The sequence below is a fragment of the Nonlabens antarcticus genome (genome assembly GCF_015356755.1).
GTDB classification, from domain to species: domain Bacteria; phylum Bacteroidota; class Bacteroidia; order Flavobacteriales; family Flavobacteriaceae; genus Nonlabens; species Nonlabens antarcticus.
Window position 1 is genome coordinate 115,343 of record NZ_JADFCO010000063.1, and the last position, 57,671, is coordinate 173,013.

The window sequence follows — 57,671 nt, forward strand, 5'->3', positions numbered from 1 at the left end:
ATTGGAATTTATATGCGTTAGCACCACGTTAACTAAACTGATATATAATTAACAAAGATTTACTTCTATAAGGTTCATAATATTACGAACCGAACGTAACTTTGTAATTGTTAACCATGATGTTGTTTATTCTCACAAAAAGGAAAATTTCAAAACTAAAAATAAACAACTCAACTAAAAATCAAGATTTATGAAAAATTTAAATGAGATGAACTCAGCTAAGAATGAAAAAATAGCATCTAGTTCATCTAGATCACAAAAGAATACTGCCTTAAACCTAAATCGTAGTGTCTTACTTGCTATTTTCATGATAATAGGCGGTGTAGGTATATCAAACGCACAATTACAGGAAGGGACCTATATGTTAGGGACTGATTTAGGAAGTGGAATTACAAGTACCGCGAGTAATGGACTTTTCGGTTTTAATTTTGGACTTAACGATGGTGCAGGATACAATGTAGGTCTCGCACCTAAAGTAGGTTATTTCGTTGCTGATAATGTGATGCTAGGTGCTGTAGTAAATCTAGGTTTTACTAAATCTCCAGAGATTAATGGTGAGGCTGCCAAGGCCACTACTTATGGGATTCAAGCCTTATCTCGTTACTACCTTGCTCCTGGTGAAGCTGGAGTTGACAATTTATTAAATAAAGGCAGATTCTTTTTAGAAGCAAATGCTGGTATAGCTGGTGTCAACATCAAGGATGGTGAAACAACTAATGGTTTTGCCTTCGGATTTGGACCAGGTTACTCTTATTTTGTAACCGATAATGTTGCTTTGGAAACTTCTGTAAAGTATAACGGCTTGACAGGTTTTGGAAATGCTGGTTACCAGAATAGTCTAGGATTAAATTTAGGAATTCAAATATTCCTTCCTTCCTCTAAAGTTGACAGTACCTTTTAAAACAAAGATTTTTTTTATTGATTTGAAGGGAGGCTTTTTCGAAATCCTCCCTTTTTTTTATGCGCAATTGCCACTTTAATTTGAATTGCAATTGGAATAAAAATCCAATCATTCCTTTGCGTGAGACTTGTTACGGTAAGAAATACATTTAAGAGTAGTTGTTTATTGATGGTAGTCAAAATAAACAGCGTATTTGTTTAACACCTAGGGTGAAACGATTCCACTTTCGCGAAAGCGAACTTTATCTGACTTATAGGAATACAAAAGATTATAAAAAATCCAGTACCTCATCACTCATACCTCGGGAAATTTTGAACGCTTGATCTCTCAAATAAACATGTGTTTTATCAATGCGATCGATAGCCTTGCGTCGTACCGCAACGCTACGATTGATACGTATCATTTCATTTTCTGGGAAACTATCCATTAATCCTTGCAACGAGATGCGCAAAAGGTCTGAGCCTTTTTTATGAAACAGCTCTGTGTATACATGGTCTGCTTGGGCATACCATATATCTTCTAAAAAATATCGATGCAATCCAGAACCTATTTTTATTAATATTTCTGTGTCCTTATGGTTCTTTTTTAAATTTTCAAAAAGTATATCTACGTTAGTGGTTAGTGATGCAGATTGTATGGGCTTTGAAAGGTAACCTGCTGGTTTTGTGTCCTTGAGTCGTTCTATGGTTCTTTTATCTGTATTTGAAGTCAAATACATGAATGGAATCCGGTAGTCTTCATTGATCTTGTGCGCAATTTCTATTCCTCCCTTTTGACCTGATAAATTTACATCCAGCAATACTAAATCAAATTTTTCACGCTCCATAGCTCTTATCGCCTGGCCATAATCTATAGCGATGGCAGGAACGGAATAGCCGTGCTTTTCCAGCATACGCTCTAGACTTCCAGCAATCAGTAATTCATCTTCAACAATAAGAATTTTTTTCATGTATTTCTTTTTCTTTTCACCAGAATACTATAGTCAGAACCGTCTCGCTTTATGGTGCCCTGCAATTGTTTCACCATCGTTTTTACAATATAAAGCCCTAAGCTTTGATCGTCGTTTTTAATTATAAACGCTTCTCCATTATCCTTATAAGTTACATTAAGCCCATCTGAATTATCATGGATTTTTAAATCAATTGCTACTTGATGAGATTCTGGTCTAGCGTGCTTAAGGGAATTTGTTATTAATTCATTAATCATAATTCCTAAAGGGACAGCCGTTTCTAGGTTTACCTTGATATTCCCTATTTCTTGATGATAAGCCACATCATCACCATTCACTTGAATTAAAGCATCTGCAATTGCAGCGATATAAGACTTCACTGGAACTTCCTTATGTGCCATAGCATGATTTGACTCCACAAATTGATCGTGAACTGTGGCTATAGCCTGGATCCTATTATTTAAACTCTTTAGATTTTCCACAGTTTCAAGAGTCTCTGTCTCATCCATCTGGAAAGAAATGAGACTCTGGATGAATGCTAAGTTATTCTTTACACGATGATTGACCTCTTGTAGTAAAAATTCCTTTTCTTCTAAGGATTGCAAAAGTTGATAATTTGCAACTTTAATTTTTGAGTTTTGGTCGTTTATTTTACGGTTTCTAGCAGCTAGGGTTATAAAGAGAAAACCTAACGATAGTAAGAAAATTGTTGCTCCTATAAGTCCATAAATAAGAACGTTTTCTTTCCGATTTGCATCTTCCAGTTGGGTTTCTAGTTTTATGTTTTGAAGCACCGACTTTTCTTTATTAAACTCATATTCATACTCGCGTACTTTGAGATTGCGCGATTTGTTTAATGCAATGAGTTCTTCTTTGATGAATAATTTTTGATACAATAAAGCGGAGTCAATGCTCTTTTGACTCTCAAAAATGAGAGAGCGCTGTTTGTAAATATCGGGTCTATAAAAGTCTGATTTAGAATTATTTATAAGTTGTATGGCAGAATCATTATAGATTAACGCTTCATTAAATTCATTTTCATTCCAGTAGTTGTGGGCAAGCACATAATACATGTTTACCACGCCAGGTTGAATACCGTCTTGTTTCCAAATTTTCAAGCCCTTTTTAAAGTTTTCCCTTTTATCTTCAATCTCTTTATCGTCCGTATTTAATCCCAACAATAAATAACCAGAAGCCTCAACTTCTTTAAAGTTATTGGCAGCTCCATACGATCTAGACTTTTCTGCCCATACAATGGATTCTTCCTTTCTATCATTCATACGATACCAGGAAGACAGCCGGTATAAATACCTGCCATAATTCTGATCTTTTGGAATAAATGTTTCATCATAAATACGGGCAATTCTATTGAGATCTTTTTTGCTGATTACCATATCTCCCATCACCTCATGTAATAGTGCCCTTTCTAGTAATATTGCAATTTCCATTTGAGGTGGCAAATTTGAAGATAGCAACATTTCATTTGCCAGATTCAAAGCCTCATCGAGTAGATCTGTTTCTACAAGAGCTTTGAGCTTATAGGTGTTTAAAACATTTTTCTCTTGATCACTGAAGTCTGACAATAAAAATTCATTCAGAGATACTAATGATCGCGCTCTTTCAAAAGATCTAATTTTATTTTCAAATAGAGCTTGAATATTCTCGAAAGACTCATCTTGTATAGTGTCAATAGCGCGTTGCTGCGAAAACATCATTGTACTATAAACTAAAATAGCCAGCACCATGCAAGATTGAAACCAGCTACTGATTAACTCGTTTCCTTTATGGGATTTATAAATGATGCTTTGAAACCTCAATATTTTAAAATCTAAATAATTAATACAATACTATCTAATTAAAATGACAGTATTGAAATCCATCCCATGTCATTCAGAACAAATAAGCCTATGTTCAGAACATTCAAAATTGAAAAGTATCATTCTTAAGTATCTTCGTCAATGATACAAAGAGTAAAACAAGGTAAAGGTTATAATTTACTTTTAAAAATTAGGGTAGTAATTATACATAGGGACCTTTTTTAAGGGTATAATTGCGACAAGAACCCAGCCCAAAACAGGCTGGGTTTTTCTATGGAATCAACTGTAGTTCTATGGAGCTTATACGCAACCTTATCGCTCCAGTATTAATCAATCAGTTCAATTTTAACAACGCAAAAAACCTATCTCAAAAATTGAGATAGGTTTTAATTTTTTCGAAATATTTAAGTACTCGACTAATTCAAGTCTTCTAATTTCTTTACAGTTTCCAGAGTACTTTCGATATGTGATAACTGCCCTCTTACAGTTGGTCTGACTTCTGCAAGTAAGCTATCTTCCTTCAAAGCTTCTTTATATTCCTCTACACTAGCTTTCTCACCACGGATACACTCTTCTAGAATGCTCTCGTCGTTGTCACTAGTCCAGGCCGTTTTAATATCCATCCAGGTACGGTGAATGGTACCTGCGGTAGATCCTTTAGTTGTCGGTTCTTCATTTATTTTAGAAAGTTCGTTATGCAATTCAGTAGCAAAACGACTTCTTTCTAATGCACGCTCTTGAAAAAATGTTTTAAGTCTGGGGGACTCAATTTTATCAATGGCATTTTTATATCCTTTTTCAGCATCGTATGATTTCTCTAACAATTGATTCAATTGTTTTACGGTATTCTCATGTACTTTTTTTTGTCCGCCTTCTCTTGTTGTTTCCATTATGGTTGTTTTAATTGTTGCTTAAATTTAGTTTGAAAAACCTTTTAATCTGTACAAAATAAATCCAATTCACAATGCTTTAACTATAATGAAATATCGCACCCTCAAGGAACATTTCCAATATATCAATCATATTAGGAATTATTCCATGCTTACAGATTATCTTTGTGACATGAATCTAGAAAACCAAATCTATGCAATAGTAGATGTCGAAACCACTGGAAAAGGACTAGGCGGAAATCGAATCACTGAAATCTGTATCGTTAGAATTCAGAATGGTATCAAGCTGGATAAATTTGTGAGTCTTGTCAATCCTGAGCAGCCCATTCCTGGATTTATCACACAGCTGACGGGAATCGATGATTCTATGGTGGATGACGCACCCTTATTTTCAGAAATTGCTGATGACATTTTGGCGTTTTTTGAAAACTCTATTTTTATCGCACACAACGTTGGATTTGACTATAATGTAATCCGCAATGAATTTAAAAAATTGCAGATTGATTTTACATGCAAGCGGTTGTGCACTGTTAGGCTTTCGCGAAAGCTAATTCCCCACATGTCCTCCTACAGTTTAGGAAGATTGTGCTATTCTTTAAGTATACCGCTCGATAATCGTCACCGCGCAGAAGGAGATACGGATGCCACGGTTATTTTATTCCAACGCTTATTATCTCTGGATGACGATTATGAAGTGTTCAAGTCGTTTTTGAATGTAAAAAGCAAGGAAAGCACGCTACCGCCGCACGTTCCTAAAGACCAGTTTGAAAGCTTACCATCAACGCCTGGTGTTTATCTTTTTAAGGACCAATCCCACAAAGTGATTTATGTAGGCAAGGCAATCAACATCAAAAAGCGCGTCTTATCACATTTTTATACTAAGAAAAGCAAATCCTACCTCATGGGTCAGGAAATGTATCACATCGATTTTGAGGAAACAGGAAACGAAGCCGTCGCCCTCCTGCGAGAAGCCGACTTGATAAGACATTATTATCCCAAATTCAACAGTGCACAGAAGAAGCCTCGCAACACCTATCAAATAATTTCTTATAAAAATCAGCGTGGCGTGATCCAGCTTGCCGTGGCAGTTTCAAAGTCTTTCGATTACTCCGTCATTACGTTTTACAATCGTGCTCAAGCCATTGAGAAGCTGGAGTGGATGTGTGAAGAGTTTAATCTTTGTCCTCGCTATTGCGCACTGCAGTTAACGACTGGCCGGTGTACGCATTATAAGCTGCGCAATTGTGAGGGAATTTGCGATAATGAGGAAGAGGTAGAACATTATAACTTAAAGGTTATTGCAGCAGTTGGCGCGTTACAAAGCGACAAACCTACTTTTATCATTAAGGAATCTGGTCGACACAAAGAAGAGAACTGTGTGGTACTTATTAAGGATGGTCGTTATCAAGGTTATGGTTTTGTGGACCACGATATTCCGGTAACCACCATTGATCAGTGTGAAACTTATATCGAACGCAGAACGCCTAATTATCACACGTATCAAATCATCAATACCTATTTAAGAAAAAATGAAATGCGCAATGTTGTGATGCTAGATCAGTTGAGCGCTTAGAGGTTTAGCTGTGAGCTTTGAGCTTTGAGCTTTGAGCAAGATTACAAAAACGATGTTCAGTAATATAATATCAATCAAAAATTATCAAAAATTTTTGATTGAATGAGCTGTGAGTCTCTGAGGAAATTTATCACAGAAGGTGATTTTTAAAGTAGCAATCAAAAATCTTTCATCCTAGATTACTACTCCTTGATTCTATGAGCTGGGCCGCCATGTTTGAGTATAAAACATCAATTGATTATCAACTCAACCAAAAAACCATGAATCATCTAAATAAATATAAGTATTCAGAAGCTTATGTTTTCTGTTCCTTCTTTTTAGCCGCTGGAAACAAAACGTTATTTAAAATCAAACGGTATCCTGGCGAATTGGGATGCAGGCTTAATTCTGTGGGTGGATCTCCTACTCTATGTTGGTAATCCTCAGGATCGTGACCGCCATAAAATGTAAAAAATCCTTTCCCGCGTATGCCATGAATGTACCTAGCCTCTCTGTTTGATTTATTTTCTCCCAGTACCAGGACATTCTTTTTCACTTCATCGCGATCATAGCTTGTAGTTTGACCCATAAATCCTTTAACCAGACTCGTGTGGTTCTGATTAAGCATGGTGGGAATAGGATCCCATTTGGCACTAAAATCCATTAGCGAAAAATAATCGCGTTCTTTCTCAATCCTCCGCTTTGAGGTCATGTCAATCGAGCTGAATTCATACACCATAGGTGATCGCTCCAACTTGAAATCAGTAAAGGCAAATGTTTTTGTGAAGTCAATTTTATTCTGATAATCGGCATCTGATGGATCGCCATCAAACATGGTTTCTGCGATATCAATACCTTCTGCGGCTAGTGCAATGTCAAAACTATCTGTGGCGCTACACATCGCAAACATAAAACCGCCACCCACGACGTAATCCCTAATTTTCAATGCCACTGCTCTTTTCTCCTCACTTACTTTTGCAAAACCTAGTTCTGTAGCAAGTGCTTCAGCATTTTGTTTTTCTTCAATATACCATGGGGATGTGCGGTAGCTGCGGTAAAACTTTCCATACTGACCCGTGAAATCCTCATGATGTAAGTGAAGCCAGTCGTATAAAATCAACTCATCGGCCAGTACTTCTGTATCATAAATCTTCTCATAGGGAATTTCTGCATAGGTCAAAACCATTGTAACAGCATCATCCCACGGCGCCTTTCCTGTAGGTGTGTAAACTGCTATCTTAGGTGCTTTCTCTAGTAAGACTTCCTGCATATTCTGGGAAGGGCTGGCGATAAATTCTAGAATAGAAGTAACCTCACCTTCCGACAATGGTTCAAATGAAACACCACGCACCACTAATTCTTTTTTAAATTCGTCTGTTTCAGGAATTAGGAAGGACCCACCGCGGTAGTTGAGCAACCACTTGACTTTAGTCCCTTTTGCGAGCAGCCAATAGGAAATCCCATAAGCCTTTAAATGATCCGTTTGCGTTTCCGCATCCATCGGGATTAATAAATATTGGCCTATGGAAACATTAGATACCATCAAAAATGCGACGATCATCAATAAATAGGAGAATTTCGATTTAAAAAATAATATCATTGTTAGAAATTCTAATTTTAGGTGATCCTGTAATTTAATGTAGTGAAGCTTTCGCGAAAGCGAACTTAATAATCCTACAAAGCATACTACTTGCTCAAGATAACAACTAAGACCTTATCCCTATTTTTAAAATGCAATCCCGTCATCGTCCGCACTTTGTGGACCATCAAAAACATCATTAGGATTGCCAAAACGTGGTACGTCTGGCTTAAGGGTATCATCATTTGCAGCATTCATCTTAGAGCCAAATTCTTGCGGAGTTGACATGAACGTATCTAAGTTATCAAACTTACCAAATTGTCCTAAGAATTTCAATCGAATGGAGTCTGTCGCACCATTACGGTGTTTTGCAACAATAAATTCTGCTTGATCCTTAGTGGGTGTGCGATCATCGTCGTCCCATTCTTCCAGATTGTAATATTCTGGACGATAGATAAAGGATACAATATCTGCATCCTGCTCAATCGCTCCAGATTCCCTAAGGTCAGAAAGTAATGGCCGCTTACTTCCACCACGAGTTTCTACCGCACGGGATAATTGTGATAGTGCAATCACGGGAACCGCCAGTTCTTTAGCAAGAGCTTTAAGATTACGGGAAATCGTAGAAATTTCTTGTTCTCGGTTTCCTCCTTTAGCGTTTGTTTGAGCCGTCATTAATTGCAAATAATCAATCATAATCAATTTGATCCCATGTTGCGAGGCTAACCTTCTACATTTTGCCCGCAGGTCAAAAATAGAAAGTGACGGTGTGTCATCAATGAATATAGGAGCGCGTTCCAGATCCTTTACTTTTACATTAAGCTGTTCCCATTCGTGAGGTTCCAGCTTGCCTGTACGCAGCTTTTCTGAAGGCAATCCAGTTTCTGATGATATCAAACGAGTTATCAATTGTACACTACTCATCTCCAGAGAGAAAAATGCTACAGGAATTCCACTCCCTACGGCAATATTACGAGCCATAGATAAAGTGAAAGCCGTTTTTCCCATACCTGGACGCGCAGCAACGATAATTAAATCACTGGGTTGCCATCCACTGGTCAAACGGTCAAGATCTGTAAAACCGGTAGGAATTCCACTAAGTCCATCGCGGTTTGCGATTTCTTCTATGCGCTGCTTTGCCTGGCGTACCAGGTCCATTGCAGTTTCTGTAGTCTTTCTTATGTTCCCTTGAGCAACCTCATATAACTTTGATTCTGCCTTATCAAGTAAGTCAAAAACATCTGTAGACTCCTCGTAAGAATCGTTGATGATTTCTGTAGAAATTTTAATCAGACTGCGCTGGATAAATTTCTGTAAAATGATGCGCGCATGAAATTCTATGTGAGCGGTTGAACTCACCATTTGGGACAATTGAACCAAATAATGATCTCCTCCCACGGACTCCAACTTCTCATCCTTACGCAGTTGTGCGGAAACGGTTAATAAATCCACTGGACTACCGGCCTTGAACAACTTATCGATGGAATCAAAAATCAATTGATGTGCTTTATGATAGAAAGCATCAGGTGTCAGTAAGTCAATAACCTCATCAACCCCTTTCCCATCAATCATCAACGCACCTAACACAACTTTCTCAAGATCAACTGCTTGAGGCGGTATCTTACCTTTCTCCAACGAGATGACCGGGCTGTTGCCAGAGACTAATGAGGTGCGTTCTTGTACTTTTTCCATAGAGATCAAAAGTAGTGGTTTGATACTGATTATTATGATTTCCTTGTCTTATGGTAATCAACAATCGAACCTTAATTTTAGTTGATAACATGTTGAGAACCCCAAAATTTAATACCGCCTAGCCTAAAACTATTTGATAGCCCTTGTAGGAAAAAACTTTATATTTTGAAACTCAGGTTATGGGCTGACAATAACTTTGCAAAACCAGTTCAAACAAAAAATACCAGCCTATCGGCTGGTATTTTTTAAACATCGGCAAGCCGCTGTTTTATCCTTTGTAAACTCCCATGTTAGCATATTTATCCATACGCTGTTTTACTAATTCCTTAGCAGATAAATCTTTCAATTCATCATAATTGCGATCAATACATTTAGCAACCGATACAAAGATTTCTTCTCGATCCCTGTGCGCGCCGCCATCAGGTTCGTCAAGGATTTCATCAACTAGCTTTAATTTCTTCATGTCCTTACTGGTTAATTTCAAAGCTTCCGCAGCTTCTTCTTTATGTTCCCAGCTTCTCCATAATATAGAAGAACAAGATTCTGGCGAGATCACGCTGTACCAGGTGTTCTCAAGCATGACCACACGATCACCCACACCTATTCCTAATGCTCCACCACTAGCTCCTTCACCTATAATAACAACAATAATAGGTACTTTTAAGCGGGTCATTTCTAGAATATTACGCGCAATTGCTTCTCCTTGACCACGCTCTTCTGCCTCTAGTCCAGGGAAAGCCCCAGGAGTATCAATTAATGACACCACGGGAATACCAAATTTCTCTGCACTCTTCATTAAGCGCAATGCCTTGCGATACCCTTCAGGATTTGACATCCCAAAATTTCGATATTGGCGAGTTTTAGTATTGTAGCCCTTTTGCTGACCTATGAACATATAGGTTTGATTTCCTATTTTTCCTAGACCACCTACCATTGCTTTGTCATCTTTGACATTGCGATCTCCATGCATTTCCAGCCAGGAATCACCACACATACTCTTGATATAATCAAGCGTGTATGGACGATCAGGGTGGCGGGACATCTGCACCCTTTGCCAGGGCGTCAAATTACTGTAAATCTCCTTGCGGGTTATTTTTATCTTTTTCTCTAATTGAGAAATTGTTTTGCTGACATCGACTTGATTATCAGCGCCTAATTCCAGTGTTTGCCGGTATTTTTCTTCCAGCTCCTTAATAGGCAATTCAAATTCTAGATATTCCATAGTTGGGTTTTCCAGTTGGGGTGAACAAATATAAGGAAAGATCGCAGTGTGTAATAGCGATATTCCTATCTAATCTCGCAGTTTAATCGCGTTAGAATAATGGCTTTTTGAAGCACGCTTCCGCGAAAGCGTAATTTTTAAAGTCTAAGCTGCACTCCATGAGCTTACAAAAAACGACTGCATCACAGTTTAGAATTATCAAGGATGCTTCTTTAACGCCAGTCTCTCTCGTTTTGCCATTCTGTTTTTAATAATCCCATTCGTAATGATAACTGCCAGAATCACGACAGCGCCCAGGTAGAATTCTGGAGTCATTTGCTCCACATCACCTAAAATAAAAAACGCTAATAAAATTCCATAAACCGGTTCGAGATTGATGGTCAACATGATGGTATAAGCACTTAAAAATTTCATCACCTTAACGCTGGCAATAAATGCATAAGCGGTACAAAAACTTGCCAAAATCCCGATCCACAACCAGTCCATATCCGTTAAGGCAGATGGCGGTACAAAATCGGAAGGAACAAATAAAAAGTAAATAGTTATCAAACCTACCCCACTCAATAATTCATAAAAACTAATGATGGATGGCGGGTGATCCTTGGCCCATTTTACGTTAATAATGGAAAAAGTGGCGCTTAATAAAGCACTGATCAATCCCAGCACCATTCCCAATACGTATTCCGTTTCTACATTAAATATATAATACAGCGCACCGATGATAATCGCACCGAATATCAATTCATAACCTACAAACTTTTTAGATGTAAATATGGGTTCCAGAATAGCAGTAAAAAAAGCTCCCGTGCTCACCATCGCCAGTGTAACTGATACATTGCTTTCTTTAATCGCTCCAAAAAAGGTGACCCAATGCAGTGCAATAACGCAACCTGCACCCATAAAACCTATGATGCGCTTGCGAGGCAATGCATCAGGACCCGTGAGCCTAAACGGAATGCGCATGATTTTCATATAAATGAAGATCAGGACAACGGCAATTCCCATGCGCCACCATACGAGAGGAATGCTTTCAATACTGATCAACGCTCCCAATACTGCGGTAAATCCCCAGATGAAAACTATAAAATGTAAATGGAGGTAATTGAGTACTCTATCGTCTTGCATTTCTTAGTAAGAATAAAGCCACTATGGCAAAGAAAATATTAGGCGTCCAGACGGCAATCCAGGGAGAGAATGTGCTCTTCTCTGCTATCGTTCCAAATACCTTGTCTAAAAACATATAGCTCATAGCTATAACGATACCTATGGCAAGATTTACTCCCATTCCACCACGTTTTTTAATAGAAGAAACCGCTACCGCAATGATGGTAAAAATGAAAGCGCTTACAGGTATAGACGTGCGTTTATATTTTTCAACTAGGTAAATATTCATGTTTGCATTTCCACGCTTTTCTTCTGTTTTGATATATTCATTGAGCTTTGAATAAGAAAGCGTTTCTGCAATATAAGTAGTGGGCGTTAGCTCGTCGATGTCAAAATCGAACACGGTATCCAGTTTGCTTTGTTGGACTATTATCTCGCTGTTTTCCAGAATTGTGCGTTTTTTATACTGGCTCAAAGTGTAAACGCTGTCTTTGAAACTAATTCGGTTTGCATAGATTTTATATTTTAAAACATTACCCTCAAAGTGTTCTAAAGTAAAATCATAACCCGTCTGATTGGTTTTTTGGTAGTTGCTGACAAACACATAATCATTGTCATTGATCTGCCTAAAAACATTGGTGGTTTCCATATCACCACCCCTTTTAAAATACTTGTACTGGAACTCATTGAACCCAGCTGCTGCATTAGGAACAAAAATGGCATTGAAAACTAAGGCGCCTCCACATATCAAGCTTGCTCCTATGATATAGGGACGTAAAAATCTATTGAAAGAGACACCCGAGCTTAAAAATGCGATGACCTCCGTATTGTTAGCCAACTTAGATGTAAAAAACATCGTAGAAATAAACAGAAAGATTGGAAATAAGAAGTTCGTGAATACCTGTGTGAAATCTCCCAAGTAAATGATCGTTTCCCAGAATGGCACTTCTTCAGCTATGATTTTCCCTATTTTTTCTGCAATATGAACCGTTACCATAATTGGTAAAAACAACATTAGCAGCAAAAAGAAGCTCCCTAAATAACTTTTTAATATGTATCTATCGAGTATACTAAACACTTACAGTCGATTGTCCATTTGCTTCACCATTTTATCTTTCCAAGTTCTGAAATCTCCAGCAATAATATGCTTTCTAGCCTCCCGCATCAACCACAAGTAAAAAGCCAGATTGTGAATGGTACAAATCTGTCTTCCTAGCATTTCATTTACCGTAAATAAATGTCTTACATAAGCTTTAGAGTATTCTGTATCTACCCAGGCATAATTTGCATCGTCCAGTGGGCTGAAATCCATCTCCCACTTTTTATTCTTCATATTAATAGTACCGTGCGCCGTAAAAATCATGCCGTTTCTACCGTTTCTAGTAGGCATCACGCAGTCAAACATATCGATTCCCAGTGCAACATTCTCAAGGAGGTTAATAGGTGTTCCAACACCCATCAAATATCGAGGTTTGTCTTTGGGAAGTATTGCAGTAACAACATCAGTCATCGCATACATTTCCTCTGCAGGTTCCCCAACAGACAATCCGCCTATCGCATTTCCATCCAATTCACAACTCGCGATGAATTCTGCGCTTTGTTTTCTTAGATCAGTATAAGTACTCCCCTGAATTATGGGGAATAATGTTTGAGTGAATCCGTATTTATCTGGTGTGTTATCAAAACGTTCTATACATCTTTTTAACCAGCGGTGCGTCATGTGCATACTGCGACGCGCATAATTGAACTCGCAGGGATACGGAGTACACTCATCAAATGCCATAATAATATCAGCACCTATCGTGCGCTGGATGTCCATCGCACGTTCTGGAGTAAAAGTGTGGTAGGATCCATCAATATGGGATTTGAACTTTACGCCTTCCTCCTTAATTTTTCTATTAGCACTAAGGGAATACACCTGAAATCCACCAGAATCTGTCAATATAGGCCGGTCCCAATTCATAAACTGATGCAAACCACCTGCTTTTTCCAAAACTTCAGTTCCTGGTCGCAAATACAAATGATAGGTATTTGCTAGGATTATATCTGGATTTACATCTTCCTTAAGTTCACGCTGGTGAACACCTTTTACCGTGGCAACGGTGCCTACCGGCATAAATATAGGTGTCTCAATAGCACCATGATCTGTATGCACAACACCAGCTCGAGCCTGACTGTTTGCATCTGTTTGTAGAAGGTCAAATTTCATTTTCATGCGTGGCAAAGATAAGGAGAGTTGGGAGTTTACGCTTTGAAGTTTTGACGAATGACTGGCTGGATTGTCGCTACGCTTCAACCTTGCTGACATAATCTGTATGGCCAAAGCTCCGATATCCTGAGGATATTTCTCCTTTAAAAAAACAAAAATAAAATCAAAAACAAAAACAAAATAAAGGTGGAAACAAGAACACCTCAACGCCAAACTGTATTCTGGAGGCGACAAAAACCGCCATTAAAAATAAAATCAAAACGAAAATCAAAATGAAGCGAGACATTACAAGGCTCTACGTACAAATTGATATTTTGGAAGCGAAAAACGTTAGCTGAGGGTTCAGCAGGAGTTTCCACTTCAATTATACCGTAATAAAGTCATACGTCAACTGTCACAAGAGTTCTCGCAGGGAACATGAGCATTATTCGTCAACCGTCACAAGAATTCCCGCAGGGAACACGAGTCATCCTATGTCTTATGTCATTTTAATCTAGGTTCAGATTCAAAATTAGATTTTGATTTTTTAAAGTTTGTTCACAAAACCACCCAAATCGTTGATAAGTCAAATTTTCTCCAAAAGTCTTTACCATAGGATCTTCCTACCTTTACAGCTACTAACTAATTTTCACAAAATGGCTGATATACAGCACTTAAAAGATGTAGTCTCGCAGGTACGTCGCGACATCGTTCGTCAGGTTCATGCGGTCAACAGTGGACATCCTGGTGGATCACTAGGATGTACAGAATTCATTGTAGCGCTCTACAATGAAATCATGGAACACGACCCTTCCTTTACTATGGATGGTAAAAATGAGGATCTTTTCTTCTTATCTAATGGTCACATTTCGCCCGTATTCTACAGCGTTCTTGCCCATGCCGGTTATTTTCCTAAGGAGGAATTATCCACATTCCGCAAGCTTAATTCTAGATTACAAGGCCACCCGACAACTCACGAGGGACTTCCCGGAGTGCGTATTGCCAGTGGATCTTTAGGTCAGGGAATGAGTGTGGGAATAGGCGCTGCGTTGACTAAAAAGCTAAACGGTGATGACAAAACAGTTTTCACGCTTCATGGTGATGGTGAATTGCAGGAAGGTCAGAATTGGGAAGCCATTATGTATGCGAGTGCAAATAACGTTGACAATTTGATTTCTACCATTGATGTTAACGGTCAACAAATTGACGGTAGTACAGACAGCGTGCTCGCTTTAGGTGATTTGCGCAATAAGTTTGAGTCTTTTGGTTGGGAAGTAGTAACTGTTGATAAAGGAAACGACATTGAATCTGTTATTGCTGGAGTCCAGGAAGCGATCTCGCTTTCGCGAAAGCGTAAACCCGTCTGCATCCTTCTTCATACAGAAATGGGAAATGGCGTGGACTTTATGATGGGATCACATGAGTGGCATGGCGTTGCTCCAAATGATAAGCAACTGGCAGATGCACTGCAGCAAAACCCAGAAACATTAGGCGACTATTAATCAAAAAACGACCGCAAATCGCGGGACGCATTTATGAAAACATATACAAATACAGGGAATAAGGATACCAGATCAGGATTTGGAGCTGGACTTTCAGAGTTGGGAAAAAGTAACGATAATGTAGTTGCACTCTGTGCAGATCTTACAGGTTCACTTAAAATGAATGCCTTTGCCGATGCACATCCAGAGCGGTTTTTCCAGGTAGGAATTGCAGAAGCTAACATGATGTGTATCGCTGCCGGAATGACCATAGGCGGAAAAATACCATTTACTGGAACTTTTGCTAATTTTTCAACAGGTCGCGTTTATGACCAGATCAGACAGAGTATTGCTTATTCTGACAAAAACGTAAAAATTTGTGCTTCACACTCAGGAGTTACTTTGGGTGAAGATGGTGCAACGCATCAGATTTTAGAGGATATAGGATTGATGAAAATGTTGCCTGGAATGACCGTAATCAATACTTGTGATTACAATCAAACTAAAGCAGCTACTCTTGCGATTGCAGAGCATCATGGGCCAGTATATTTAAGATTCGGTCGTCCTAAAGTTGCCAATTTCACTCCGGAGAACGGCGAATTCAAAATCGGCAAAGCAGTGCTTTTGAGCGAAGGGACTGATGTTACTATAGTTGCTACTGGACACTTGGTTTGGGAAGCGCTAGAAGCAGCTAAAGCCTTGAATGAAAAAGGAATTAGCGCAGAAGTCATCAACATCCACACCATCAAACCATTGGATGAGGAAGCCATCATCAAATCTGTAAAGAAAACAGGTTGCATAGTTACTGCAGAGGAGCATAATTATATGGGCGGTCTAGGAGAAAGTGTTGCAAGAACATTATCACTAAGCGTTCCTACTCCACAGGAATTTGTAGCGACACAAGACACATTTGGTGAAAGTGGAACCCCAGAGGAACTTCTTGAAAAATACGGACTGAATGCAGCAAGTATTGTTGAGAAAGCAATGGCAGTGATCAAACGTAAAAAGTAAGAATTGACTCTTCTCAATCTGAGGAGCAATATTTTAACAAGTTCAAAAGCCCTGACAGCAATTCTGTCAGGGCTTTTTTGTGATTGTGTTGACCATGCTTTTGGCTAGTATTATTCTTTCATTAGAATCAATAAAATGATGACACACGCAGTATCATCATAAGAGAATCGAGCCATTATATATTAGGAAGCATGAAACTCTATGCCTAATTATTCCGGAACTCGCATATAATTTTGAACGAAAAAATCCGTGGATGATACATCCACGGATTTTTCTATTTCAATTTATTTGAGATCCAGATTTTAAAATTCGGACCAATAACTTCCAATAGCTTTTACTTGTAGAAGTTATACTCAAAAATTATAGCTCATAGCACATAGCTAAAATTGGTTACTTGGCTATATTCACAGCCCTAGTTTCCCTAATCACGGTAACTTTAACCTGACCTGGATAAGTCATATCAGTCTGAATTTTTTGCGAAATTTCAAAGGATAATTGGCCAGCGCGCTCGTCAGAGATCTTTTCGCTTTCTACCATCACTCTCAATTCTCTACCTGCCTGGATTGCATATGCTTTCTCTACCCCACCAAAACCGAATGCAATATCCTCAAGATCCTTCAAACGCTTGATGTAAGAATCCAGCACCTGTCTTCTAGCTCCAGGGCGCGCGCCGCTTATGGCATCACATACTTGAACAATAGGAGATAGTAAAGAGGTCATTTCTATCTCATCGTGGTGAGCTCCTATCGCGTTACAAACTTCTGGCTTTTCACCATGCTTTTCAGCTAGCTTCATCCCTAGGATTGCGTGAGGAGTCTCATCATCATCTTCAGGAACCTTTCCTATGTCGTGAAGTAAACCGGCACGTTTAGCAAGTTTTGCATTCAAACCAAGTTCTGCTGCCATGGTTCCACACAATTTTGCTACTTCCCTACTGTGTTGTAATAGGTTTTGTCCATAAGAAGATCTGTACTTCATTCTTCCTACCATTTTGATCAGTTCTGGATGTAATCCATGAATTCCTAGATCGATAACGGTTCTTTTCCCAACCTCCGCAATTTCCTGATCAATTTGCTTTCTTGTTTTTGCAACTACTTCTTCAATACGAGCTGGGTGAATCCTACCGTCGGTAACCAGTTTGTGCAGTGACAAACGAGCTACTTCACGTCTAACCGAATCAAAACAACTTAAGATAATCGCATCTGGCGTGTCATCTACAATAATTTCAACACCAGTAGCTGCCTCGATGGCGCGTATGTTGCGACCCTCACGACCGATGATTCTACCTTTGACATCATCACTTTCCAGATTAAAAACAGATACGCAGTTTTCTACGGCTTCCTCAGTTCCTATACGTTGGATCGTATTGATAATTACCTTACGGGCTTCTTGTTGGGCCGTAAGTTTTGCCTCTTCAATGGTGTCTTGTATGATCGACATCGCTTCCGTTCGAGCTGTGTCTTTCAAGGATTCTACTAATTGTTTTTTAGCATCTTCTCCAGACATACCACTGATGACTTCCAACTGCTTGATTTGTTGAGAATGCGTTTTTTCAATTTCCTCCTGCTTCTTAGAAAAAGCTTCTCGTTTATCATCAAGATCCTTGACTTTGCTGTCTAGGCTCTGGGTCAGTCTTTTATTTTGAGCCAGTTCATTTGATACTTTAGACTCTTTATCTTTCACTCTTTTTTCTGCATCCTCCATTTTCTTCTCTCGCTGCATGATATCCTTTTCATGTGCAGACTTGAGTTCAATGAACTTCTCTTTAGCTCTGTAGGTTTTTTCAGATTTTATTTTTTCACCTTTTACTTGAGCGTCTTTAACTAGTGATTCCGCTTCTTTTCTAGCATCTGCGATGAGTTGGGAAGGTTTACCTTTTTCAACTATTGATTTTGCAATGAAAAAGCCTATTGCTAGGCCTATAATTAGTGCGACGATCGCACTAATGATTACTATTATATTGGTCTCCATGATTGTTATAAATAAAAAAACCTGCACAAGTTCGGTTTTGTATGAACTCCCTAAATAAAGTTTAAGGCTAACTGGCTGATCAAGGATCCGGCTCTAGGCACGGCTTGCTTTTACAACCACGACTCACCCTTTTTAAAGAATTAATTGTTGAGTTCACCAAAAAATGAAACAAGTGCAGGTAGTAACTGTTTGTGTTTAAAGAACGTCTATGACAAATGTTGATTCAATAAGTCATCTAGAATCTGCAGCCGATCCTGAACTTCCTCATGGTCATCACTCTTGTCAATAATATGTTGCTCAGATCTTGCAGCAAACTGCAATGCGCACATAGCAAGTACGTCCTGTTTATCGCGTACGGCATAACTTTGTTCCAGTTGCTTCATCATATCCTGGATACTTTTTGCCGCCTTGCGCAGTCCTTCTTCCCGTGAGGGATCAATAGTTAGCGGATAAACCCTATCTGCAATCGAAATTTTGATTTTGAGTTTATTTTCCACACTATGCTAATTGTGCAATACACTGATCGATTTCTCTTACAAGTGCATTGATCTTGAGTTTTGTTTTTGTTTTGTAATCGTCACTACCTAACATCGCATTTGCTGTTTTAAGCGCTATAGTGTTCTCAGCACTATTACAAATCTCTTCCTGTGCCTCCTTTAATTCCTTTTCTAGGCCATCGATTCTTTCCAGATTATCGACAGCTTCTCCTTGAAGTCGCAGGTTTTCGTCTATCAAAGTCTTGATCTTTAGCTCAATCTGATCTATTTGTTTCAAGGCCTTTGACATACAAGCAAAATTAATGCAGTTCCTACAAAATTAGGATTCCCCTGAGACAATCCAAATATTTATGGAACAAAGTTTGAAATCCTTTTGAGGAGCGCTCCTACCACCATATATTTAGATCATGCATAGAAAATATTTTATTTTATTGTTACTGGGATTGTTTTTAGTTCGCTTTGGCGAAAGCCAAACACCACAAAATCTTCCACAAGACTATTTTCAAAATCCACTGGATATTGAGCTTAAATTGAGTGGCTCTTTTGGTGAATTGAGATCTAACCATTTTCACAGCGGTATGGATATCAAAACTAACCAGCGCACCGGTGCCAAGGTCTATGCGGCAGCTTCTGGATATGTAAGCCGTATTAAAATTGAAACCTATGGATATGGAAAAGCACTTTACATAACCCATCCCAATGGTTATACCACGGTTTATGCACACCTGGAAAAGTTTGCGCCACGGATCGAGGAATATGTAAAAGCAAAACAATACGCAAATGAAGATTATGAAATACAGTTGTATCCTGATGATCTAGAATTGCGTGTAGATCCAGGTGAATGGGTTGCCTACAGCGGTAATACCGGTGGCAGTGGAGGTCCACATTTACATTTTGAAATACGCAACAGCGCAGAGCGTCCTACAAACCCTATGCTATTTGGTATTGAAATTCCGGATTCACGGGAACCTTTAGTAAAACAAGTGAAGGCTTATCCGCTGAACGCAGAATCTACTATAAATGGTAAAAACCAATCCCAAATGTTGCGATTGATCCCATTAAAAGGAAACAAGTTCAAAACCGAAACATTTTCTGCCTACGGAGAAATAGGAATAGGTGTGAATACAAATGATCAAATGGACGGCTCTAATAATCAAAATGGAGTTTACGACATTAAAACCTACTTTAACGGAAAGCCTAGTTTTGAAATGATTTTTGACCAGTTCGGTTTTGATGAAACGCGATATATAAACCAGATGATTGATTATGAGCATTTCAAAAACTCCAAGAGTAGAATCTCTAAATTATATGTTCCTGACGGCAGTCCTTTAAGTATGTATAGAGAATCTGTTGACAACGGTAAGCTAAAACTTTATAATCCCGGAACCCAGCACAATTATAAAATTTCAATAACCGACTTTAAAGGCAACGAAAGTGAAATCAATGTGGACATTGATAATGAACAAAAGGTTGAAGATCTTATTCCAGTAGATACAAAAAATGCCATTCTCGTTGCTCACAATGAAAGCTTTACAACAACTCAAGGTTCCTACACCCTTACCATACTTAAAGGCACTTTATATGAAGACACATTTCTAGACATCAATGAAAATGCAGATGTCTTGAAAGTTCATGAAGATGTCATCCCACTGCATAAAAGTATGGTCATCAATTACGATATGAAAAGCAAGACAGGTGATGATATGAGCAAATATTATCTAGCGAGAATTACATCATGGGGAGCAGCTTATCACACTCCTTCCAGATTGAGCGGCAATACTTTAACGGCTTTCACAAAAACATTAGGGACTTATGCGATACGTAAGGATACTAAACCACCATCTATAGTTCCCGTTAATTTTAAAGACGGACAATGGATCAGTAAAAACAGAAACTTAAAATTAAAAATAAGCGACAGGGAAACGGGTATTAAGGCCTATCGCGCTACAATTAACGGTAAGTTTATACTCATGGAATATGATTATAAAACAAACTTGATCACTTATGATTTTGATGATGCTGTAATTACCGATCCTGATAATGAACTTATTGTTATCGTGACGGACGACGTAGGAAATAGCAGTAAATTTGAAGCCAACTTCAAACGTAAGGAATAACCAGCCGCATTGAAATACTATCTATTTAGCTTATTATTTGTCGTAACTACCCTCAGTTTTGCGCAGGAATCTATCGTTCAAGGTGTGATTTTAAATGAGCAGCAACAGCCGGTTAACAATGCAAATGTTTCCATTATAGGAACCACATTAGGCAGCAGCAGTAATTCTAATGGTTATTATCAAATCAAGGTTCCGTCAAATACACTTATAGAACTTCAGTTTTCCAGTATTTCTTACAAATCTATCCTGTTTAAAAACCTAATTCTCAAAACAAATGAGATTCTAGAAATAAACCCTGTTTTTAAAGTCAATGTGGAACAGATTGCGCCCGTTACCATAAGTTCGACTTCTACCCGTGAATTTACTGGTGTAACTACTATTGATCCTCAATTGATACGTCGGATTCCTGGCGCACAGCCCGGTGTTGAGAATATTTTAATGTCGCTACCGGGTGTGAATAACAATAATGAACTGAGCACTCAATATGCGGTGCGTGGTGGAAATTATGATGAAAACCTTGTCTATATTAACGAGATTGAGGTTTACAGACCGTTCTTAATCCGCAATGGACAGCAGGAAGGTTTGAGTGTTGTCAATACAGACCTGGTGCGCAGCGTGGACTTTTCGGCAGGAGGTTTTCAGGCAAAATATGGTGATAAATTGAGTTCTGTTCTTGACATTGAATACCGCCGCCCAACGGATTTGAGCGCTGGTGTTGATGCGAGTTTGTTGGGCGTTAATGCATTTGTTGAGGGAACCGCTTTCGCGAAAGCGTTGACTGCCACAGCTGGATTGCGCTACAGAGACAATAGTTTATTCATCAATTCTCTGGAAACCCAGGCGAGCGCCGTACCGAGATTTTACGATGCACAAACCTATATTACCTATAGAGTCAGTCCCAAATTTGAACTGGCATTTTTAGGAAACATCGCTGTCAACAGCTATGATTTCATGCCGGAAGATCGACAAACTAATTTTGGTACCATAAACGAACCTATTGCGGTGGTCATTGATTATGAAGGTCAGGAGCAAGATCAATACGAAACTTATTTTGGCGCTGCAAAAGCCAGTTATGACGTGAACGAGCGATTGAATCTGCGTTTTATTTCCAGCGTTTATCTGACTCAGGAACAAGAACATTATGATATTCTCGCCCGCTATGGAATAGGAAACCCAAATACGGATATAGGGAGTCGAGATTTTGGACAGGTGGATTTTGTGACTGGAATAGGCTCAGAACTGGAACACGGCCGTAATGATCTGGACGCATTAATAGCTACTGTTGAACATCGCGGAACATATGTTTTTAAGAAAGAGGGTATTTCCAACGATCAGCTGGACTGGGGAGTTAAATATAATCTGGAGGATATACGCGATCGCGTCCGGGAATACAATGTTGTTGATAGTGCTGGTTTTAATGTTAGACCGCCAGATGGTGGCTTTAGAAACGATGAGCCTTATAATTCGTTTGATGCTCCGTTAGCTCCTTTTACCTCTATTCGTGCAAATAATGAAGTGCAGATCCAGCGTATTCAAGCATATGCGCAATACAGCAGTCGCGGTTACTGGGGCGATAGTGAGGTGTTTTGGAATTTAGGTGGACGCGTTCACAACTGGACGGTTTCTGGGGATGCTTTTAAGAATTCTACACAGACGGTACTTTCTCCACGTGGGCAATTTGCAATCAAACCGGACTGGGCAAGTACAGATATGCTATTTCGTTTATCTACTGGAATTTATTATCAACCACCATTTTACAGAGAATTGCGTGACGACAATGGCGCTGTTATACCAGATGTAAAAGCTCAGAAATCGGTGCATTTTGTCCTGGGTAACGACTGGAGTTTTACCATGAATGATCGACCTTTCAAATTGACTTCTGAAGTTTACTATAAGAATCTAACTGATGTCAACACTTATACTTTAGAAAATGTACGCATACGATACCGAGCAAATAATGATGCCAAAGCCTATGCCTATGGCCTGGATCTGCGGTTAAACGGTGAGTTTATCAAAGGAACCGAAAGCTGGATATCGGCTGGATATTTAAAGACGGAAGAAAACCTCAACGATCGCGGTTTCATTTCCCGACCTACCGATCAACGTTTGAAATTTGCTATGTTGTTTCAAGATTATGTTCCTAACATGCCGCAGCTTAGAATGTATTTGAACCTAGTTTACAACACCGGTCTACCTGGAGGTTCCCCCAGTTATGCAGATCCATACGACTACCAGTTCCGTTTGCGGGATTACCGCCGTGCCGATTTAGGAATTAACTACGTTTTCAAGGATGATAAGAATGAAAGTAAAACTTTCGATATGTTTGAGGAATTCTACATAGGTGCAGAGCTTTATAATATTTTTGATAATCAGAATAGCATTACAAACATCTGGGTGCGCGACATTGCTTCCAACCGCCAGATTGGTATTCCAAATTTCTTAACTCCACGGGTTTTAAATTTTAGGTTGGTGGCAAGGTTTTGATTTATTAACGAAAAACCGCTACACTTCGGCTGAGTTTAGTAAGTTCGATAAATGATTATTGACCGCTCAATTAATTATTGGTAGCTTAAAATCCGCAAATTACCTAGGTAATTTTATGTCAGGAAGGATTGTATTGAAACTTTTTATGTAAGATTTTCTAAATGGAGATTTTAACTTTAAACGTAGAATTCCACGATTTACAAAAAAATTCAAAATGTTAGCTAACGAAAAAGAAAAACGGAATATTGTCTTATCTCCTTTGCTGTTATTAGTAGGGATTTACTGTCTTTTAGCTCAAAATATTCTTTTGAAAGGACAATTCGAAACCTTCAGGTTTTCTCAAAATAGTTACATCTATGATTACGGTATTTTAATATCTAAGGGAATGGTGTATTTGGCCTTTGCTTTATCATTCATGTTTCCACTAATAATTTGGATAAACAAAAAACATAGCCTTAAGAAAAAAATATTATTGACAATTGTTGGTTCTCTACCTGCATTATATTTTATTCTGCTTTATTCATTGTCAAGCTAATAAGAAATAGTTGTAGCCTTATGATCAATTGATCTACAAACCCGACTTGTAATCTCAGATAAAATTAATTCTTTATCCCATCCAAATAATCCTTCAACACTCCAACTACATAATCCAATTCTTCCTTAGTATTATAAATCGAGAAGCTAAACCTTAAACTAGGTTTATCCATATCTTCATCACTTAAAACTTGAGTGAGCACGTGAGAACCTTTTTGACTTCCGCTTTGACAAGCGCTTCCTTTAGAACAGGCGATTCCTTTCAAATCCATGGTAAACAACAGCATTGCCGCTTTATCTGCTGGACATGGCAAACACACATTTAGTAACGTATAGGTCGAGTTATCAGAATCTCCGCATTTTCCATTGAATTTGATTCCGTCGATTTTCGCCTTGAGCTCACTTTTAAAATATTCTTTTAACTCCTTAATATAAGCACGGTCTTTTTCAAGATGTTCATAAGCCATTTGCATCGCTACATCCATCCCAACGATATTGTGCACACTTTCTGTACCGGCACGGATACCACGCTCCTGAGAACCTCCCAGTATTAATGGCTTTAAACCGGTTCCTTTTCTAATAAAAGCAAAGCCTACTCCCTTAGGACCATGAAATTTATGCGCGCTAACTGCTGTGAAATCTACTGGGATCGCACCTAAATCCATTTCATAATGCCCCACGGACTGCACACAATCGCTATGAAATAGAGCATCGTGTTTTTTACACAAAGCCCCTACCCGATCAATATCAAGTCGATTTCCTATCTCATTATTAATATGCATAAGAGAAACCAGTGTTTTCTGATCTGATTCCGTCAGCAATTTTTCCAAATGCAAATAATCTGGAGTTCCACATTCCTGAAGCTGCACATGATCTACGTGAACTCCATATTTCTCCTTACAATAGTCCACAATGTAAACAACCGCATGATGCTCAATACCTGTCGTGATAATGCGCTTAACATCAAGATCCCGGACGCAGCTATGGATGGCAAGGTTATCAGCCTCAGTTCCACCAGATGTGAAAATAATTTCAGCAGCAGACACATTTAATTGCTTTGCAATATTCTTGCGAGCGGTTTCAACGAGCGATTTAGCACTGCGACCATAGCTATGGGTGGAACTAGGATTTCCATAATTATCCGACATGACTTCTGCCATGCGATTCACAACTTCAGGACGCAATTGAGTTGTTGCGGCGTTATCTAGATAAACTTGCTTCATCCTGCAAAAATAAAATTTTCACACTCAATAACCGTTATCCTTTCTCTATAATGATATACTACCTTTGCGATATGAAGAAAATTATTTACGCTTTTTTGTTAATTGCTGTTGCCGGCTGTGATGATGGTGATATTATCATTGAAGACTTTAGTTTTGATGGTATTGATTTAAAAGCTTGCCTCCCGCAAGCTACCGATGGTTCCAGAAATTATGTGTTTTACAAAGTTGACAATACCAATTTTGAAAGTCTGAGTTTACAATTCACAACAAATGAAGAAATTTTCAATGTAGACGACACTTATGGTCCTTTTGATATAGGCCCAGCAAATACAGTGGAATACAGGAAGTACGATGCCGCTCCTGGAACTGACTATTTTTGTAGTTCTGTACCACCTGCAGAACCACGTGTTAATGACGCATTGAAATCTGCAGCAGGAAGATTTTTTATCACCACTGAAAATCAGTCATTGACCAGTCAAGCTGCATTGACAAATACAGAAGCTCCAAACGTGGACACAGACAATGATGGCGTGCCTTCTAATCAGGAGCCGTCAGGACAGGATACAGACGGTGATGGTCTGGAAGATAAAGTTGATTTTGACGATGATGGGGATAATGTTCCCACTGTCGATGAGGGCGTTGTTATTATTGATGGTGTTGTGTCAATATCTATGAGCCGGGATACGGATGGTGATGGCATCCTAGATTATCTTGATAATGATGATGATGGCGACGGTATCTTAACCATTCAGGAAGATTTAAACGGTGACTTAGATCCTCGGAATGATATGACTGGAACGCTGCCCAATTACTTAAATCCGTCAGTTGCAACAGCTGCAAGCCCTGCCATTGACCTTTTTAAAGAACATAGCTATTCAAGAACTGCACAACTCACATTACGTTTGGAAAATTTGATTTTGACTCGTGATAATGAAGAAGTCGTTTTTGATAACTTCAATAATTTTGGCACCTTTATCAGACCTCAATACCAAGTGAGAGTTACTCCAGATTTTACAGAAATGGAATCGACTAATCCTTAATTTTCGCGTTTTGAAATAGATACACCTCAGTAGCGCCCTTACCATACTTTTGATAATCTGCATCGTAGTATTTCAGATAGTCATATCGCTGGAAAAGGTAATCAAGCTCTTGTTTGAGGACGCCCTCGCCTACACCGTGGATAAAAACCAACTTAGGAATATTACTGCGATGTGCCCACTCGATTTTATCACGTGCGGTATCGATTTGTAAATTAAGCATGTCATAATTATCCATTCCTCTCTGATTCTCGGTTAGGTTATGGATGTGTAAATCAACTTCAACTGCTGGTATAAAAGCTGCTTTTTTACGGGACTGTATTCTGCGCTTCGGCTTTTTGGGAGCAGGCTCACTTTTAGCAATGACCCTGCTCACTTTAAATCGCTGGTCAAGAATCAACTCATTTTCATGGAAAGTAATATCTATGTCGTCAGTGGTGGTAATTGTTATTTGGTCCGCTTTCGCGAAAATAACTGTCCCACTAAGATCATCGTCTATAACGAGCACTTCGTCTCCTATGTTGAATTTACTTTTCATCCAGGTGATCGTCTTTATGTTTTGACCAATGTTTACTTGCTCGATAAGCTCCTATCATCAATAAAACCAATCCCAGTACTTGAACGTAGATATTAGTATCTGTAACTGTCAGAGTATAAACTAACAATGCACCGCCTATTAAAATTAACACACCGTTAAAAAGCTGCTGTGATGATTTGTTCATCGATAATATTTGTATTTTGCCGATGTTATTTTCGACGTTTATAATTGTGTCTAAAATTAACGATATTACTCTAGTAAAGAGTATATTTTTGCAACAAGTAAAAGGTTTTCCTATGAAAAAAATTACACTTCTTTTTTTAGTATTAGGCGTGGTTTCTACGGCTGTGGCTCAAATGCATGTTATCAACGACGCATTTGTGTATTCCAAGGGGACGGATATTTTTATTACTCAGGAGTTGACTTTAAAGGATGCTCCGACGATTACTAATAATGTTCCCAATGGTGGTTCTGCATTTTATTTAAGGGATGAGGCTCAATTGAGACAAGGTGATAATAATATAAAAAACACTGGAGCGGGAACCTTTTCCGTTTTCCAAGAAGGTGTGGGGAATAATTTTACATATAATTACTGGTCATCACCTGTTTATGACCCTGCAACATTTGACCAAGCAACTTCTGGTACCGACAAAGGATTTACAAATAAGCAATTTTATTTTCCTACTTTGATGGCACAGTTTGGCCCGACAGACACAGATCTAGTTATCAATGCAAAAAAAGCTGAAATATTACCTTTTAGTAATAGCTTTCTAGATGGAAGGACAGATCAACAGAATATGTCTGGCGTAACTTCAGATTTACAAATAGCTTCTAGATGGTTGTACAGTTACAATAGTCTAGGAGTAGGACCAGGAGGTGGAAATGGTGGTGTTCCTGGGTATTACGGTTTTCAATCCATTTCAGATCCAAGTGCTGTGGTTTTTCCCGGGTATGGGTTTTTAATGAAAGGTGTTTATGAAATCAGTGGAGTTAACATTAAAGGTTCTGATGAATTGACTGATGAATATGGGCAACGATATGATTTTAGAGGTATACCTAATAATGGTGACATTAAAGTAGGTGTTGCAACTGCTGATTTTTCTGTTGTAGGAAACCCGTATCCATCTGCTCTTGATTTGAAAAAGTTTATGATCGATAACAAAGAAGATTCAAGCGGTAATCCGATTATTGATGGCCAACTCTATTTTTGGGATTCTAGATCTACAACCCATTATGTACAGGATTATGTGGGTGGCTATGGTGCTTATATTCCTGACGGCGATGAAAAAAATTCAGATGGAACCTATAAATCTGAAGGAATGTATATAAACGCTGCATTCTTAACATATAATAATAATGGAGACCCTGTAAATTTTAGTGGTCCTCCCGGTATTGATGAGGAGGGTAGCATTCCTAAAAGTGCTAGTAGAAGGTACGCGGCAATAGGACAAGGTTTTGTAATACAACGCAGTTTAGCAGATGATCCTAACACACCAGGAATAATAGAAGGTGATGGAGATTTTCTTCTAGGATCCGGACCTGGAGAGGTAACGTTTAAAAACGATCAACGCATTTTTGAAAAGGAAAACTCCTCTACTAGCATTTTCAAATCGGCACCAGGGTCTTCAGGTGATCAAACAGGTAACAACAATCCACCTTTTGTCAGGCCAAAAATTAGAATCAACACTTTTATCAATAAGCAATTCAATAGACCCATGATTTTGGCTTTTGGTGAAAACGCTACTTTTGCTTGGGACTGGGGGCTGGAGGCAAGCAATAATGCGAATCGCACGGATATAGATATATATATGCCCGTCGAGAAAAAGGAAACAATTATACAAACCATTCCGCCAATTAATGATGAGACAATAGTTCCTATAGAGTTTAGATCAAATATTCAGGATGCTAGCTTCCAGATTAAGGTAACTGCTTTCGAAAACTTCGACACTGATAAAGTTCTCATCCACGACAAACTCAACAACACCTATCACGATATTTTAAACGATAGTTTCACGATTGAAACTGGAAAAGGAGAAACTAAAGACCGTTATGAAATCGTTTTTGAAGAAAAAACAACTTTAGGAACTGGAGATGTGGCGCTAGAAGAAGGTATGCTCGTTTTCCAAAACAATCCACAAAGTTTGCTTACGGTTCGCAACGTTAACAGAAAAGATATTTCAAATATATCCGTTTATGATCTAGCGGGAAGACTGGTTACAAGCTCTAATCCAAAAGACATCAATGAAGAATACACTTTTAATACTACTGCATTCTCTGTTGGTATTTACATTGTAAAAGTAACCACTTCAGATGATGCTGTAAGCGCTACGAAAGTGAGTATTTCAAACTAGTTTTATGACAGATTTCATGGGTGATAGCTGGATGCTTCCCTGTATGACTAAGCAAATGATAGGAATGGATTGTCCTGGATGTGGTATCCAGCGGTCCATTTCTTTATTGTTACAAGGCGATATTATCAGTTCCTTTTTAATGTACCCTGCATTAATACCAATAATTTTTCTCTTAGGTTTCCTTATTTTTGATATGTTTGTGAACGTAAAATACAGTGAGCAATTAAAATTATGGGGGACTATAATAGCAGTTGGTACTATTATTACGAGTTACATCATCAAACTAACCTTAACCTAAAAACTATTACATGCAAAAATTAAACACAACCGTAGTCTACATCCTATCCATTGTTGGATTTTTATGTTGCTGCGCATGGGGACTTGGCCTTGTTGCCTCCATCATTGCTTTTGTTATCGCAACTAAAGAATTGAAAAAATATGCTGCGAATCCAGAAATGTATTCTAACGGCAAACAAATGAAAACGGCAAAAACGGTAGCATTGATAGCACTTATCGTTTCTGGTATTGCAACGGCTTATACGGCTTACAACTACTTTGCTTTTACAGAGGAAGAGCAGATGGAACGAAATATCGAGATGATGGAATCCCTAGGAGTTCCTCAAGAATTTATCGATCAAATGAGAACTCAATCAGAAGCAAATTTAGACGAGTAGATTCTAGAAATCAACAATTAATTTGAAAAGGGAAAGCTAACGCTTTCCCTTTTTTTACTTAAAAACTCAATCCTTATATTAGTTCCAGCTAAACCATCAAATCATGCAAAAATTAAATACGACCACCGTTTACTTATTATCAATCGTAGGATTTCTTTGTTGCTGTCTAGGAATAGGCGTCATAACATCTGCGATAGGACTTAACATTGCAAATAAAAGCCTGAAGAAATACAAAGAAAATCCAGAACTTTATAGTAATGGAAATGCCATGAAGACTGCTAGAATCGTAGCTATCATTGCGTTGATTATTTCTATCATTACTACTGGAATTGTAATTTACATTATAGTGATGCTCTCTACGTCTGCAGAATTTGCCTGCGAATTTTACCGTAACGCTGTGGAAAGTATGCAAAACAACCCGAGCGTAACATCAGATCAAATCCAACCCTGGATTGAAAAGCAACAAGAAGCGTGCAGCCAATTATGATATAACTGTATCACTATTTCAGGCCGGAACACTTGAAACCAAAAAAGGGAAAGCTAACGCTTTCCCTTTTTCTTTTAATTTGTGACTTCACACTTGCTTGGTGACTTCATTCTGACTTGGAGTAAACCTATTGAATGGTAAATTTGTAACTCAGTCTCAACCGGGATTTAAATTACCAATTCAAAGTAATGTGGACTGCATCATTCTTTCAACTATTCAAACTCCTTTAGAGTCTTGATAATAATTGCGATACATTCATCCAGTTGCTCCTTGTTCATAACCAGTGGTGGTGCAAATCTGATAATGTTCCCATGAGTTGGCTTAGCTAGCAAACCGTGATCGCGCAATCTTAAACATATATTCCAGGCCGTATCTCCTTCTTCAGAATCATTGATCACGATGGCATTCAGCAAACCGCGACCGCGTACAAGAACTACGGTATCTGTTGTTTCTATGTATTCATTTATTTTTGCTCTGAAATAGTTTCCTAACTCACGTGCATTCTGTGCTAAATTTTCATCTTTGATAACTTGCAACGCCGCAACACCTACTGCTGCTGCTACTGGATTACCGCCAAAAGTACTTCCGTGCTGTCCTGGATTAATGACATCCATAACGTGATTATCTGCAAGAACAGCGCTCACTGGATAAGCTCCGCCAGAAAGTGCTTTACCTAAAATCAATATATCTGGTCGCGCATAAGTAGCTTCCTGACGTTCACAATGACCTTGACAATCGCATTGACCACAAACCGCAAGCAATGCTCCAGTTCTAGCGATACCCGTTTGAATTTCATCTGCGATGAATAACGCATTGTGTTTTTTACAAAGGTCACGTGCATTACGCATATAATCGTCTGCGGGAACAAATACACCGGCTTCACCTTGAATAGGTTCTACCATGAAACCAGCAATATTATCTTGTTGTAGCGCTTTTTCTAAAGCAGGCATATCATTGTAAGGAATCTTTATAAACCCTGGTGTGTAGGGTCCAAAGTTTTTCCGTGCATTTTCGTCATTGGAAAAGGAAATGATGGTGGTTGTTCTACCATGGAAGTTATTATCCACTACAATAATCTGGGCATCCTTCTCTTCAACTCCTTTTTTCTCATAAGCCCATTTACGGGCGATTTTAATCGCCGTCTCAACGGCCTCTGCCCCAGTATTCATGGGCAACACTTTATCAAATTTGAAATATTCTGTTATGTATTTTTCAAATTCACCCAGTTTGTTATTATGAAAAGCTCTAGAGGTAAGTGTCAATGTGCGCGCCTGTTGATCCATGGCTCCTACAATCGCTGGATGGCAGTGACCCTGGTTAACCGCACTATAAGCACTTAAAAAGTCATAGTACCGTTTTCCATCAACATCCCATACATACACGCCTTCCCCACGCTCCAGTACTACGGGTAATGGATGGTAGTTGTGCGCTCCGTGAGCATCTTCAATGTCTATAAAATGTTGTGCTTTCTTAGATTCTACTGCGTTCATGAATAGTATTTTAATTCGTTTGTGCCAATTTACAAAAACACAGCAGGTTTTTTCCTTATCTAGGGTTAATTCTCTGCTTTCAAAACAAGTGAAAATTATGTCTAGAACTCGTTAAGATCTGACGGTTTCCCTTAATTTTGAGCCCTATGTCTAAACGAAGAAGAAGAGCCCAGCAAACCTTTGAGAACGTACCCGTTGTGGATGCCGGTGCACGAGGTAAAAGTGTTGCAAAAACTGAAGAAGGTGCCGTGATTTTTTTGACGGATGCCGTTCCCGGTGATGTTGTCGATATCACGACCTTTAAAAAGAAAAAATCTTTCTACGAGGGGAATGTCACAAAATTCCACGTGCTTTCTGACCGTCGCACGACGCCTGTTTGTAAACATTATGATACTTGTGGTGGTTGCAAATGGCAAGAAATGGCTTACGATAGCCAGCTCTATTTCAAACAAAAAGAGGTTACGGAAAACCTGACTCGCATAGGACATCTGGAATTGCCAGAAATCACGCCTATCAAAGGCAGTGACCAGCAATATTATTATCGCAATAAAATGGAGTTCAGCTTTTCTGCAAATCGCTGGTTGACCTTAAAAGAGATTCAGTCAGACATGGAGATCGATGCAGATGATAAAAAAGCACTTGGCTTTCACATTCCCGGCATGTGGGACAAGATTTTGCACTTGGATGAATGTCATTTGCACCCGGCCATTGGGGAGCAGATTAGGTTGAGTGTCCACGCTTTCGCGAAAGCGAAAAATATCTCCTATTTCTCTCCGCGAGAAAAATCTGGTACCTTAAGAACTTTAATGCTACGTATGTCCAGCACCGGCGAGGTAATGGTAGTCATCCAGTTCTTCCAGGATGAACCGAAAGATCGCATTGCTTTGTTAGAGCATTTGAAAGAAGATTTCCCACAGATTACCTCGTTGCAATACATTATTAACGAGAAAGCTAATGACACGATCTATGATCAAGATGTGATTCTATACAACGGTGTAGATTACATTATGGAAGAAATGGAAGGTCTGCAGTTTAAAATTAGTGCTAAGTCTTTTTATCAAACAAATAGTGCTCAAGCATATGAACTGTACAAAATCACGAGAGATTTTGCAGGACTTGATGGCTCACAAATCGTTTACGACCTCTACACAGGGACTGGAACCATCGCCCAGTTTGTGGCTTCAAAAGCTGCCAAAGTGGTAGGAATTGAATCCATCCCACAAGCCATTGAAGATGCTCAGGCAAATGCATTGTATAATAAGGTAGAAAATGCCGAGTTCTATGTAGGGGATATGAAAGATGTTTTTAATGAGGATTTCATTGCAGCACATGGTACCCCAGATGTAGTGATTACAGACCCACCGCGCGATGGAATGCATAAAAATGTGGTGGCACAATTGCTACAACTTTCTGCTCCCAGGATCGTTTATGTAAGTTGTAACAGTGCAACACAAGCCCGTGATCTTGAGCTTTTAGATGAGAAATACAAAGTGATAAAAGTCCAGCCAGTGGATATGTTCCCACAAACGCACCACGTAGAAAATGTGGTTTTATTAGAATTAAAAAAATAAGAATTAATGAAGAATTATGTTGCTCTCGTGCTTATCGCATTAGTCTTGTTTTCTTGTAAAAATGATGAGGATTTTGAAATCGAATTTGATGCTGATGCAAAAACCATTATTTCTGGAAACGTAAGTAATGTGGACGCTCTGGGAATTGATAAACTCACTGTTTATACATATGATTATTTAGCAACGGATTATCAAGAATTCTCCGCAGATATTAACGCAGACGGAAGTTTCAAACTGGAAGTACCATTGACCAGTCCTGCTGAGTTGACTGTGGTGGGAAATGCTCCTTTTAATATTCTTGCAATTCCAGGAGATTCTATTCACGTGACATACACTGCAGTTGACGTGGACAGCTTGAGATCTAAAACCAATTATAAATTTACAGGTGATCGCAGTGTTGTAAACGAGCGCTTGGTCGCTTACAAAGCCCAATTCCCTCTAGATGTACAGCCATTTTATGAATCTGAAGAAGAAACTGCAACAGCAGATTTTCTTTCTTATGTCTCAAAAAGTCAAAAAACACTGGAGGATTTTAATGCTAAATTCATTCAGGATTCTGATGAGCCTGTTTTGAAAAATTATATCAAGGCACAAGAAAAATATTACCTACCCACTACCCTACTTGATTTTGCAAATTACCGCAGCTACTATGACTTTGAAGCTCCAGATGCAGATGGCGAATATTACACATTCCTCGATAACGTCCCAGAATTGAAAACTACCGATTTGGTAAATACAGGGACGGTGCAGCGTCTGATTTATAATCTGACCTATCGTTTGCGTAGTGAAGCAAGAGCAACTGCTGGTGCAGAAATGGATGACGACGCCATGGATGTTAAAGCCATTGAACTCGCAGCAGCTCAAAAAGAAAAAGGTTTACTTTATGATTATGTGATCCATGATCTGGCTTATGGAAGTTTTGCAGATCATAACCTAATCGTTTATGAAAAATCCAAAGAGCTCATTTCTAAGTCCATAACTAATGCCGCTATTAAGAAGTCAGTGATCGATCGATACAACGATGAGAAAAGATTATTAGATTCACCGGAATTACCAAAAGAAGCAGAGCTACTGACTTTTAAATCTGACGATCCAGAAAACTATCTTGATGAAATCGTGGCTAATGCTAACGGTAAGGTGATTTACATCGACAACTGGGCGACCTGGTGTGGACCATGTAAAGTAGAATTTAAAAATGCGTCACCTCAACTTCACGAAAAATTTAAGGATGATGTAGAATTTATTTATCTGTGTCACAACAGTGAACGTGCCGCTTACATTCCATCTATCGCACAGTTTCAAATAAAAGGGAAACACTACTTCTTAGAAGATAAAGCATCAAGTGTTATTGCAAGCCAGATCAATTTAGAAGGTTTCCCAACTTATACTATTTTCAATAAAGAGGGAGAAATGGTTCAATCAGATTATATTCACAGGCCTAGTTATCCAGAAACCACAGAAATTTTGACAAAACTTATTAATGAATAAATCAAAACTTCTTATTGTAGGAATTTTATTATGCACAATTATGTCTTCTTGTGAGAAGGATGATTTGTGTATTCCAGAAGAAGCGGCAACACCACGGTTAATAATTCTTTTTAAGGACAGTAATAATCCCCTAATTAGAAAACCGGTATCAGACCTTCAAGTAATTGAAATAGCAAGCAACACAGCCGCTCCTTTGAATGATGCGGGAAACACCCGTTTGACTCAGGTAGACTCCATCGCAATACCTTTACGCATTAATGCGAGTATGTCTGAATATGATTTCGTCAGGATATTGAATGGGGCGACAAACGCTGATCCTATCAATTTTACATATGTATCAGCTCCAGAATATATCAACCGCGCCTGCGGTTATAAGGCAGTTTATAACGAGTTAACTGCAACACCAGTAACAGAATCACCTTCTGCACAATGGATTAGAAACATTATCGTTAAAAATAGTAGCGTCACCTCAAATCAAGATGTCCATGTGGAGATACGTCACTAGCTTTTGTGTTTTTCTATGTTGTACCAATGCTTTTTCACAAAATGCGGAAGCACCATCTGTAGCAACTGACAGCACCCAATACAAAGAAACCTATGGTTTGCGAGTAGGGGTTGATCTTGCGAGTTTGATTAGAACTGGCTTTGATAAGGAGTATTCTGGATTTCAAATCCTGTCTGATTATCGCTTGACAGACCGATGGTACCTGGCAGCAGAATTGGGAAATGAACAATTAGAAAGAGAAACAAATCAAATTGATTTTGAAACCAGTGGATCTTATGTAAAAGCTGGCGGCGACTATAATTTCTACCGCAACTGGCTCGATATGGATAATATGATTTATGTGGGCTTGCGTGTAGGAGCTGCTAATTTTTCCCAAACCCTCAATCGCTACAATTACTACCAGGACAATGAACTATACGATCAGGTAACCGTATTTCCTAATGAGAAAACCACAGGACTTATTGTCATATGGGGAGAGGTTCAAACTGGCCTTAAGGTCGAGGTGTTGAATAATGTTTATATGAACATTAATGTACAGTTGAAGGTTATGGCTAGTGAAGATGCCCCTGAAAATTTTGGAAATCTCTATGTACCTGGATTTGGTCGTACCTATGACACTAATAATATAGGCGTGGGTTATTCCTATGGGATTTCTTATAGAATCCCATTTTATAAGAAGTAAAATTTAATAGAAGTCCGCTTTCGCGAAAGCGGAAAACCATTCCACAATCTGACTTCAAATTATTCCATAATACCCCATTATAAATTCCGAAACAAATGACCTAGAGTTTTATAAATATGGAAAGCAGCTATGCTCTACATAAATTCAATATGTTTTAAAAATCAACACTTGCGTGAACGCTTTACAAGTATATTTGAGTGTGCATTTGTTTGAATTAAACGATACATCAGACCACAATATTGAAGTTTTGAAACACATCATAAAAAATCCCGTGACGTAAACGTTCACGGGATTTTTTAGATCTTATCTCTTGAATTACAGTCGAATCATCAACTCGCTAATTTTCGGTCTGATTATCTAAGTAATCCGGTATTCCATCACCATCAGTGTCCTTAGCATCGCTGGGGTTTCCATCGCCGTTAGGATCTGCATTTTCATCTTTGGTTAAAATACCGTCGTTATCATCATCTGCATCTATATAGTTATATAGGGGCTGTCTTCCAGGACCGAAATCTTCATCTGTATTATCAATAAAGCCAGTTGATCTCAAATTACCATCACCATCAAGATCCTCAAAAACGGAAAGGATGCCATCACCATCATGATCAGTAATTTTAACTTTACGAAGCTTGAAGGTAAATATTAATGGAGAATACGCCGGTATTCTAGCTTGTGTGCTACCAAAATAACCCAATCCGGATGGTATAAAAACAGCGCCTATACCACTGCCTTTGTAGCTAATTGTCCCATCATCATTTGGAATTATCACTTCAGAATCTTTGAATTGTGTTACACCGACGGTAAATCCTACTATCGTTGCTGGGGTTACTAAACTTCCTGGCAAATCAAACCAGATGCTGTTAATGCTACTATCAAATTCAGTCCCATCTAAAAGAGTTCCTTTATAACTCACTAAAGCACTATCTGCAAAGGTAGGCGGTCTTGTTCCTTCACCTTCACGGGCTTTTAAGATATAGACCTGATAATCAACTCCATTTCTAGTAACATTCTGGCTAATTACCTGTTGTGATAGAGGAATTTGCGAACTATCACCTGCTTCAATTTCTTTGAAATTCACATCAAAATCAGCACCGTCTGGAGCATTCTGCATTTCAGTTTGATCCCAATAGTGGGTATTGAGGAACAAATTGATCTCTGCGATATCTTCTAGATAAACCTCTTGAGGATCTCTTTGCTCTATTTCTGGAGAATCATCGTCGCTACCACAAGAAATTAATAAGAGTGCGGCGATAAGTGTTAGAAATTGTAATTTTAGTTTTTTCATCATCGATTTTTCGAGCCTCAAAGATAGTATTTTCAGCTATTTTTGTAAGGATAACGCTATATTAAACGGCATCTTATGCGCATTGATAAATATTTATGGTCTGTTCGTTATTATAAAACCAGAAGCAAAGCTACTGACGCGGCAAAAAAGGGCCGTTTTAGAGTGAACGGTGACATTGTAAAACCAGCACGTGACGTGTTTCCTGGTGATATGATAAGCCTGCGTAAAGATCAGATAGATTACAAGGTAGAAGTACTGGATCTACCTGCTAGTCGCGTGGGGGCTAAATTAGTCAACCTATATAGAGTAGATCGCACGCCTCAAGAAAATTTTGATGCTAAAAAAATGATTGAACTCAATCAGGATTACTATCGCCGCAAGGGAGAAGGAAGACCCACTAAGAAAGATCGTAGAGATCTTGATGATGTTCTTGATCAAACGGAAGAAATTGACTAATCCTTAAGTCCCGATTTTTCGATAAAATTCTAAAGAATAACCTTTAAATGATTGATTTTAACCCATCGGTTGAATTAGAAGGATTTTAATTCATCTAGCTGTAAATAGGTAACCAACAAACACTTTCTATGGAAATATTAAACCATGATCAGATAACAAATAAAATTCGCCGCATCGCTTATCAAATTGGCGAGGTTTACATGGAGCATGACCAGATAGTTCTCGCTGGTATTGCTGACGGTGGTTTTGTACTTGCTAAAAAGCTCAAGGAACATCTAGCCCAAATTTGCGATTTTGAGGTAATTCTCTGTGAGGTTACCATGGACAAGCAGAACCCACTGGATTCTGTAAAAACAAGTCTTGATGCTGCGGCCTATGAAAATAAGGGAATTGTTCTGTGCGATGATGTATTGAATTCAGGAACCACTTTAATGTATGCCGTAAGACATTTTCTTGAAGTTCCTGTCAAAAAGTTTAAAACAGCAGTTCTTGTCAATCGCAATCATAAGAAATATCCCGTTAAAGCAGATTTTAAAGGAATCTCGCTTTCCACAACGATTGAGGAGCATGTTCAGGTTGATATTGAATCTGAAGTGTACAGTGTGAGTTTAAACTAAGGTTCTAATTTCCTGAGCTAATTGTTGCGGCGTCTTTCCTTCTATCGATACGGTAAAATCAGCCATGTCATAAAAAATGGATCGTTCCAAAAGATGTTTGCCAATAAATTCTGCTAGCTCTTCTTTGTCATCAATACTTCTAATCAGTGGACGATGTTCTTTTTCGATAAATAATCGATCAGTCAAAAAAGGGACGTTTGCTCTTAGATAAATAGAAGCAGCATTTGAACATTTGTTTACTAAATTCATATTATCATAGTAACAAGGTGTTCCACCACCTAGAGATAAAACCGTTTTTTCAGAGCGCTTCAAAAGCATTTCCAAATGAGTCATTTCCTGTTTTCTGAAATAAATGATGCCTTTTTGGTCGATTATCTCTGCAATAGTAGAATTTTCGCTAGATTCTATGTAATCATCAAGATCAATATGAACATAGCTTAAAACAGATGCAAGCTCCTGTCCCACAGTTGTTTTACCCGACCCCATATACCCTAACAACACAATAACCGATTTACTTTCTTCGCTCATTTTCAAGTAGATAATTTTCTTTCAAATTTATATCAAAAAGATTAGCAGGTTATGCAGGATACGTTTTATATTTGCACCCGCAATTAAAAATACCGACTTGGTAGCTCAGCTGGTAGAGCATCACACTTTTAATGTGAGGGTCCTGGGTTCGAACCCCAGCCAAGTCACAAAAGCCGTAAGGTTTTTATAAGTCCTTATTCAATAAGGGCTTTTTTTTTACCCGGGTGCTGAAATTGGTAGACAGGCACGGTTGAGGGCCGTGTGTATTTATACGTGTGGGTTCAAGTCCCATTCCGGGTACCAAGTAAACCCCTTAAAAGAGTTGTATCAACTCTTTTAAGGGGTTTTTCTATTCTAGAAAAATTAGTTTTATAAACTACAAATCTCAGATCAACCTTAAAACCTCTTATTCAAAGCTTGTATTGATTGCGCTAGTCTACAAGCCATTCTTTTGTTACCGTAACGTATTTAAAAATAGACCAGGTCAATTAGTAATACTTTATACAATTATTGACCCCTGTGGTAAGTATTAATAAAACGATATTCAAATTGAGTTCTACAAACCCTAACGAATGCCCACGCACGTTAACCTGTCAATCATTTCACTATCAAAAATTTCAACCTGGATGACAAAAGGGTTTAGGTATACTTTTATTCAGTATTAGGACATCATTGCTATCTTATATTTAGCGAAATTTTGAAAGCACCAACAAAACATATAGAGTTTAATAACAATGTATATTATATTTGCGAACTGATGAAAATTATCACTTCCATTTCAATGGTTTTTCTATTCCTGTTTCAAGGAGTGAATGTACGTATGAGTTTTCATGAGTCCTTAGAAAAGGTGTCTGATTTTATTTCCCATTACCAAGTACATAAAGCGTATGACGACGATTCTTTCCTACAGTATGCCGTAGAAGAATTATTTGATCACCCTAGCGATAGCGAGTCTCATCATAAAGAAACTCATGATAATGAGACACCCGCGCACTCCCATCAACAAATTTTTCAAGTTTCTGTATTTGTAGCACCTTCTAATAGTCTAACAATTAATTCTGTGGCTATAGAGCAAATGAAGCAATACAGCCATTATTCTTTTCAGTTTAATTCTAGGTCTCTAGAATCTCTCTTCCAGCCTCCCAGAGTATAATTAAGTTTTCACGGGACAACTCTGTCTTTTCGTGACTTTACTTTAGATAAGTACAGTTTCGCTTTCGCGAAAGCGACATCCCTTTTATCACATATTTAGATTCAATATTATAGGCGCTTTGTAGTGATCTGTATTATGAGCTTTTTATGTCATGCTTAATTTTCACTCAAAAAATATTCTCATATAATGTTGGATAAAATCATTCAATTCTCGATCAACAACAAGCTGGTTGTCGGGATATTAACTCTGTTTCTCATAGGCTGGGGAGCTTATTCCCTAACCCAATTGCCCATTGATGCGGTACCAGATATTACCGATAATCAGGTAATGGTAATTACAGTTTCCCCTACCCTTGCAGCACAAGAGGTGGAGCAGCTTGTTACATTTCCAGTTGAACAGACCATGGTGAGTATTCCTGGAATAAAAGATATGCGTTCGTTTTCCCGCTTCGGGCTTTCCATAGTAACTATTGTTTTTGAAGAAAGTGTAGATTTATACTGGGCACGGCAACAAGTTCAGGAACGACTGTCATCTGCAGCTGATCAAATTCCCCAAGGCGTCGGTAAGCCTGAAATGGGACCCGTAACTACTGGATTGGGTGAAATATATCAATATGTAATTCATACCGAAAAGGGATATGAAGATAAATATGATGCAACCGAATTAAGAACCATTCAAGACTGGATTATAAAAAGACAACTCTTAGGAACACCTGGTGTTGCAGAAGTGAGTGGTTTTGGGGGTTTAGTGAAGCAATATGAAATTGCTATAGATCCAGATAAACTTCAAAGTTTGAATGTTACTATTGAAGAAATTTTTACCGCGCTAGAAAAAAACAATCAAAATACCGGTGGGGCTTATATTGATAAAGGTCCCAATGCCTACTTCATAAGAAGCGAAGGCCTTGTTAACAACCTGCAAGAGCTGGAGAAAATAGCTGTGAAATTGAATAATGGGACACCTGTGCTAATTAGGGATGTTGCTAATGTACAGTTTGGTCACAGCGTACGTTATGGTGCTGCTACTCGTAATGGTGAGGGCGAGGTAGTAACGGGAATTGTAATGATGCTAAAAGGAGCCAACTCCTCCGCAGTTATCAATGATGTAAAGGATAAAATTGAACAGATTAAAGAAACTTTACCCGAAGGTGTAACTATTGAGCCCTATTTAGATAGGAAAAATTTAGTGGACCGCGCAATAGGAACAGTTACCACAAATCTTACGGAAGGTGCCTTGATCGTAATTTTTGTGTTGATCCTCTTTCTGGGTAATTTTAGGGGTGGATTGATAGTGGCCTCGGTAATACCGCTCTCCATGCTTTTTGCCATCGCAATGATGAACCTCTTTGGAGTTTCAGGAAACCTTATGAGTTTGGGGGCTATAGATTTTGGCCTTATTGTAGATGGGGCTGTAATTATCGTCGAGTCGATAATGTTTGGCATTCATACCAGTAAAAACAAATATGCCGGAGTTGAAAAACTGTCTTCTAAACAGATGGATATTGAAGTAAAAAGTTCTGCAGGAAAAATGATGAATTCTGCAGCCTTTGGACAAATAATCATTCTCATTGTGTATCTCCCTATTCTAGCCTTGACTGGGGTCGCTGGGAAAATGTTCCACCCTATGGCACAGACGGTAATGTTTGCTATTCTAGGAGCTTTAATTCTATCGTTGACCTATGTTCCCATGATGTCAGCACTCATCCTGAACCGTAATACGGAACACAAAAGAAATTTTTCTGATAGAATGATGGATTTCTTTCAACGTATATACAATCCTATAATAAAAGCTGCTCTTCATGCAAAGCTCCTTGTAATTGGGGTGGCGGTGGTCTTATTTCTCATTACACTGGTCGTGTTTGTAAATATGGGGGGAGAGTTTATTCCTCAACTGGACGAAGGTGATTTTGCGGTTGAGACACGAGTGCCTGTCGGCAGCTCTATTGATCAAATGATTGATGTCTCTCAAAAAGCACAGACCATATTATTAAATGAGTATCCAGATGAAGTATTGCAGGTGGTGAACAAGATAGGTTCAGGAGAAATTCCAACGGATCCCATGCCTATTGAAGCAGGAGATATGATGGTTATTTTAAGCTCCAAAGATGACTGGACAAAAGCTAGTGGAAGAGAGGAACTGGCGGCAGAGATGAAAGAATCCCTATCAATTATCCCCAATGCTACTTTTAGCTTTCAACAACCCATACAAATGCGTTTCAATGAGCTTTTAACGGGTGCAAAACAGGATGTAGTTTTGAAAATTTATGGGGAAGACCTCAATACTCTTTCTGATCTCGCCGGTAATGTAGGTAGCAAAATAAAATCTGTAGAGGGGGTTGCAGATTTATATGTTGAGGAAGTCACCGGACTACCACAGATCAATATTCAAATGAACCGGGATAAGATTTCGCAATACGGGATGAACATTGAAAGTATAAATAATACTATTGAAACTGCTTTTGCAGGTACATCTGCAGGCCTTGTGTATGAGGGGGAACGCAGGTTTGATCTTGTGGTGCGACTTGACAAAGAATTCCGAACCGATATAAGCGACGTACAGAATCTTTATATCAGCACCCCAGAGGGCAATCAAATCCCCTTAAGTGAAGTTGCTACTGTTTCATTTGAACCAGGACCTGTTCAGATTCAACGGGACAATGCCAAACGCCGGATTATTGTTGGCTTTAATGTACGTGATCGTGATGTGCAAAGTATCATTGAAGATATCAAACAGATCATGACAAAAAATGTGGAGATGCCAGCTGGTTATTACGTGACCTATGGAGGGCAATTTCAGAACCTACAAGAGGCTAATCAAAGGCTGATGATTGCTTTACCTATAGCGTTACTGCTGATTTTAATACTGCTCTATTTTGCCTTCGGATCCATGAAACAGAGCTTGCTCATTTTTTCGGCAATTCCATTATCTGCTATTGGAGGTGTTTTTGCTCTTATCATAAGAGATATACCCTTTAGTATTTCTGCAGGTATAGGTTTTATAGCATTATTTGGTGTGGCGGTTTTGAATGGCATCGTACTGGTGGCAGAATTCAATCGACTGGACAAAGAAGGAGTAACAGATATTTATGAACGTGTCCTTCAAGGTACGCGGGTTAGACTTAGACCGGTACTGATGACTGCGACTGTAGCTGCGTTAGGTTTTCTACCCATGGCTTTATCAAATTCCTCAGGTGCAGAAGTACAACGTCCTCTAGCAACGGTTGTTATAGGTGGATTGATTACTGCGACTGCGTTAACGCTTATCGTTCTACCCGTTTTATACATCTACTTTACAGATAGAAAAGCAAAGTTTAATCTCGGTAAGAAGAAAATTGGTACCACGTTAATCGTGATTGGCGGTTTGTTCTTTCCTGCCATGCAACTCCAGGCACAAGAGGTAAAATTAGTGCCAGAGCAAAAAATAACATTGCAACAAGCCATTGAAATAGCACTTCAGAACAACAACCGGATCAGGATTGCACAATATGAAATTGAGATGGAAGAAACTGGAAAATACGGAGCGATAAACATTCCGAGAACAGAATTTTCCTATTCGCGTGGAGAGTTTAATACGCCTACCGTAAATGATAATCAATATGGTATTACACAACGTTTTAATTTTCCAACAGTTTATGTCAGTCAGTTCAATTTGGCGAAAGCCAAAGTTAAGAGCAAGAAGCAATTAAAAGTCATTGAAGAAAACGAACTCATCGCTGACGTAAAAATTGCCTATTTAAGAACTGTATTCTTAAAGGATAACAAGCGTTTATTAGAACGTCAAGATAGTTTGTATGGTAATCTTAGTAGGTCAAGTTTGATACGTTATGAAACTGGGGAATCCACTAAATTAGAGAGTGTTACGTCCGCCACTCAATCGATGCAGATAAAGAACAAGCTTCAACAAAATGAAGCCGAATTGAGAATGGCCCAAAAGCGGCTTCAGGTAGTTTTAAACACTCAGGATATTATTAGTGTCGCAGATGTTGAGTTAGTTGCTCGAGAAATAGATTTAGCTATCGAGAGTCAATCTGTTGAACAAAGTCCCTTATTTATTTATTTAAAGCAAGAATTAGAGGTCAGCAAACGGGAGACCAATGTGGCAAGAAATAAAATTTTGCCAGATATTATGTTTGGTTACAATAGCCAAACCTTTAATGGTGCTGCCAGTAACGGTATAGCAAACCAAATTTTCAGTAATAATGACCGGTTTTCATTCTTTCAAGTAGGCATAGCAATTCCCATTTTACCTGGAGGACACCGTTCCAAAATAAATGCGGCAAAAATAGAAGAGAATATAGCTTTATCTCAAATTGAGCTGAATAAAACCCAGCTACAAGGGGAACTGGAAAATTTACTTCAAGAATATTATAAGCTACAAGGAACCGTGAAATACTATCAGGATGAGGCCCTGCCACAAGCAGAGCTCATTATTGACAACTCGGAAAAAAGCTTTAAAAGTGGAGATATTTCTTATACTCAATATTTGCAAAATTTAACTTTGGCAAGCAATATTCAAACCGAATATTTGAACTCCCTATTTCAATTAAATCAATCCATCATAGTAATTGAAGCCCTACTAGGCTTGTAATATCTAATAATATCACCATTAAACACAAACAGATGAAAATCAAATTTAATAACACGCTACTTATTTTGTCCGCTCTATTTATGGTGGCTTGTGGCAACAAGGAGTCAGACAGCATAGAAACTACCGAAGAATCTTCAATGCAAGATGAAAAACCAAGTACAGATGGAGTGAAACAAATAACATTTACAAAAGACCAGTACAATCTTGCCGAAATTGAGACTGGAGTGATTGAGATGAGAAACCTCAGTAATATTATTAAACTCAATGGAGTCATTGATGTAGAGCCTGAAAGTATGGCCTCTGTCTCTGCACCTTTAGGAGGGTACTTAAAAACTGCGGGAAGATTGCCTGGTGAAGCCATTAAAAAAGGTCAGGTATTAGCAACCATCGAAAATCCTGAATTTATCACCATCCAACAGGGATATTTGGAGAGCTTGAGTAAACTTCAATTTCTTGACGAGGAATTCAACCGCCAAAAAAAGTTGAGAGAGGAGGATATAAATTCTGCAAAAATATTTCAACAGGTATCTTCTGATTATAGGATAACCCAGGGAAGAGTGAAAGCATATGAGCAACAACTTGCACTTGCGGGAATAAGTAGCAATTCTGTTAAAAATGGCAACATTACACGGACGGCAAACCTTTATGCGCCTATTTCGGGTTTTATAAAAGAGAGCAACGTTAATATTGGAGATTACGTATCGCCACAAGATGTTCTATTTGAAATCGTCGATCTAAACGATATTCATTTGGCATTAAATGCTTTTGAAAAAGATTTGGCAAATATAAAAATTGATCAAACCGTTAAGTTTTCGCTTTCCAATGATAATATGTTCAACCGGACTGCCGCCGTTTTTTTAATAGGAAAAGCTACTGGTAATGACCGTATGACACCTGTTCATTGTCACATAAATGAAGATGACCAGCAAGGTCTTTTGCCTGGTATGTACGTCAAAGCTTGGTTAGAAAGCGGTACCAATAAACAAAGCGCCATCCCTTCAGAGGCTATCGTTCAATATCAAGGCAAAGACTATGTTATTTTACAATCGAAAGAAGTGGAGTCTGGCTACACCTTTAAATTAGAACAGGTGAAAAAAGGAATTGAGCAAGAGGGTTATACAGCTATAACTTTCGCGGAAGGTGCCGATGCTCAAAATTTTGAGCTTGTAACTAAGAATGCCTATTCCATATTGTCTGCATTGAGGAATTCTGAAGAAGAATAATAATTTAAATTTAAAAACTATATAAATCAAACCTTATGAAAAAAGTACTTTTTATTGCAGCCATTAGCTTGACCTTATTAGCTTCCTGTAGAGAATCTGAAAAAAATGAAACCATTTCCAACGAAGAGATGATGCTTCAAAAACAGGATAGTCTTGAACAGGTAAAAGCAGAAAATAAAAGAATGGATAGCCTGCAGCAAGTTGAATCGCACGGTCACGCTCACTAATTCATAATACCCCATTGTGCAGTGATGTGCAATGGGGTTTAATAAACTCCACGATGAAGACAAAGAAGATAATATCCCTTATAGTAGTAACTGTTGTTTGTGCACTGTACACTACCGCATGGGCTCACGGTGTCGATGAAGACACGCAAAGTTTTTTGGTAGGAAATAGCGGCGTGGCTTTCGGGCCATTTCTTTATATAGGTGCTAAACATATGCTAACGGGATATGACCATCTCCTATTTCTAGTAGGCGTTATTTTCTTCCTTTATAAACCTAGGGAAGTGCTTTTATACGTCAGCTTTTTTACCATTGGACACAGCACAACTTTACTTTTAGGTGTTCTAGCAGACATCAGTATTAATGCATTTTTGATCGATGCGATTATTGCCCTCTCGATCGTGTATAAGGGTTTTGATAATCTAGGCGGGTTCAAACGATTCTTTGGTAAACAACCCAATACTAAAGCTGCTGTCTTGATCTTTGGATTGTTCCACGGTTTTGGTCTAGCCAGTAAACTACAAGAATTCAAATTTGATAAAGAAGGTCTTTTTACAAACTTGATAGGCTTCAATATTGGAGTAGAAATAGGACAGTTTATTGCGTTGGCAATAGTATTGATCCTCATAACCGTATGGAGAAGGCAACCTAGTTTCATGAAGTTTTCTACCATTACGAATACCGCACTAATGGCCGCAGGTTTTTTACTGCTCGGCTTCCAACTAACAGGCTATATAACATCTTAAAAAAATAAATATGTCAGAAATGAAACATCCAGTATTGGAAAAGAAACAAATTATCAAGGCAACCATCATTTCAATTCTTATAGGTGCCGTATTGCTGGTGGTAGCGGTATTACCCGCAGAATATGGAATGGATCCTACAGGTGCGGGAGAATTGTTCGGGTTTAGTAAACTTTATGTTCCGGAAGAAGCTGGAGAAACAAATCTGGAAGCTATGGCTACTACCTTTTCCACCCCACTAATCAAACTGGAAAAAGCAGGTTCTGGACCTGATGTGGAGAGACCGGTGGAGGCAGACAATCCTGCTCCAACCACCCAATTAAATTCACGGGAAGATGAAACTGAGGTAATTGTCCCAGCTGGAAAGGGAATTGAATTTAAAATAAACATGCTGAAATACGGCAAAATGAAATACGAATGGACTACCTCTAATGGCGAAATTCTATATTTCGATTTTCATGGTGAGGTTAAACAAGAAAAAGAGGTGAAAGAGGTTTATTTTGAGAGCTACACCATTGCCAATGCTAATAATATGGTGGGAACTTTCTTAGCACCCTACGAAGGCAAACACGGTTGGTTTTTTAGAAATACAACTAATAAGGATGTTGTTGTAAACTTAAGGTTGAAAGGTCAGTATGATTTATGATTTTAAGTCCTGTAATGAGGGAGTAATTACTTAATCTATACGGTCATTAATTACCCTGCATTAACAGGCACAAACTATCAAATATGGTTTTTGAAAATAAAATAATGTCTTAGGTTTTACATACAGCTGAAGCCCAATTTTTTCCGCCATTATTAATTCTATATGCTTTAGTGAATAAATTGGAAATATTAACGGCAAGAACTCAAAGTAGCAGGAGTAGATGAAAGAAAAAACACGTATTCATCTCACGATAGAAACTCAAAAAAAAAGATCGAGGGTATTATTACACTTATCATTTTGATTTATCGCCAAAGTCCTACTTTACTTTTTTGTGCTAAAAGAGAATTCTATGTTCAAACTCTACCTGCAGTTGGTAATAACCCTTAACTCAAGACCAGTCAATGATATTGCCTGAAAATCTTAGTCGCTTCATTATAGCTGCTTTCAAATGCCATAGCCTTTACATTACATTGAGCCTTGGCCGTATTAAAATAGCTTACCATTTTCTCAGTAGGCATATTTCCAGTCAATTCATCCTTGGCCATAGGACAACCGCCAAAACCTTGTATAGCACCATCAAATCTGCGGCAACCAGCCTGGAAAGCTGCGTCAACTTTCTCGTGCCATTTGTCTGGTGTGGTATGTAGGTGAGCACCAAATTCAATCTTTGGATATTTAGGAATCAGGTTTGAAAACAGATAATTAATAGACTCAGGATCTGAAGTCCCTACAGTATCTGACAGGGAAAGGATTTCTACTCCCATCGCGCTAAGTTTCTCCGTCCATTGTCCTACAATATCAACATCCCAAGGGTCACCATATGGATTACCGAAACCCATTGAAATATAAACTACCACCTTCTTACCTTTCGCATGAGCGAGATTGAGAATTTCTTGTAATAACTCAACAGACTGAGAAATAGTTTTATGTGTATTGCGCATTTGGAAATTCTCACTTATGGAGAAAGGATACCCTAAATAGTCAATCTCTGGATGTTCGCAAGCAGATTCAGCGCCTCGTAGGTTAGCAACAATGGCAAGAAGTTTAGAATCCGTTTTTGAAAGGTCGAGCTGGGATAGAACCTCAGCAGTATCTGTCATTTGTGGGATCGCTTTAGGTGACACAAAACTTCCAAAATCAATAGTATCAAAACCACAACGCAACAACGATTGCAGATATTGAACCTTCGTTTTAGTCGGGATCATGTCTTTAATTCCCTGCATTGCGTCCCGCGGACATTCTATGATTTTCACTTTTTCCATCTGGGTAAAGATAAAACGATTAACAATAAGCATAAAAATTCATCCAGCTAATAATTACTAACCATTCAAATTATTGAAAAGTAAATTTTAATTCAGTTTCTAATTTTATCAACGCTTACTAAAATGTCTCTTAAAAACTCAAATGTTGAATAACATTTAAGGTTAAAATAACAATGACAAAACAGCGGACTTCAATCTCTCCTAACATAGTGTTAAGCAACGTTCAAGTCCTGTTAAACTCTATAAACATATTGATTTAAGCTAAAAATAGGTCGTTTATTTACGGTCCCTAAATTAAGTTATGCCCTATAAAAACAACTTTCCTAAACAAAAGGAAAAAACCATCCGCGCCCATAATAGGCTTGTCAACAAAATAAAATCTAACCCCAGAGCAACGATTGTCATGTTTGCAACAGCGGTGCTGTTGCTGCTTGCTGTTTACCTGTTCTTGTTCTGGCAACTGGATTATCAAAATATGCATCTGGAACAAATATCAACGCCAGTGGGTCAGGTGGTAGTCTGGTTGGGACTGGCATTGCTAGCGATTAATGCGGGATACTTTTCGTTTATCCTTTATCGGTTTTTTAAATACAGATCCATCCCTTCAGTTGCTAGTGATGAATTGCCTACCGTTACCGTGATCGTTCCCGCCTACAACGAGGGCAAACAAGTCTATGCAACGCTTAAAAGTCTAGCAAACAGTGACTTTCCTATCGAAAAATTACAGCTTTTGTCTATTGATGATGGTAGTCAAGATGATACATGGTACTGGATGCAAAAAGCTAAAAAAGAACTGGGATCCCGTGTCATTATTTCACAGCAGCCTGAGAATATGGGTAAACGTCACGCACTCTATCGAGGTTTCAAAGAGGGAAATGGTGATATTTTTGTTACCGTAGATAGTGATTCTATCGTTACAAAAGATACGCTACGCAACCTCGTCAGCCCATTTGTAGTTCGTAAGAATTGTGGTGCCGTTGCCGGTAACATACGTGTACTCAATAATAAAAAAGCATTACTACCCAAAATGTTAGATGTCAGTTTTGCGGTAAGTTTTGAATTTGTTAGATCTGCAGAAAGCACATTGAACAGCGTTCTATGTACGCCAGGTGCGCTGGCTGCGTATAAAAGAGAATCTGTTTTTAATTGTCTGGAAAAATGGATCAATCAGCGTTTTATGGGAAAACCCAGCGATATAGGTGAAGATCGCGCATTAACTAATATGATCCTGGCTCAAGGTAGGGATGTACTTTTCCAGCGAAATGCTTATGCTTTTACGAACGTTCCAGAAACCTATGAAGGTCTCTATAAAATGTTTATACGCTGGGGTCGCAGCAACGTTCGAGAAAATATTGAAATGGCAAAATATGTATTTGCTGACTTTAAGCATAAAGGAAAAATTGGAACACGAGTATTGTTTTTAAAGCAATCTCTAACCTTACTAATAAGCTATCCTGGATTGTTATTTATGCTAGTATTGCTGGCATGGCATCCTTTATTAATATTAAGCGCCACACTTACCACCATACTAATTTTCTCAACATTCCAGACCGTATTTTATGCTAAGAGACATAAAGTTTCAAGCAGTTTTTGGTCCTATTCCTATAGTGTGCTATTTACCTTCGCGTTGTTCTGGATCACACCATATGCCATTGCGACAGCGGCAAAAAGCGGTTGGTTAACCCGCAATTTGCCGCAATCATCATAATATACTTGTAGAGTTTTATAAAAAAGTTCGATGTCTCTTTTTATGAGTGTCGAACTTTTTTTATTTACGCTTTCGCGAAAGCGGAATAAAAATCACTAATACTTAAAAATCAAATTCATCGAATTTATAGTTTGTTCTAACTGTCCTCTTGTTATGGATCCAATTTTATTTTTCAACCTTTTTTTAGATATAGATCTCATATGAATATTCAAGATCTCAGATTCGTATTTTAAGCCATTACGCTCGTCCGGCTTTAAAATAACGTCGCCATGATAGTTTTTTAGCTTAGTTGTTATGGGACAAATTATAACCGTGTTGGCATTATCGTTAACCGCATTTCCAGATATTATAACTACCGGTCGTCTACCACCTTGCTCACTGCCTAAAACAGGATCTAGAAATGCTTCATAGATCTCACGTTGTTTCATCATCGAGATCTTCAAGTTGCTGCATGTAATCTGCCATTCCCTCTTCTGCCAATGCAAGCATGTCTGGATCTTGAGCCATACGCTTATATGAATTGATGAACTTTGCCTTATCAATTTGCTCAAGATAGATGCTCAGCGCTTTTTCAATAAGCTTATTCTTAGGAAGTTTCATTTCCTTTGCAGCATCTGCAAGTTGTTTGAGCAGATCATCAGGAAGTGAAGATGTGAAAGTGGCCATCGCTGTTTTATATTTATGAATCGTAAATATAAAAATATTTATCGGTTATAGCTATATTATAAATATCGCCACCGCAATCCCGACAAATACCACTATCTGTATCCACTTCATCGCTGGAGCAAACCACTGGGAGGATCTAATAAACTGGGCTACGCTGCCGCCCAAAAAGGCAACCGTATAGAAAGTAACCAAAGAAACCGCCATAAATATTCCGCCTAGAATATAGATCTGGATCCATTCTTCCATGACTCCTGGAATGACGAATTGGGGCAAAAGCGCTAGAAAAAATAGCGTCACTTTAGGATTTAGAAGGTTCATCGTGATTCCTACTCGGTACAATTTCCACCAGCTTTGTGCCATCGTTCTTTCCTCTGAAAGATGAATAGCCGAATCAGATTTATAAACTTTGTAAGCTAGGAATAATAGATAGATCGCGCCGAAAATCTTAATCAGCAGCAACAACCATTCATTATCTCTTAAAACTACCGCAAATCCAAGGGCTACAATTGAAGTATGGAAAATACATCCGGTTATAAGTCCGCTGGCGACGGCAATTCCATAGCTCGCCCCACGAGCCACGGATTGTGTCAGGACAAAAATATTATCTGGACCTGGCGATAGCGCCAGTAAAAAAGCTGCAAGAGAAAAAGCGAGACAGGACTCAAGCATAGGCTATAATTTCAAGAGATGCTGACCTTCGACAGCATAACAGATTAAAAAAAGGTTACTTATTCTATACCCTCTCATTTTATAAACCTTGTTTAATTATCTCCCGATTGATATCTCGTATTAATGCAGGGCCTTCATAAACAAATCCCGTATAGATCTGAACAAGTCTGGCGCCAGCTTTCAGCTTATCGATCGCATCCTGCGCACACATAATCCCTCCTACTCCTATTATGGGGAAAGCGCCGTTGCTTTTTTGATGGAGGAATGAAATCACCTCTGTTGCTCGGTTTTTTAGTGGTGCTCCGCTTAAACCGCCAGCTTCTTTTTGAAGGTTGAGATCGCTTTTAAGGTCCTTGCGTTCGATGGTGGTGTTTGTGGCGATAACGCCATCGATTTTGGTGTCTTCCACGATTCCTATGATATCCAGCAATTGATCGTCTGTCAGGTCTGGAGCGATCTTTAATAATATCGGTTTACGGGTGGGCTTTGCGTTGTTTAAATCCTGCAAGGTTTGCAGGATGTGTGTGAGCGGTTTTCTGTCCTGCAACTCGCGCAATCCAGGCGTATTAGGCGAGCTTACATTTACCGTGAAATAGTCAACGTAATCAAAGAGTTTGTTGAAACAGATCACGTAATCGTCCACCGCTTTATCGTTAGGTGTGATCTTATTCTTACCTATGTTACCGCCTATTAAAACATGTCGCTTTCCAGCAGTATTTTTTTTCAACCGTTCCACAGCGTCATCGACACCGCCATTGTTAAAACCCATCCTGTTAACGATTGCCTGATCTTCTTTGAGTCTGAAAAGTCGGGTTTTTGGGTTTCCTTCTTGGGGTTGCGGAGTCAAGGTTCCTATCTCAATAAAACCGAATCCTAGGTTTGAAAATTCTCTAAATGCTTTGGCATCCTTATCAAATCCTGCGGCCATTCCGACCGGATTATCAAACTCTAATCCAAACAAAGTTCGTTTTAAAGCTGGGTTTTGAGGTTTGAACCGCTTTCGCGAAAGCGAACTAATACCAGGTATTCTATTTAATAATTTAATCGCTTTGAATGAGAAATGATGAACATCTTCTGGGTCAAAACGGAATAATAGCGGTCTAATAATGGATTTATACATGGCAAATGGGTTGGTCAAAAATACAATGGTTAGCCGTTTATTCTATATTTTTACATCTCTTAAAAATTAACAGATATGAGTAAATATGATGTGATCGTTTTAGGTAGTGGTCCAGGCGGATATGTAACTGCGATACGCGCTTCCCAGCTGGGTATGAAAGTGGCTATTGTAGAGAAAGAATCTCTAGGTGGTGTGTGTTTGAACTGGGGTTGTATTCCTACTAAAGCGCTTATAAAAAGTGCAGATGTCTTCAATTACCTCAACCATGCCGAAGATTATGGGTTGAAAGTTACTGGTGCAGATAAGGATTTCGGTGCTGTAGTAAAACGCTCTCGTGATGTTGCAGATGGTATGAGCAAAGGTGTTCAGTTCTTGTTGAAGAAGAACAAAGTGGACGTGATCATGGGCTATGGCACTTTGAAAAAAGGAAAGAAAATAGAGGTCAAAGCAGAAGATGGTTCTACCTCTACTGTAGAAGCAAAACATATAATTATTGCCACCGGTGCAAAATCCAGAGCACTTCCTTCCCTTCCACAGGATGGCAAAAAGGTGATAGGATATAGGGAAGCTATGACGCTGGAAAACCAACCCAAAAAGATGATCGTTGTAGGTTCTGGCGCCATAGGTGTTGAGTTTGCTTACTTCTACAATTCTATGGGAACTGAAGTAACGATCGTTGAATATCTAGATCGCATTGTTCCCGTTGAAGATGTGGACGTTTCTAAACAAATGGAACGCAGTTTCAAAAAAGCCGGAATCAAAATCATGACTTCCAGTGAAGTTACTGGTGTTGACACGAGCGGCGATGGCGTAAAAGCAACTATTAAAACTAAAAAAGGAGAAGAAGTTCTTGAAGCTGACATCGTTTTAAGCGCTGTAGGTATCGAGACAAATATCAAAAATATAGGCCTTGAGGAAGTAGGGATCTCAACAGATCACGGAAAAGTTCTCGTAAATGACTGGTATCAAACAAATATTCCAGGATACTATGCCATAGGTGACATCACCGCTGGACCAGCACTTGCACACGTTGCTAGTGCGGAAGGAATTTTATGCGTTGAAAAAATAGCCGATATGCATGTGGAGCCACTGAATTATGGAAACATCCCAGGATGTACGTATTCCTCTCCAGAGATCGCAAGCGTTGGTTACACCGAGGCGCAAGCGAAAGAAGCCGGTTACGAAATCAAAGTGGGGAAATTCCCATTCTCGGCATCTGGAAAAGCAAGTGCTTCCGGAGCTAAAGACGGTTTTGTAAAAGTGATTTTTGATGCTAAATATGGTGAGTGGTTAGGCTGTCACATGATAGGCGCTGGTGTCACTGATATGATCGCTGAGGCGGTTCTAGGACGTAAACTAGAAACTACAGGGCACGAAGTGCTTAAAACAATCCACCCGCACCCAACGATGAGTGAGGCCGTAATGGAAGCTGTTGCAGATGCTTATGGTGAAGTGATTCACTTGTAGTTGTGAGTCAGAGTCTTGAGTTGTGAGCTGTGAGCTGTGAGCTTAAAGTATTAAATACGGAGTACAACGTATTAAGAATTTTGATTAGAAAATTGAAACTCCCAAGAAACATTCATGTTTCTTGGGAGTTTTTTGTTTTCATAAGGGTGGACTTAAGTCCACCCTTATGAAAATAGAAACTTGAAATCTCGAATTTAGATTTGTGATGTAAATTAATAATCGGTAATTTATACAGATCCTTATAGCGCGCTTTTTTTTTAGAGCTTAAGGTTTGAAAATTGAAGACTTTTACTTCAAATCCCTTTTATAAAAAACAACATCGACCTGCTCCCCCACTTTGAAGCTGGAAAGCATACTTATTTCTTTACCGTTACCGTCCGTGATTCTGATCTGGGCGGTGTTGGGTGGTTCAGTACCTTCCGTGAGGGCTTTTAGGGAAAGCTTATTTATTTCTTTGTTGAAAATCAGCGGGATTTTAGTCTTTGCTTTTGTAGGCGAGTAATTTGCCTTGATCACTTTTCCATTGAGAACTATTGACATTTCATCTCCATCCACAGTACCTGGATCCCAGATTTCTAGGTAAGCGATTTTTGATTCCCAAAACACGTTGAGTGTTTCGCCTCCCATTAATCCTTTGCTTTTAGTGCTATTGAGGAATTTACTGTTAGCAATGCGTTGCTTAACACTGTCGGCAAATTTATCAGATCGCGCTACTCGTCGCTGTATTTTTTCGCTTTTGCGTTGTACCTTTTCTTCGCCCTGTAAGATTAATGTTCCGTTGATGCAGGTTTGTAGATCATCATAAAAACTTTTGAACTCACCATCTATTTTTGCACGGCCATTCAGGTTTCGCAATTTCCCTGAAAAATATACGTAGCAAAAATCCAATTCTTTTATGGGCGACTTCGTGTAAACAATATCAACTTCACGGAATTCAATCTTGTTTTCCTTTTCATAATACCTACCAACTAGGGTGTTTTTAGATTCATGTGGACCGTTTAAATCTGTGTAAGTAAAGCCTTTTAATTTACCGTCTTTTTGAGTCAATTCAATTTTATAGGGAATAAAAGTGCTGTCTGGTAAAGTGAGAAGTCCTACATACTCGATTTGTTGTGCTTGTAATAAAAAACTACTAATTAATAACAATAGGACTGAAAGGGTTTTCATGCAAAGTTTTATATTTGGTAAAGATAACTAACAAAATTACCTATTATGAATTCAAGAATTACTCTCGCACTTATGAGCATTTTCATGCTTGTAGGGTCTTTTAGTTACGCCTCCTTTCCTGTGGAACGTGAAACGGTCGTAACAATCAATTCAGAAACTTCTATTGAAGAATCTACCACAGTTTTAAGCTCTCCAGCAGCCCTTGCATGGACTGAGGATCAAACGATAGCAACTGTTTTATGGGCAATTCCAATTACAGGATTTTTAGCAGGTCACAGATGGTTCTTAGGAAGTCCATGGTATTGGAATCTTCTATTTATTGTTACCGGTGGTTTTTTCCTTGTTGGTTGGATCATTGACGGTATCGACATTATAACTGGGAGATATCCCGGATTGTAATCCATCTTTCATTAATCATAGAAACCCGTCTCGATGCACATTGAGACGGGTTTTTTATGACCTAATAGTTTCTAAAATTTCCTTTACTCTTCCCGTTTATTCATAAAACTCTGGATGGCCAACTTGTATCCATCCAGCCCAAAGCCAGCGATCGTTCCTGCTGCATTTTTGGAAATCATAGATATATGTCTGATCTTCTCGCGATCCATCACATTTGATATGTGAACTTCAACTACCGCAATCTCTATAGAGGCTACCGCATCTGCAATGGCGAGTGATGTATGTGTATATGCTGCTGGATTCATGATAATACCCTCAAAACCTTCTTCCTGGGCATTGTGAAGTTTGTTGATCAACTCACCTTCCACGTTAGATTGATAAAACGCCAACTCTATTTCTTGGAAGCCAAACTGAAGCTCTGAAAAATATTGATCAAAAGTTTTTGATCCATATATTTCCGGTTGACGCTTGCCTAATAAATTAAGATTAGGGCCATTAATGATAAGTAGTTTCATGCTAGAAAGATATTAGTAAATACGCTTTCGCGAAAGCGGAACTCCATAAAATAATACCCTTAGACCGCTAGATTAAGATTATGCATCCAATCGTTGCAGAGTAAAGGTTCAAGAATATTTATCTAAAAACAGTAGCTTCAAAAAAAGTCAAAAAAAAAGCAGCTCTGAGAAAGAGCTGCTTAAATAAATACTTTGTAAGTAACTAGAATTTGTAACCTAAGTTTATTGAAAATACTTGGTTAGTTATATCATCTGAGAACGTATCGTTGTCCTCATATATATTTGTCAAACCTACCATGTATCTAGCAGATGCACTCAAACCTTCTAGGGTTGTACCTTCTTTAAATTTGTAAGAAAGACCACCACCTACACTTAAGTCGATAGTTTCAGCATCAAAATCTTCAGTAACGGTAACTCCTCCGCCTTCAAACTTAGACTCATCATTCACTACAAACCCTACCTGCGGTCCTGCATCGATTGAAAAACCAGAACCTCCTAGATAAAATTTAGCTAAAACAGGTACATTAATGTAATCTAATTTTAAAGTTTGCTTAATTCCAGCTGCTTCGCCTTCTGCTCCTTGTTGAGAATAGATAGCTCCAACCATTAAACCAAAATTTGGAGAAAATGCATACTCTCCAGTTAGTCCCACATTGATACCTGTACGTGAATCCACATCATCAACATCATCTCCTTGAAGATTTGCAAAATTCACACCTGCTTGTACTCCAAAATCAATTTCCTGCGCTTGGGCAAATCCTATGGAACCCAATGCTACTACTGCAAATACTAATAATTTTTTCATGATAGTTTGTTTAGAATTATGGAGCAAAACTAGTCCTAGTATTGAAATCGAAGTCCTAAGAATTCCTCAATATTTATGAATAATTGTTAAAGATTATTAAAATCAATAAACCATTCAGCCATAGAATTCGTAATGAATTGATTCTCAATCTAAAAATAACGAACTTGAAATCGGCGATTTTACACAAATAGTCGATTTTTACAATTATGAGCTGGGAAAGACATACAAAAGACTTCAAAACGTATCTAAAACTGGAACGCGGTATGTCTATCAATACCGTTAAGGCATATACCCGCGACCTTAAAAAACTCTCCAACTGGCTCGATGAAAATGAGATTAAGATTGATCCTACCAATATTTCCATCCAGATTATAAAAGAATTCAACCATGATCTTG

54 protein-coding genes, 2 tRNA genes and 1 other RNA gene (1 of these 57 cut by a window edge) are annotated in these 57,671 nt (G+C 38.6%); 30 read left to right on the plus strand and 27 right to left on the minus strand.

What is annotated here, in order from left to right:
* The first annotated feature begins 190 nt into the window (after positions 1-190).
* Positions 191-901, plus strand: coding sequence for a hypothetical protein (locus IQ282_RS04860; protein WP_228547224.1), 711 nt, complete (start codon positions 191-193; stop codon positions 899-901).
* Positions 902-1,169: 268 nt separating this feature from the next.
* Here the strand turns inward: IQ282_RS04860 and IQ282_RS04865 are convergent, their stop codons facing one another.
* The 3 genes from IQ282_RS04865 to IQ282_RS04875 form a co-directional block, all read right to left on the minus strand.
* Positions 1,170-1,850, minus strand: coding sequence for a response regulator (locus IQ282_RS04865; protein WP_194850732.1), 681 nt, complete (start codon positions 1,848-1,850; stop codon positions 1,170-1,172).
* Entirely contained in the window at positions 1,847-3,667 is a 1,821-nt protein-coding gene (locus IQ282_RS04870) for a sensor histidine kinase (RefSeq protein ID WP_194850733.1), read from the minus strand. The genes IQ282_RS04865 and IQ282_RS04870 overlap by 4 nt, the downstream gene beginning before the upstream one ends.
* A gap of 416 nt (positions 3,668-4,083) precedes the next feature.
* A complete protein-coding gene (locus tag IQ282_RS04875; RefSeq protein ID WP_194850734.1) occupies positions 4,084-4,557 on the minus strand; it encodes a ferritin-like domain-containing protein in 474 nt (157 codons plus the stop codon).
* A gap of 88 nt (positions 4,558-4,645) precedes the next feature.
* On the opposite strand from IQ282_RS04875, the gene IQ282_RS04880 reads away from it, so the two are divergent.
* Positions 4,646-6,130 carry an exonuclease domain-containing protein gene (locus tag IQ282_RS04880; protein WP_228547225.1) on the plus strand — a complete coding sequence of 495 codons (1,485 nt, stop codon included), beginning with the start codon at positions 4,646-4,648 and terminating at the stop codon, positions 6,128-6,130.
* Between the two features lie 295 nt (positions 6,131-6,425).
* On the opposite strand, the gene IQ282_RS04885 is transcribed toward IQ282_RS04880, so the two are convergent.
* The 6 genes from IQ282_RS04885 to tgt all read right to left on the minus strand — a co-directional run bounded on the left by IQ282_RS04885 (position 6,426) and on the right by tgt (position 13,915).
* A complete protein-coding gene (locus tag IQ282_RS04885) occupies positions 6,426-7,670 on the minus strand; it encodes an asparagine synthetase B (RefSeq protein ID WP_194850943.1) in 1,245 nt (414 codons plus the stop codon).
* A 165-nt stretch (positions 7,671-7,835) separates the two neighbouring features.
* Positions 7,836-9,380: a replicative DNA helicase gene (gene dnaB, locus IQ282_RS04890; protein WP_194850735.1), complete on the minus strand. Its 1,545-nt coding sequence runs from the start codon at positions 9,378-9,380 to the stop codon at positions 7,836-7,838.
* Between the two features lie 268 nt (positions 9,381-9,648).
* Positions 9,649-10,602: an acetyl-CoA carboxylase carboxyltransferase subunit alpha gene (locus tag IQ282_RS04895; RefSeq protein ID WP_194850736.1), complete on the minus strand. Its 954-nt coding sequence runs from the start codon at positions 10,600-10,602 to the stop codon at positions 9,649-9,651.
* Positions 10,603-10,800: 198 nt separating this feature from the next.
* Positions 10,801-11,727 carry a DMT family transporter gene (locus tag IQ282_RS04900; RefSeq protein WP_194850737.1) on the minus strand — a complete coding sequence of 309 codons (927 nt, stop codon included), beginning with the start codon at positions 11,725-11,727 and terminating at the stop codon, positions 10,801-10,803.
* Positions 11,714-12,784: an LptF/LptG family permease gene (locus tag IQ282_RS04905; protein WP_194850738.1), complete on the minus strand. Its 1,071-nt coding sequence runs from the start codon at positions 12,782-12,784 to the stop codon at positions 11,714-11,716. Before IQ282_RS04905 ends, IQ282_RS04900 begins: the two co-directional genes overlap by 14 nt.
* A complete protein-coding gene (gene tgt / locus IQ282_RS04910; protein WP_194850944.1) occupies positions 12,785-13,915 on the minus strand; it encodes a tRNA guanosine(34) transglycosylase Tgt in 1,131 nt (376 codons plus the stop codon).
* Positions 13,916-14,550: 635 nt separating this feature from the next.
* On the opposite strand from tgt, the gene IQ282_RS04915 reads away from it, so the two are divergent.
* Entirely contained in the window at positions 14,551-15,396 is an 846-nt protein-coding gene (locus IQ282_RS04915) for a transketolase (RefSeq protein WP_194850739.1), read from the plus strand.
* 33 nt (positions 15,397-15,429) lie between these two features.
* Complete coding sequence (locus tag IQ282_RS04920; protein WP_194850740.1) at positions 15,430-16,386, plus strand: transketolase family protein; 957 nt, start codon at positions 15,430-15,432, stop codon at positions 16,384-16,386.
* Between the two features lie 390 nt (positions 16,387-16,776).
* Here the strand turns inward: IQ282_RS04920 and rny are convergent, their stop codons facing one another.
* The 4 genes from rny to IQ282_RS04940 form a co-directional block, all read right to left on the minus strand.
* Positions 16,777-18,357: a ribonuclease Y gene (gene rny / locus IQ282_RS04925; RefSeq protein ID WP_194850741.1), complete on the minus strand. Its 1,581-nt coding sequence runs from the start codon at positions 18,355-18,357 to the stop codon at positions 16,777-16,779.
* 43 nt (positions 18,358-18,400) lie between these two features.
* Positions 18,401-18,510, minus strand: a non-coding RNA gene (ssrS, locus tag IQ282_RS04930) — 6S RNA.
* Between the two features lie 53 nt (positions 18,511-18,563).
* Positions 18,564-18,854: a cell division protein ZapA gene (locus tag IQ282_RS04935; RefSeq protein WP_194850742.1), complete on the minus strand. Its 291-nt coding sequence runs from the start codon at positions 18,852-18,854 to the stop codon at positions 18,564-18,566.
* A gap of 1 nt (position 18,855) precedes the next feature.
* Positions 18,856-19,143 (minus strand): hypothetical protein, encoded by a 288-nt coding sequence (locus IQ282_RS04940; RefSeq protein WP_194850743.1) that lies wholly within the window; start codon positions 19,141-19,143, stop codon positions 18,856-18,858.
* A gap of 118 nt (positions 19,144-19,261) precedes the next feature.
* Here IQ282_RS04940 and IQ282_RS04945 point away from each other — a divergent pair, with 118 nt between their 5' ends.
* From IQ282_RS04945 to IQ282_RS04955, 3 genes are all read left to right on the plus strand, one after another.
* Positions 19,262-20,971, plus strand: coding sequence for a M23 family metallopeptidase (locus tag IQ282_RS04945; protein WP_194850744.1), 1,710 nt, complete (start codon positions 19,262-19,264; stop codon positions 20,969-20,971).
* A gap of 9 nt (positions 20,972-20,980) precedes the next feature.
* Positions 20,981-23,455, plus strand: a complete 2,475-nt coding sequence (locus IQ282_RS04950; protein WP_194850745.1) for a TonB-dependent receptor — start codon at positions 20,981-20,983, stop codon at positions 23,453-23,455.
* 214 nt (positions 23,456-23,669) lie between these two features.
* Positions 23,670-23,990, plus strand: a complete 321-nt coding sequence (locus tag IQ282_RS04955; protein WP_194850746.1) for a hypothetical protein — start codon at positions 23,670-23,672, stop codon at positions 23,988-23,990.
* 64 nt (positions 23,991-24,054) lie between these two features.
* On the opposite strand, the gene IQ282_RS04960 is transcribed toward IQ282_RS04955, so the two are convergent.
* Positions 24,055-25,212, minus strand: a complete 1,158-nt coding sequence (locus tag IQ282_RS04960; RefSeq protein ID WP_194850747.1) for a cysteine desulfurase family protein — start codon at positions 25,210-25,212, stop codon at positions 24,055-24,057.
* A 71-nt stretch (positions 25,213-25,283) separates the two neighbouring features.
* Between IQ282_RS04960 and IQ282_RS04965 the strand changes: the two genes are divergently transcribed.
* Positions 25,284-26,252, plus strand: a complete 969-nt coding sequence (locus IQ282_RS04965) for a hypothetical protein (protein WP_194850748.1) — start codon at positions 25,284-25,286, stop codon at positions 26,250-26,252.
* On the opposite strand, the gene IQ282_RS04970 is transcribed toward IQ282_RS04965, so the two are convergent.
* A complete protein-coding gene (locus tag IQ282_RS04970) occupies positions 26,242-26,787 on the minus strand; it encodes a Smr/MutS family protein (protein WP_194850749.1) in 546 nt (181 codons plus the stop codon). The two genes, IQ282_RS04965 and IQ282_RS04970, sit on opposite strands and share 11 nt — an antisense overlap.
* Entirely contained in the window at positions 26,777-26,971 is a 195-nt protein-coding gene (locus IQ282_RS04975) for a hypothetical protein (protein ID WP_194850750.1), read from the minus strand. Before IQ282_RS04975 ends, IQ282_RS04970 begins: the two co-directional genes overlap by 11 nt.
* Before the next feature lie 112 nt (positions 26,972-27,083).
* Between IQ282_RS04975 and IQ282_RS04980 the strand changes: the two genes are divergently transcribed.
* The 4 genes from IQ282_RS04980 to IQ282_RS04995 all read left to right on the plus strand — a co-directional run bounded on the left by IQ282_RS04980 (position 27,084) and on the right by IQ282_RS04995 (position 30,299).
* Positions 27,084-29,138, plus strand: coding sequence for a T9SS type A sorting domain-containing protein (locus IQ282_RS04980; protein WP_194850751.1), 2,055 nt, complete (start codon positions 27,084-27,086; stop codon positions 29,136-29,138).
* Between the two features lie 4 nt (positions 29,139-29,142).
* A complete protein-coding gene (locus IQ282_RS04985) occupies positions 29,143-29,436 on the plus strand; it encodes a DUF2752 domain-containing protein (protein WP_194850752.1) in 294 nt (97 codons plus the stop codon).
* A gap of 10 nt (positions 29,437-29,446) precedes the next feature.
* On the plus strand, positions 29,447-29,812 hold the full coding sequence (locus IQ282_RS04990) for a CCC motif membrane protein (RefSeq protein ID WP_194850753.1): 366 nt from the start codon (positions 29,447-29,449) through the stop codon (positions 29,810-29,812).
* Between the two features lie 103 nt (positions 29,813-29,915).
* On the plus strand, positions 29,916-30,299 hold the full coding sequence (locus IQ282_RS04995) for a CCC motif membrane protein (protein WP_194850754.1): 384 nt from the start codon (positions 29,916-29,918) through the stop codon (positions 30,297-30,299).
* A gap of 212 nt (positions 30,300-30,511) precedes the next feature.
* Here IQ282_RS04995 and rocD read toward each other — a convergent pair whose 3' ends face one another.
* On the minus strand, positions 30,512-31,789 hold the full coding sequence (gene rocD / locus IQ282_RS05000; protein WP_194850755.1) for an ornithine--oxo-acid transaminase: 1,278 nt from the start codon (positions 31,787-31,789) through the stop codon (positions 30,512-30,514).
* 146 nt (positions 31,790-31,935) lie between these two features.
* On the opposite strand from rocD, the gene rlmD reads away from it, so the two are divergent.
* The 4 genes from rlmD to IQ282_RS05020 are packed head-to-tail and all read left to right on the plus strand — an operon-like array spanning position 31,936 to position 36,035.
* Positions 31,936-33,360, plus strand: coding sequence for a 23S rRNA (uracil(1939)-C(5))-methyltransferase RlmD (rlmD, locus tag IQ282_RS05005; RefSeq protein WP_194850756.1), 1,425 nt, complete (start codon positions 31,936-31,938; stop codon positions 33,358-33,360).
* Between the two features lie 6 nt (positions 33,361-33,366).
* Positions 33,367-34,848: a TlpA family protein disulfide reductase gene (locus IQ282_RS05010; protein WP_194850757.1), complete on the plus strand. Its 1,482-nt coding sequence runs from the start codon at positions 33,367-33,369 to the stop codon at positions 34,846-34,848.
* Positions 34,841-35,353, plus strand: coding sequence for a DUF6452 family protein (locus IQ282_RS05015; RefSeq protein WP_194850758.1), 513 nt, complete (start codon positions 34,841-34,843; stop codon positions 35,351-35,353). The genes IQ282_RS05010 and IQ282_RS05015 overlap by 8 nt, the downstream gene beginning before the upstream one ends.
* Positions 35,334-36,035 (plus strand): DUF6048 family protein, encoded by a 702-nt coding sequence (locus IQ282_RS05020; RefSeq protein WP_194850759.1) that lies wholly within the window; start codon positions 35,334-35,336, stop codon positions 36,033-36,035. The genes IQ282_RS05015 and IQ282_RS05020 overlap by 20 nt, the downstream gene beginning before the upstream one ends.
* A gap of 337 nt (positions 36,036-36,372) precedes the next feature.
* Here the strand turns inward: IQ282_RS05020 and IQ282_RS05025 are convergent, their stop codons facing one another.
* A complete protein-coding gene (locus IQ282_RS05025; RefSeq protein ID WP_228547226.1) occupies positions 36,373-37,320 on the minus strand; it encodes an FKBP-type peptidyl-prolyl cis-trans isomerase in 948 nt (315 codons plus the stop codon).
* Positions 37,321-37,395: 75 nt separating this feature from the next.
* Here IQ282_RS05025 and IQ282_RS05030 point away from each other — a divergent pair, with 75 nt between their 5' ends.
* Both IQ282_RS05030 and IQ282_RS05035 read left to right on the plus strand, forming a co-directional pair.
* The gene (locus IQ282_RS05030) at positions 37,396-37,776 is read left to right on the plus strand and encodes an RNA-binding S4 domain-containing protein (protein ID WP_194850761.1); all 381 of its coding nucleotides are present in this window, start codon (positions 37,396-37,398) and stop codon (positions 37,774-37,776) included.
* 128 nt (positions 37,777-37,904) lie between these two features.
* The gene (locus IQ282_RS05035; protein WP_194850762.1) at positions 37,905-38,393 is read left to right on the plus strand and encodes a phosphoribosyltransferase domain-containing protein; all 489 of its coding nucleotides are present in this window, start codon (positions 37,905-37,907) and stop codon (positions 38,391-38,393) included.
* On the opposite strand, the gene IQ282_RS05040 is transcribed toward IQ282_RS05035, so the two are convergent.
* Complete coding sequence (locus IQ282_RS05040; protein ID WP_194850763.1) at positions 38,385-38,921, minus strand: shikimate kinase; 537 nt, start codon at positions 38,919-38,921, stop codon at positions 38,385-38,387. The genes IQ282_RS05035 and IQ282_RS05040 overlap by 9 nt on opposite strands.
* 94 nt (positions 38,922-39,015) lie before the next feature.
* Between IQ282_RS05040 and IQ282_RS05045 the strand changes: the two genes are divergently transcribed.
* The 8 genes from IQ282_RS05045 (at position 39,016) to IQ282_RS05080 (ending at position 47,497) form a co-directional block, all read left to right on the plus strand.
* Positions 39,016-39,088, plus strand: a tRNA-Lys gene (locus IQ282_RS05045).
* Between the two features lie 51 nt (positions 39,089-39,139).
* A tRNA-Leu gene (locus tag IQ282_RS05050) sits at positions 39,140-39,224 on the plus strand.
* Positions 39,225-39,678: 454 nt separating this feature from the next.
* Entirely contained in the window at positions 39,679-40,074 is a 396-nt protein-coding gene (locus tag IQ282_RS05055; protein WP_194850764.1) for a hypothetical protein, read from the plus strand.
* Between the two features lie 186 nt (positions 40,075-40,260).
* On the plus strand, positions 40,261-44,661 hold the full coding sequence (locus tag IQ282_RS05060; RefSeq protein WP_194850765.1) for a CusA/CzcA family heavy metal efflux RND transporter: 4,401 nt from the start codon (positions 40,261-40,263) through the stop codon (positions 44,659-44,661).
* Positions 44,662-44,693: 32 nt separating this feature from the next.
* Positions 44,694-45,884, plus strand: coding sequence for an efflux RND transporter periplasmic adaptor subunit (locus IQ282_RS05065; RefSeq protein WP_194850766.1), 1,191 nt, complete (start codon positions 44,694-44,696; stop codon positions 45,882-45,884).
* A gap of 35 nt (positions 45,885-45,919) precedes the next feature.
* Positions 45,920-46,111 (plus strand): hypothetical protein, encoded by a 192-nt coding sequence (locus tag IQ282_RS05070; RefSeq protein ID WP_194850767.1) that lies wholly within the window; start codon positions 45,920-45,922, stop codon positions 46,109-46,111.
* Positions 46,112-46,164: 53 nt separating this feature from the next.
* The gene (locus tag IQ282_RS05075; RefSeq protein WP_194850768.1) at positions 46,165-46,854 is read left to right on the plus strand and encodes a HupE/UreJ family protein; all 690 of its coding nucleotides are present in this window, start codon (positions 46,165-46,167) and stop codon (positions 46,852-46,854) included.
* 10 nt (positions 46,855-46,864) lie between these two features.
* Positions 46,865-47,497 carry a hypothetical protein gene (locus IQ282_RS05080; RefSeq protein WP_194850769.1) on the plus strand — a complete coding sequence of 211 codons (633 nt, stop codon included), beginning with the start codon at positions 46,865-46,867 and terminating at the stop codon, positions 47,495-47,497.
* Positions 47,498-47,895: 398 nt separating this feature from the next.
* Here IQ282_RS05080 and IQ282_RS05085 read toward each other — a convergent pair whose 3' ends face one another.
* On the minus strand, positions 47,896-48,759 hold the full coding sequence (locus tag IQ282_RS05085; RefSeq protein ID WP_194850770.1) for a hydroxymethylglutaryl-CoA lyase: 864 nt from the start codon (positions 48,757-48,759) through the stop codon (positions 47,896-47,898).
* Positions 48,760-49,060: 301 nt separating this feature from the next.
* Between IQ282_RS05085 and IQ282_RS05090 the strand changes: the two genes are divergently transcribed.
* Positions 49,061-50,467, plus strand: a complete 1,407-nt coding sequence (locus tag IQ282_RS05090; protein WP_194850771.1) for a glycosyltransferase — start codon at positions 49,061-49,063, stop codon at positions 50,465-50,467.
* 95 nt (positions 50,468-50,562) lie between these two features.
* Here the strand turns inward: IQ282_RS05090 and IQ282_RS05095 are convergent, their stop codons facing one another.
* From IQ282_RS05095 to IQ282_RS05110, 4 genes are all read right to left on the minus strand, one after another.
* Positions 50,563-50,895, minus strand: a complete 333-nt coding sequence (locus tag IQ282_RS05095) for a type II toxin-antitoxin system PemK/MazF family toxin (RefSeq protein WP_194850772.1) — start codon at positions 50,893-50,895, stop codon at positions 50,563-50,565.
* Positions 50,882-51,133 carry a ribbon-helix-helix domain-containing protein gene (locus IQ282_RS05100; protein ID WP_194850773.1) on the minus strand — a complete coding sequence of 84 codons (252 nt, stop codon included), beginning with the start codon at positions 51,131-51,133 and terminating at the stop codon, positions 50,882-50,884. The genes IQ282_RS05095 and IQ282_RS05100 overlap by 14 nt, the downstream gene beginning before the upstream one ends.
* 51 nt (positions 51,134-51,184) lie before the next feature.
* Positions 51,185-51,802 (minus strand): LysE family translocator, encoded by a 618-nt coding sequence (locus IQ282_RS05105; protein WP_194850774.1) that lies wholly within the window; start codon positions 51,800-51,802, stop codon positions 51,185-51,187.
* Between the two features lie 79 nt (positions 51,803-51,881).
* Entirely contained in the window at positions 51,882-52,922 is a 1,041-nt protein-coding gene (locus IQ282_RS05110) for a quinone-dependent dihydroorotate dehydrogenase (protein WP_194850775.1), read from the minus strand.
* A 75-nt stretch (positions 52,923-52,997) separates the two neighbouring features.
* Between IQ282_RS05110 and lpdA the strand changes: the two genes are divergently transcribed.
* A complete protein-coding gene (gene lpdA, locus IQ282_RS05115) occupies positions 52,998-54,389 on the plus strand; it encodes a dihydrolipoyl dehydrogenase (RefSeq protein WP_194850776.1) in 1,392 nt (463 codons plus the stop codon).
* Positions 54,390-54,677: 288 nt separating this feature from the next.
* Here the strand turns inward: lpdA and IQ282_RS05120 are convergent, their stop codons facing one another.
* Entirely contained in the window at positions 54,678-55,556 is an 879-nt protein-coding gene (locus IQ282_RS05120; protein WP_194850777.1) for a hypothetical protein, read from the minus strand.
* Positions 55,557-55,601: 45 nt separating this feature from the next.
* Between IQ282_RS05120 and IQ282_RS05125 the strand changes: the two genes are divergently transcribed.
* Positions 55,602-55,955 carry an NINE protein gene (locus tag IQ282_RS05125; RefSeq protein ID WP_194850778.1) on the plus strand — a complete coding sequence of 118 codons (354 nt, stop codon included), beginning with the start codon at positions 55,602-55,604 and terminating at the stop codon, positions 55,953-55,955.
* Positions 55,956-56,038: 83 nt separating this feature from the next.
* On the opposite strand, the gene aroQ is transcribed toward IQ282_RS05125, so the two are convergent.
* Positions 56,039-56,470: a type II 3-dehydroquinate dehydratase gene (aroQ, locus tag IQ282_RS05130; RefSeq protein ID WP_194850779.1), complete on the minus strand. Its 432-nt coding sequence runs from the start codon at positions 56,468-56,470 to the stop codon at positions 56,039-56,041.
* 202 nt (positions 56,471-56,672) lie between these two features.
* Positions 56,673-57,275: a porin family protein gene (locus IQ282_RS05135; RefSeq protein ID WP_194850780.1), complete on the minus strand. Its 603-nt coding sequence runs from the start codon at positions 57,273-57,275 to the stop codon at positions 56,673-56,675.
* A gap of 206 nt (positions 57,276-57,481) precedes the next feature.
* On the opposite strand from IQ282_RS05135, the gene xerD reads away from it, so the two are divergent.
* A protein-coding gene (xerD, locus tag IQ282_RS05140; RefSeq protein WP_194850781.1) for a site-specific tyrosine recombinase XerD crosses the window boundary here: on the plus strand, positions 57,482-57,671 show its beginning. 713 nt of this gene lie beyond the right edge of the window; 190 of the gene's 903 nt are visible here — the first part of the coding sequence; it begins with the start codon at positions 57,482-57,484; the stop codon falls past the right edge of the window.

Coding starts and splice junctions, on each gene's coding strand:
- IQ282_RS05100 (WP_194850773.1), bottom strand. CDS start 51,133: ATGGCCACTTTCACATCTTCACTTCCTGATGATCTGCTCAAACAACTT.
- IQ282_RS04975 (WP_194850750.1), bottom strand. CDS start 26,971: ATGAACAAATCATCACAGCAGCTTTTTAACGGTGTGTTAATTTTAATA.
- IQ282_RS05065 (WP_194850766.1), top strand. CDS start 44,694: ATGAAAATCAAATTTAATAACACGCTACTTATTTTGTCCGCTCTATTT.
- IQ282_RS04990 (WP_194850753.1), top strand. CDS start 29,447: ATGCAAAAATTAAACACAACCGTAGTCTACATCCTATCCATTGTTGGA.
- IQ282_RS05055 (WP_194850764.1), top strand. CDS start 39,679: ATGAAAATTATCACTTCCATTTCAATGGTTTTTCTATTCCTGTTTCAA.
- IQ282_RS04985 (WP_194850752.1), top strand. CDS start 29,143: ATGACAGATTTCATGGGTGATAGCTGGATGCTTCCCTGTATGACTAAG.
- IQ282_RS05085 (WP_194850770.1), bottom strand. CDS start 48,759: ATGGAAAAAGTGAAAATCATAGAATGTCCGCGGGACGCAATGCAGGGA.
- IQ282_RS05010 (WP_194850757.1), top strand. CDS start 33,367: ATGAAGAATTATGTTGCTCTCGTGCTTATCGCATTAGTCTTGTTTTCT.
- IQ282_RS05095 (WP_194850772.1), bottom strand. CDS start 50,895: ATGAAACAACGTGAGATCTATGAAGCATTTCTAGATCCTGTTTTAGGC.
- IQ282_RS05125 (WP_194850778.1), top strand. CDS start 55,602: ATGAATTCAAGAATTACTCTCGCACTTATGAGCATTTTCATGCTTGTA.
- IQ282_RS05060 (WP_194850765.1), top strand. CDS start 40,261: ATGTTGGATAAAATCATTCAATTCTCGATCAACAACAAGCTGGTTGTC.
- IQ282_RS05080 (WP_194850769.1), top strand. CDS start 46,865: ATGTCAGAAATGAAACATCCAGTATTGGAAAAGAAACAAATTATCAAG.
- dnaB (WP_194850735.1), bottom strand. CDS start 9,380: ATGGAAAAAGTACAAGAACGCACCTCATTAGTCTCTGGCAACAGCCCG.
- IQ282_RS05105 (WP_194850774.1), bottom strand. CDS start 51,802: ATGCTTGAGTCCTGTCTCGCTTTTTCTCTTGCAGCTTTTTTACTGGCG.
- IQ282_RS05070 (WP_194850767.1), top strand. CDS start 45,920: ATGAAAAAAGTACTTTTTATTGCAGCCATTAGCTTGACCTTATTAGCT.
- lpdA (WP_194850776.1), top strand. CDS start 52,998: ATGAGTAAATATGATGTGATCGTTTTAGGTAGTGGTCCAGGCGGATAT.
- IQ282_RS04875 (WP_194850734.1), bottom strand. CDS start 4,557: ATGGAAACAACAAGAGAAGGCGGACAAAAAAAAGTACATGAGAATACC.
- IQ282_RS04900 (WP_194850737.1), bottom strand. CDS start 11,727: ATGCAAGACGATAGAGTACTCAATTACCTCCATTTACATTTTATAGTT.
- IQ282_RS05040 (WP_194850763.1), bottom strand. CDS start 38,921: ATGAGCGAAGAAAGTAAATCGGTTATTGTGTTGTTAGGGTATATGGGG.
- IQ282_RS04965 (WP_194850748.1), top strand. CDS start 25,284: ATGAAGAAAATTATTTACGCTTTTTTGTTAATTGCTGTTGCCGGCTGT.
- IQ282_RS05020 (WP_194850759.1), top strand. CDS start 35,334: ATGTGGAGATACGTCACTAGCTTTTGTGTTTTTCTATGTTGTACCAAT.
- IQ282_RS05120 (WP_194850777.1), bottom strand. CDS start 55,556: ATGAAAACCCTTTCAGTCCTATTGTTATTAATTAGTAGTTTTTTATTA.
- IQ282_RS04945 (WP_194850744.1), top strand. CDS start 19,262: ATGCATAGAAAATATTTTATTTTATTGTTACTGGGATTGTTTTTAGTT.
- IQ282_RS04865 (WP_194850732.1), bottom strand. CDS start 1,850: ATGAAAAAAATTCTTATTGTTGAAGATGAATTACTGATTGCTGGAAGT.
- IQ282_RS04960 (WP_194850747.1), bottom strand. CDS start 25,212: ATGAAGCAAGTTTATCTAGATAACGCCGCAACAACTCAATTGCGTCCT.
- IQ282_RS04970 (WP_194850749.1), bottom strand. CDS start 26,787: ATGAAAAGTAAATTCAACATAGGAGACGAAGTGCTCGTTATAGACGAT.
- IQ282_RS04955 (WP_194850746.1), top strand. CDS start 23,670: ATGTTAGCTAACGAAAAAGAAAAACGGAATATTGTCTTATCTCCTTTG.
- IQ282_RS04885 (WP_194850943.1), bottom strand. CDS start 7,670: ATGATCGTCGCATTTTTGATGGTATCTAATGTTTCCATAGGCCAATAT.
- IQ282_RS05025 (WP_228547226.1), bottom strand. CDS start 37,320: ATGAAAAAACTAAAATTACAATTTCTAACACTTATCGCCGCACTCTTA.
- IQ282_RS04995 (WP_194850754.1), top strand. CDS start 29,916: ATGCAAAAATTAAATACGACCACCGTTTACTTATTATCAATCGTAGGA.
- IQ282_RS05015 (WP_194850758.1), top strand. CDS start 34,841: ATGAATAAATCAAAACTTCTTATTGTAGGAATTTTATTATGCACAATT.
- IQ282_RS04860 (WP_228547224.1), top strand. CDS start 191: ATGAAAAATTTAAATGAGATGAACTCAGCTAAGAATGAAAAAATAGCA.
- IQ282_RS04895 (WP_194850736.1), bottom strand. CDS start 10,602: ATGGAATATCTAGAATTTGAATTGCCTATTAAGGAGCTGGAAGAAAAA.
- IQ282_RS04940 (WP_194850743.1), bottom strand. CDS start 19,143: ATGTCAAAGGCCTTGAAACAAATAGATCAGATTGAGCTAAAGATCAAG.
- IQ282_RS05110 (WP_194850775.1), bottom strand. CDS start 52,922: ATGTATAAATCCATTATTAGACCGCTATTATTCCGTTTTGACCCAGAA.
- IQ282_RS05030 (WP_194850761.1), top strand. CDS start 37,396: ATGCGCATTGATAAATATTTATGGTCTGTTCGTTATTATAAAACCAGA.
- IQ282_RS04980 (WP_194850751.1), top strand. CDS start 27,084: ATGAAAAAAATTACACTTCTTTTTTTAGTATTAGGCGTGGTTTCTACG.
- IQ282_RS05090 (WP_194850771.1), top strand. CDS start 49,061: ATGCCCTATAAAAACAACTTTCCTAAACAAAAGGAAAAAACCATCCGC.
- IQ282_RS04920 (WP_194850740.1), top strand. CDS start 15,430: ATGAAAACATATACAAATACAGGGAATAAGGATACCAGATCAGGATTT.
- IQ282_RS05035 (WP_194850762.1), top strand. CDS start 37,905: ATGGAAATATTAAACCATGATCAGATAACAAATAAAATTCGCCGCATC.
- rocD (WP_194850755.1), bottom strand. CDS start 31,789: ATGAACGCAGTAGAATCTAAGAAAGCACAACATTTTATAGACATTGAA.
- aroQ (WP_194850779.1), bottom strand. CDS start 56,470: ATGAAACTACTTATCATTAATGGCCCTAATCTTAATTTATTAGGCAAG.
- IQ282_RS05075 (WP_194850768.1), top strand. CDS start 46,165: ATGAAGACAAAGAAGATAATATCCCTTATAGTAGTAACTGTTGTTTGT.
- tgt (WP_194850944.1), bottom strand. CDS start 13,915: ATGAAATTTGACCTTCTACAAACAGATGCAAACAGTCAGGCTCGAGCT.
- rny (WP_194850741.1), bottom strand. CDS start 18,357: ATGGAGACCAATATAATAGTAATCATTAGTGCGATCGTCGCACTAATT.
- IQ282_RS05135 (WP_194850780.1), bottom strand. CDS start 57,275: ATGAAAAAATTATTAGTATTTGCAGTAGTAGCATTGGGTTCCATAGGA.
- IQ282_RS04915 (WP_194850739.1), top strand. CDS start 14,551: ATGGCTGATATACAGCACTTAAAAGATGTAGTCTCGCAGGTACGTCGC.
- IQ282_RS04880 (WP_228547225.1), top strand. CDS start 4,646: ATGAAATATCGCACCCTCAAGGAACATTTCCAATATATCAATCATATT.
- rlmD (WP_194850756.1), top strand. CDS start 31,936: ATGTCTAAACGAAGAAGAAGAGCCCAGCAAACCTTTGAGAACGTACCC.